The sequence below is a fragment of the Sporosarcina sp. ZBG7A genome, from assembly GCF_000813425.1.
Taxonomy (GTDB): domain Bacteria; phylum Bacillota; class Bacilli; order Bacillales_A; family Planococcaceae; genus Sporosarcina.
Genome location: NZ_JWIB01000001.1, coordinates 1 through 57,671, shown reverse-complemented (window position 1 = coordinate 57,671; position 57,671 = coordinate 1). Strand labels below are relative to the sequence as shown.

Sequence of the window (57,671 nt, the reverse complement as noted above, 5' to 3'; positions counted from 1 at the left end):
GATTCAGCTTCAACAAGTTTTACGTAGAGCTCTGCGCCACCCCAACCATTCCGAATAACTTTGTCGCCTGCTTTTAGTCGCGGTAAAATCTCTTCAAATGTCATCATTCATTCATCCTTCCAACTTTAAGATTCGTTTTCTGCTTTCGACTGCGTACATCCGCCATTCGCTTTCACCCATGTCAAAATGGTGCGAATGATTGGATCGAATGCAATTCCTTGTTCCGTTAGTTCATATTCAACTTTACGAGATGACGGTAACGTTCTCTTCACTGCAAAACCGTGGGCTTCCAATTCTTTCAATCGTTCTGTCAGCAGACGGTCTGAAATGCCTTCAATTTCCGCCGCTAATTCATGGTAACGTTTCGGTCCGTCCAATAGATGATAAATGATGATGCCCATCCACCGTTTCCCGATAAATTCTATAGTCGCGTGAAAACTATCACAAGCTACATGCCCGTTTTGTTGTGTAGATTGAATAAGTTCGTCGGTTTTTTTCATCATCAAAACCCCTATTCTTAAGTTAATTCCACTTTACCACAGTCATAGTTGACAAACAAGCTTACCAATAGTAAGCTGATTTACGTACTTACTAAAGGTAAGTTGAATTCACATTTATCCACAAAGGAGTTTTTCATTTGACAGAACTATTCGCACCACTATCAGAAGTCATTCACGCTCGTAAATCCGTCCGGAAATTCGACTCGGAATATCAGATTGCACCTGAAGTAATTGAGGAAATGCTACAGGAGGCAACACTTGCCCCTTCTTCAAGCAACTTACAGCCTTGGCGTTTCATCGTCATCCAAGATGACCAAGCTAAAAAGAAAATTAAAGAGTTCTCATTCAACCAAGAGCAAATGGAAACGTCTTCTGCCATCATCGCTGTGATCGGTGATACAGAAATGTATCACAACATCGATGAGATCTATTTATCAAACTTGAAAGCGGGCAATATCGACGAAGTAAATGTCCAACGACTAATCGATAATGCCAAAGCCCTTTACCCGAACGCTCCAACAGACGCTCGTTTGACGATTGCCGCGTTTGACGCTGGACTCGTTTCGATGCAATTGATGTTAATTGCAAAAGCGAAAGGCTATGACACGGTCCCAATGGGTGGTTTCGATAAAGCTCAATTTGCTAAAGAATTTAACTTGGAAGATCGTTACGTTCCACTCGTGCTAATTGCACTTGGAAAAGCAGCTGCACCTGCATATGGTTCGACGCGTCTGCCACTTGAGAAAATCACGACATTTGTATAAGTGTTAGACAAAACGCACCCTCACTCTGGGTGCGTTTTTTGTTGTAGTATGGCAGTTGATTCACTTAGATAGTAGAAAAAATACTGCTCTTTATAGCTTTAAACCAGATGAATTGTATCTCGTTTCCGATTAATTCCTCCGTATTGCCGATTAGTGGCTTGATCATGCCGATTGTTCCCTCCATATTGCCGATTACTCACGGGAATTTGCCGATTCTAACGCCGATATTACCGATTCAACATTTCCACACACACAAAAAAATGCCCACTCCGTCAATAGACGATGTGGGCAGTAGAAATTTATTGAGTATCTTCAACCGTTAAGTTTCTAACGTACTGACGATCACGCTCACTGATGCTCAACCGGTGCATATGCTTTCTAAATGCACTCATGACAAACGCATGCATATTCGCTTGCGTGACGTAGTACACAAACCACGGAAGAGATGGCAAGTAATCGTGAATTGCGATTATCGCTTCACTCGCTCCAGGTATTTTACGGAACTCCATCCGTCCCCGCTCATTCGCTTGATCATCCAGCAGGAATCCTCCTGTTATGTAATACAGCGCGCGGTCTTCGGTACTACGTTCCCCAGAATACGATAATTTTAAGAGTGTACGATTTCCAAGGAGTCCAATTCTACAATTCAAATCGCTGTCTACCGTCGTTTGGACCCATGGATTCAAGAACGTCTCTAACCATTTTACGTAATAACGCGCAACTTCATCCGCCGTCCATTCATATGGCAATTCAATCCGCTGGACTGAGCGGACGTCTTGCTTCAGTGGACCTAATGTTGGTAAAAGAGCTGTGGATCGTTTGTCTTTCTTAGCATCCGTATCCAGCGCGATTTGAGCTGCTTTCCTAAACGCAGTTTGTCCATCACTAATCCCTTCTACAGTATGACTCTTGTGGATAACCATCGGATGTTTCAAGCTTTCCACAAGTGGATAAACCATCTCCTTTGGGGTATTCGTTACTAGTCTAAGCCATAATCTCGAAAGGGTTAATGAGAAAAATGGAACATCGAGCATCTTGGGATTCTTCCCCATCACACTTGCAGTCGCTTTCATCATCGTTCGGTACGTCATCACATCTGGTCCACCCACATCGATGGAACGATCTTTCAAGTCAAAGTCCATAATTATAGAGGTCAATGCTGTCAATACGTCTTTCAAAGCGACAGGCTGTGTTTTTGTGTTTGTCCACTTCGGCAGGATCATGATCGGCAAACGCTTCACAAGCTTTGATAGTATTGGAAACGAAGAACCTTTTGGCCCGACAATCAAACCCGCTCGGAGTGCAGTCACCGGAACATCATATGCACGCAATATACGTTCCACTTCCAATCGACTCCTCAAGTGCTGGGACAGTTTCGACTCGTGCACCTCCGGAATAATTCCGCTCAAATAGACGATTTGCTGAATGCCTTGACGTTTTGCAGCTTGTGCAAAGTTATCCGCCAAAATCACATCCATATCTTCAAAGTTTCCTTGCGTCAGTTTTGCAGATTTCATCATCGAATGGACTAGATATACCGCAATGTCTGCGCCTTCTAACCCTTTTTCTGCATCTTTCATCGAAAACAAATCACACGAGCGCCACTTCACATCCTCAGTATCTTTGCGTCGTCCGCCGTTTCGGGATAATCCAATAACCGTCGCTTTCCCTTTTAAATACTCTAGCAAGTTATGCCCGATATATCCGCTTGCCCCCGCTATCGCTACTACTGGCTTTCTTTCTGCCATTCAATCCGCCTCCTTGGTAGTTCCTTTTATGCTTTCTGTACCCTTGCACTCGTCTCTTTAAGCCCTCATCGCTCTTCTATCTAATTTGCAAGAATTTTCATATTAAGTGATTGAAAATCCTCTCTTCTATGCGTATACTCAATTCATTACGAGAAGGGGTGTCTCTATGAAAATAGTGAACTTTGACGATCCATTAGCTTTTGCCACAAAAGCGGAACCGATTTTATCAGAAGACGAAGATGTTTTTAGCCTATTCAATGGCGTATTGCAGTCCATCAAAGCAGGTATGATGAATGAACCGTTCATGGCAACTGCAGAACTGGAAGGCAACGTGATTGCATTGTTCCAAATGACGCCACCTTTTCCGCTCAACATGATTTTCACGGATGAACAGCATATGGATTCGGCAATCGATGGTCTAGCTGATTACTTACTGTCTCATAATATTCCCCTTCCTTCCATCATCAGTTTGAAACCATGGGCGGAGCGATTCGCCGATAGATGGACTGCCAAGACCAAGCAATCCTCCAAAATCATTATGGATCAAGGGCTATATCGGTTGGATAAGGTGGATGAGAACCTTGAGAAAAGTCCCGGTACACTCAGGCTTGCCCAAGAGTCTGACAAACCATTGCTTGAAAAATGGCATCTCGGATTTATAGAAGATACCAAGATGCCCGAAGTGACCCCTGAGCAAGCAAGGGAATGGGTAGAGCGTACTGTTCAACGACAGGAAATTGTACTGTGGGAAGACGATGGAATTCCTGTGGCGTGTGCAAAACAAGCAAGACCGTCTCAGAACAGCGTCTCCGTATCCTTCGTCTACACACCACCTGAACACCGTAGAAAAGGCTATGCACGGACACTCGTTGCCGACTTTTCTGCAAATTTGTTAAACAAATACCAATTCTGCATGCTCTACACGGATATGCTGAACCCAACATCTAACAAGATTTATCAAGAAATAGGATACCGGAAGATTGCAGATTCTGTGCAGTTAGGGTTTGAAGTGAAGGAGAATCGTTGAAGTGGATAAACGATATGGCATCAAGCCTGAGGACAAAGAAAAAGTATTGGCGAGCTATTTTAAAGATGGATTCGACCAACCCATTCAGACCTTTCCAAGCAAAGAAAAGCGTAAAATCATTCTACTGCAACAGATTATGACTCGCTTTGAAAAGGAAATAAACTATACCGAAAAACAGGTAAACGAACTCCTAAAACCAATTTACGTTGACTATGTTTCCATTCGAAGATATCTAATTGAGTATGGATTTATGGACAGAACTTCTGACTGCACACTGTATTGGGTGAAATAGAAGATTTCATTTTAAACAATAAAGAGATGATATGCAGTCTTCGTGTAAATTGGAATGAGAAATCAGTAGAAAGGATTGGGAACTATGTGGAAGCAACAAATTATTGCGACAGAACGCGGAGATTTCGAGCTATTTACGAAAGGAAGAGGTCGGCCCCTATGCGTCACTCACTTATATAGCGAGTTCAATAAGAACGGCAATCTATTTGCAAATATCTTCACAAAGAATGCCACAGTTTATCTTGTGAATTTGCGTGGTTGTGGAAACTCTTCGCCACAAAGTGAAGACTATACGTTAGGAATGGACGATGCAGTAAAAGACCTCGAAGCAATACGCAAGTCTCTCTCCATCGAAAAATGGATTTTCGCAGGTCACTCTACTGGTGGAATGCTCGCATTAAAGTATGCCACGCGATTTCCGGAAAGTTTAGTGAAAATCATTGCAGGTGGCTTATGCGCTTCGTCAGACTATATGAAAGACAAAGGGAGCATATATTGTTCCCAAAATCCAAATAACACCCGTTCACTAGAAATATTATCCATCCTTAAAGACACTACATCCACATTAGATCAACGACGTGCTGCCGGGAAAGAGTGGTCACTCATGTCTCTTTATAACGAGGACACCTATGATGAAATGGTTAGAAGACCAAACAGCGGAAAGACGGTACCTGCACGCTTGGATTACTTCTCCTATGAAGAACTGCCAACGTATGATATAAGAGCTTCACTTGAGGATGTTTACGTTGATGCTCATATCTATTCGGGCCGTCATGATGCTCAATGTCCTCACCATTTTTCCAAAGAAGCGGCAGAACTGATGCCCAATGCCACGATGACCACATTTGAATACAGCAATCACTCGCCCTTCATAGAAGAAGAAAAGGAATTTGAGAGATTTGTTCAAGAAGAAGTATTTTCATAAAACACGCTTCATCGTACAGTTTCTTCCAAAAACTCATTAAACCACTGAGCACACTGCAACCTTTCGATCCAAGCCGGGTGCCTATCTTCAACGAACCAGCAAGCATAGAGCATAGACATTGCAATTGCCGCCTTTAATACACGCTTTTTATCGAGTACAAGCAATTCGCAGATTCGTTCAACCCGGTAATGTAGTAGCGCTTTTGGATCAGGCTTTTCCATCAAATGATTCAACATAAATTGCACGAGGTCGAAGCAAGGATCACCTCCAACTCCCTTTGGGTCAATCGCGAGCCAACCTCTCTCTTGACTGTATAAAATATTCTCGTGATGTAAATCACCATGCAGCAAACCGAGAATTTCAGTGGTCTCCTGCAATTCGTGAAAGTAACGAAGTGCCTGCTGAACCCTCTCGTTCGGCAGGTCTCCATCTTTATACCGATGCTGCTTTTGGTATTCTTCCAGGGAGACTGCCCAATCCGTAATGAGCGGTAACTCACAGTCCTCTGGCAAATCACAGCGAAGTTTCTTCCATACACTTATGAATTCATGGACAACTGCCTCTTCGTCAGAAAGATCACATAGCATCTGCCCAGGAATAAGCTTTTCCAATAACATAGCTCCACTTTCCCGATTCTCATTCACCAATCGTGCACATCCATGGCCATTGTAGATCCTGAGAGTTTCCATCTCGTTACAGTAGTCCATATCTGGCACTCCTAGTTTTAACATGTAAGGAGTTCGTCTGGAGTCTACCACGTTCGTCACATAGTTATAAGAGAGATTGTGAATCGGTTGCTCAATCGTCAATCCCCAGTGTTTCGCAAAGTAGTTCACTCGCTCTTCCAACGATGCAAGCCACACCTCTCCATCTGTTCCAAAACTATTTCGTACTTTCTGTTCAAACTCAATGGGTAGCTTCATACACGTCTCCCCTCTCCCGTTAATTCCGCTAGCAAGTGATAGACTTCCGCCTGTAACTCTACTCTATCAAGACACCAGCTTTAATCCCACTGCCGCCGCTAATACCATTCCGATGAACAATAGACGCTTCCACTCTTTCGACTCCCCGTAAACGAGCATTCCTAATAACGCCCCACCGGATGCTCCGATTCCTGTCCAAACGGCGTAGGCAGTACCCATCGGCAACGTTTCCATGGCATTTGCTAAAAATAGAAAACTCGCACCAAATCCTGCCACTAACAGAACGACTGCCTGCCAATTCCGATCCTTGTGTAGCTTACTGATCATTAACACACCAAACATTTCAAACAACCCTGCCACTACCAATGAAACCCATGCCATTATGATTGCCCCCCTTCTGGTTCAGTGTCGGGAGTCACTACTTTCAACCCGATCACCCCTGCTAACAACACCATAATTAAAATCATCTTCACAATTTTAAATGGTTCTCCAAAAAATACGATATCTGAAAAGACTGTTCCTGCAGTACCAAGGCCAACAAAAACGGCATATACCGTTCCGACAGGTAGTTTTTTTCCTGCCATGATCATCATATAAAAGCTGATGACGATGGCAATAACTGTCCCAGTCCACTCTAAAACTCCATCCGCATGCTTTAACCCCACTACCCAAAACACTTCAAATACCGCTGCAATGACGACTTTAATCCAATTTGCATTCAAGCCAATGACACCTCCATATTTTTCAACAGACAAAAAGCCCGAGAGATACTGAAAACAGTAATCTCCCAGGCTTTTATCCTTCCGTGACACAGCAATGCTGTGAGTTTTCTCTCGGTCCAGACTAACAGTTCGTTACGGAACCCTAGAAAACATTGATATACAATTAAGTCTCATTATACTTACTCAACAAGTTTTTTCAAGTATTGCACTCTTATCCGTTAAGGGAAATAAGTTCATAGCTAGGCATATCCAACTTCGTTACGTATTCTTCTTGGTCAACCAATTTTTCAATCAGTACTCTGTCGATCGATCCGATAAATTCCTTTGCGATCTCTCAACACACAACCGTTTTTCTCGAATACACGTATCATTGCATCATTCGCAGCATCCGTACTCCCTACATAGTACGTTGCCCCGAATTCTTTTAAAGCGTCAAGGGTATGTTGGTGACAGACTGTTCCCATCCCCTTGCCTCGCCATTCAGGTAAAATACCAAAGTAGAATAGCCTACCTTCATCCATCGTACCCGATTCAATATGCGGAATGCTGATGCCAACTGGCTCGCCTTCTTTTTGGAAAATCATGCAATGAGATCTCCAATTCGGACCCAGTTCCAGTTCAAAAGACTCCATGATTTGCTCAATTGTAAAGAGCTTGTTTTTATTGGCAGAACCACTACGACATTGCTCATATAAGTTTGCAAAAGTTTCATCGCTCATTTCACAAGTGGCTAATACAATTGAAGAAATATCTGACCTTTGACTATCGATTGTATTTAAATCAAGAGTGTATTCAACGATTACAGATACCTTATGGAGTCCTTTTTTAAGCAACCATGTCTCATACGTCTCATCCATCAATAATGATAAGTAGTCCACTTCCTGGTGATTCCAGTCTTTCAAAAGCTCATTGAAAGCTACTTCATAGTCGTGTTCACTTACCTGGGCTTGTTTCACCTGGTCTACTAACCAATACTCTTTTTCTTTCTTAATGGTGCTGAACAGTTCCATCTCTACCCCTTCTTTCTGCTAAACGTGTTTTCATGTCCTAGTCAATCCATGTTTCTTTATAAGGATTGCGATTGAATTCAAAAAGGATATGTATCTGTTCTGCTGTATTGCGCTTCACAGAAAGTTCCGGGAGATTGTTTTCAGTGAAGAACCCGATTTCCGCTGTCTCAATTCCAGTGATAGGTTGTCCCCCAATAATCTCGCATTGAACGAAGACTTTATAATAGTGAAACGCTTGGGGTATCGGTGAGTACTGGTTCATATCCATCAACGCCACTAATTTTTTCGGTTGAACTACGTATCCTGACTCTTCTCGTATTTCTTTCATCACATTTTCTGCAGCAGACAAGCCGATTTCACAAAAACCACCTGGCAATGCCCATTTGTTGTCGTGTGTTTCTTTCACAAGTAAGATTTGATCGTCTTGAAACACTACTCCCCTAACATCTATCTTTGGCGTCGGATATCCCTTCTCCTCTTTAAAAAGGTCTTGAATATTTTGCATTTCAGATTTTGAATGAGACGCCATAATTTCCGCACTAATTGTCCGCAATTCCTCATAGCGTTCCCGATCGAATGCATCGCTTGAAAAAGTCAGTCCTGCCTGTGAAATCGATTGTATTCGTTGTGCCCATTCCAACCATTTGTAGCTCATCTCATTACCTCCTATTTGAGCTGTCTGTCTTAATACTTATCTTGGAATCAATGATAGATTACTCCGCCATTTCTTACCACTAATCGAATGTAAAGAGAGTAGACTAAATCAGTTCGTTCATTCTAGAGGTACACCTTCTATAATCTGACCCTTTCGATTCGTTCAAAAGTGAACCTTTCCATTAGACCAGTCCTTTGCTAAAGTTTAGCAATACTGCAACAAACGCAGAAATGATGAAGGGGTCATGAACAATGAAAGCTGTTGCTACAACTACTAAAACGAAGTCTAGTACGTTTGACATGATTTTATCCGCTATGGGAATTGCACTTGTATTTGTTGCTACACTCTTATTAAATATTAAATTGCCGATTACAGCCAATGGAGGTCTGGTGCATCTTGGTACAGGGATGCTCTTTATCTTCTCGATTCTGTTTGGTCCTAAAAAGGGCGCCATTGCCGGAGCGTTCGGAATGGGCCTGTTCGACTTAGTCTCAGGATGGACTCTATGGGCGCCAATCAGCCTGGTGGCTCGTGGTTTGCAAGGATACGTCGTAGGAAAGATTGCGTGGTCGAATGGGCGTAAAGGAAATAGAACGACGTTTAACGTAATCGCTATGACCGTTTCTGTGCCTGTGATGCTTGTTGGATATTATATAGGAGAAAGTATTCTCTTCAAAAGCTTGGCGGTTCCACTCGCTTCAATCCCGGGGAACCTTGTCCAAAATGCTGTCGGAATCGCTGTTGCCATTCCAGTCTGTGTCCTACTTAAGAAAGTTGCAGTGTTCAAGTAATGCATTACAAGCCAAGTTCCGATCTAATCGGAGTTTGGCTTTTTAAATTGGGAACGATGGGAACCTTATGACCTCACTAACGTATAAGTAGAAACAATTTGTGAAGGAAGGTTTTCTATTTGAAGAAAATGCGCAGATGGGACCTCACGTATGTTGTACTAATTTTATTAATTGGATTTAGCTTATATAGCTCAATGCATCACCCCATGGAGTATGAACTTGTAGATCCTTCTAAACTGCCTGATCATGTGCAGCGCGGTCTGAAGGAGTTACCAAATCATGATGCATTTAGTACATACCGACACGGAGACCATACGTATATCGTGTATCACTTAAATGAGCCGAACGCATACAGCTCACTCGATCTCAAAGCACATAAAAGGTTCAGTCAACCAATTATTACAGCCACCATCACTCATGCCGTTGACGATCCCCTCGTAGAGAGTGCAAAAGCCATCAAATTAAAAGATCTTAGTGAAAAGGGATTTGAATTTCAAGTAGTAGATAAACGCTGAGTGAATAAAAAAAGGAATTCAAAGATGAATCACACCTCAACATACATCATTCTTCAAATAACTCTTTTAAAAACTTTTCTCTATGATCTAAGAAATATTTCGTCACTTGAACATGATGAGTCTGCTCATAGTCAATTGCTTGGATTGCCCCTCCATCGAAGCTTAGAATGGATGCCCCTGGATAGCCAAGCAAAATAGGAGAATGCGTGGCAATGATGAATTGACAGTTTTCCTCTTCTACAAGCTCATGGATAATCCGCAAAAACGTTAATTGGCGCTGAGGGGATAATGCCGCTTCTGGTTCATCCAACAAATACAGCGCTCTGCCGTCAAAACGATTTAGGAATAGGGACATAAACGATTCCCCGTGCGATTGATGGTGCAAGGACTTTCCACCATATGCATCATAAGAACCCATTTGGTCCACATGGGATGCAAACTGATAAAACGATTCGGCTCTCAGAAAAAATCCATTCGTCACTTTCGGCATCCATGATAGTCGCAAGTAATCCGAAAGATCACTCCCAGCTGCGTCCACTTCATACTGATTGTTACGCCCACCACCCGCAGTATTAAAGCCGCACACGTCCGCAATCCCTTCAAGTAACGTTGACTTCCCTGATCCATTTTCTCCAACAAGATAAGTAACAGGGTGCGTTAACTCTAGTTCAGTCAACGACTGCACAACCGGTATGTTGAAAGGATATCCCTTTTTCCGTTCTTCATTTAGAAGCGTAACCTTGTTTAAAAACACGCAATCACTCCCTTCCATTGGTGATAGCAATATTAAATATTTGGAATAAAAAACATGGTAATGAGCAGGACAAGCACGGTGCAGTTCGCCGAATAGACGATTAAGTCTTCCGACGTTCTCACCTTACCGTAGCGCTGAACTACCGATAGGACAAATAAATACATTAGAGTTAAAAAGTATAATAGGACTATATCAATCTGCCATTGCTGATCTTGAGTGATCGATGAAAATACCGTGACTCCTAAAACAATAAATCCAATTAACGAAAGTACAAATACTACTCCTAAGATAGCAGGAAGGACCCTCCAGATTTTATGCGTGAAAAACTGCGTATTCTTACGGTCTTGCCAGTACAATACTGCTGCCATACTCCAAACCGTAACAATGATGCAGACAAATGTAATCGCAATGGAAGGGTTCATCCAACTCTGTAGACTTTCAAGCCACTCATGAATTGAAATTATGTAAAAATGCTTGCTCACCAAGCCTGCAATCACCACACACACGATCCCTAATTGATAGCCTGTCCACTTTGACAAATGATTCACCCCTTTTCCCCTTATTACGAAAGAAAATCGGAAAAGTTTCGGTAGACGTTAGATTCTTCTTGGAATCCCCAAAATAGACCTACCCAACTTAATTAGCCAGGTAGGTCCATTTTACATATATGCTGTCTTTCGCTTAATCGGAAGAAGCACCTTCCAACCAACTAGACATCCAACTACAATCACGACTAAGTAAATCGGAGTTCCATATGGAATCTTTGACATCAGGATATGGACTCCTACAAAAACTCCAATGAGCAGCATGAGGATAATCTGCTTTGCTGTTCCCGATTGAACAGACTCACCCATTGGAAGTGAAAACGGGAATGTACCTTTTGCCCCTATTGCATAACAGATGACTGCATACAGGACAGCTGAAAACAGTACGACAACGAGATCAGGAACAATGCGCCATCCGAAGAAAACCGTGAATATAACTGCCTGCAGGAGATACACCGGTAAAAACAACTGTGCTAGACTCGCTTTTAAAGCGGCTCGTTTCACACGCGATACGCTTGTTATCGGAGCGACCGCATAGATCCACGCCCCTTTGAATTTACTTGAATAACTCAGCATCACTGCAAGTGGGCCAATGATGAGAAATCCAAAGTAAATCATGAAATACATATTGGAGGTTATCATGTCTTCCCACGTTCCATCTGATAAAAAGATATATAAAAAGAGGAACGGTGCGACAAAGCCGATACCTAACGATGGATACACTTTCAGTTTAAAATCGCGTTCACGCTTCATCAGTTGCCATGAAAACCTGAAGCTTGCACGCTCTTCACTATTTCTGCAGAGCACCCTCTCCCAGAATTTCATCATCACAGCGTGTTTTTGTTTTCCGCCTCTTGTTTCTGACATTAGCTTCTGAAGGTCACGTTCAAACAACGGCATTTTACGGATGTACATCCAAATCGCAAAAATGGGAATGATGAAGGCAGCAATTGAGAGTACAATAAGCGGTTTGCTTGTATTGCCCCCTAGCAACCATTCAAAAGGTGCTGCAAACCATAGTGGCGGAATCAGGAAATGCCACCAGCTGAACTCATACGAAATGGTTAGACCTACGAACTCAAACGAGCGCATTAAAACTTGATACCCTACAAAAACACCGACTGACAATAGGATTTGTACGTAATTGATCATATCTTTCAGTCGTTCACCATCGAAAACGCGTAGCATCACCATGTATGTGATCGCAGTAAGTGCAATAATGAGCAGCATCAGAAAAATCATCATTACAAGGAACAATAAGAAGAACGAAATCCCTTTGGATACAAGGATTACGATGGAAGGGATACCTAGTAATGATAACGCGATCAGTGTCATGTAAATACTGACGTGAACGAGCTTGGCAGCATTCAGCGTTCGATCATCCACCGGAACAGCAGCGAGCAGAATACGATCCCTTACATCCAGTAGCACGCTAGAAAAGTCCGCAATAAGTGACGTCATAATCATGAACATCGCAATTCCGAATACAATTCCCATCTGGAGCATCACACTGTCGCCAAAGAATAGGAAAGGAATTGTTGCTAGCCCGTATAGCACATACAATCCAAGTGATTTTAGAAACTGGTTGCCTTCTTTCAGTTTCGTTTGTGAAAACACAACAGGGATGCGCCGTTCATCCATTGTCAGTTTTAGCCCGACAATTGTCCGCATGGAAGGATAGTCAATCCCAAACGCTTGGAAGAGCCCCTTAAACACATCCATTACACGTAACGAACGGAAGTTATCCATCCGTTTCACCACCCGTTACGAGTTCTACAAAACGCCTCGCTGTTTGCTGATGTTCGTTAAAACCTGTCAGCTGATTAAATAGCATTTCCAGAGATCCTGCTTCACCTTGACCTTTTAATTCATCAAATGACCCATCGGCTGCAATTTTCCCGTTGTATAAAAGCACAATTCGATTACTGATTTTCTCTACGACATCCATTATGTGTGAGGAGTAAAAAATGGTTTTTCCACTCGCCGCAAGCATTGCTAAAATATCTTTGACGACCATGACGCTATTGGCGTCGAGTCCACTCAAGGGTTCATCTAAAAATAAAATATCAGGATCATGAAGTAAACTTGAGATGATCAGCACCTTCTGCTTCATGCCTTTGGAGAATGATGAAATCCGAGTATGTAGGACGTCTTCGAGTCCAAGTTCAGTCATGAGTTGCTTCGCTTTGTGTTCCACCGCTGCTCTTTTCATCCCATATAGCTCTCCCACGAACGTCAAATATTCCATAGGTGTCAGCGTATCGTAGATCTCTGCATTCTCCGGCACGTAACCTATCCTACGTTTAACGTCCTGGTCTTCGTTTCGTAAATCGTTTCCAAAGATCTCGACCGTCCCTTTGTAATCTTGAATCAGTCCAAGTAAAATTTTCAACGTTGTACTTTTCCCAGCACCATTCGGTCCGATGTAGCCGATGATCTGCCCTCTAAAGACATCCAGTGAAATTCCGTCCAAAACACGTTTCCCAGGGTATTCCATCGTAAGGTCCCGCAGTGAAATAATTGGTTCTGTTTGCATCTGGCATTTCCCCCAAACCGCTCTATTTACTCAAGCGTAACAAGATGTAAGGGAAATTCCAATTGTTTTTTTGAATAATAGGGAATATAGAGATAGTTTTAAGAGGGAGTTTGGTGGGAGTGGGTGGGGTGAACGTGGAAACGAGCGGGTTGCTTGCGGGAACGGGCGGGTCGACCGTGGAAACGATTGGGTTGCTCACGGGAACGAGCGGGTTGCACTCCGAAACGATCGGGTTGACCGCGGGAACGAGCGGGTCGCCCCCCGAAACGAGCGAGTTGACCCCCAGATGAGCCGATCAAGCATCCTATTAAATAAATCAGTTACAGTTGCTAATAGTGTTAGTTAGAACACTAGGACCAAGCTTATCTGTTTTGGTATTCGAGAGACGTACTTGTACTACCGCGTTTTTCATGTCCGCGGTGATCAAGTCAAATCGGCCAGCCCAACTTGGACTATATTCCTCCGGGGTGGGATAAAGCTTAAACCGCCAGCTGATTTCTTCCGGTATATACGCAAATCCTTCATAGCTATCGTAATCGCCATAAGAAGACGGTTCAGGGAGATGTACAGCAAGGATACTGATATTCGTTCGTGCAAAACTGGGTGGATTTAATTGCACTTTGTATACTAATGCTACACCTTTCGCGTTCTTAAGTTTTTTATCAACTGGCTCCAAAACCAGACTGCATGGCTCTTTAATTCCATTCGATGACTTTTCTTTTTTTCCTATCAAGGCTTGTACCTCTGATGGTTTTTCAAAAGTTACAACGAAAATAGCCATCAAACTGAACATCAGCATCAAAAACACCAAGTGGCCAGCTTTCATCTAATTACACCTACCTCATTTTTAGAGGTAGTATTTCCTTTTAACTTTATGATATGCGCGTGAAATCAAACTTGGCTACCGCATGAATCCCATTAAATAGGCACATCTCACGGCACACTAAAATCATTGCTTATATTTTTGTTCATGGGCAAGCAGCCATTCTTTCCGCCACAAGCCACCTGCGTATCCAGTCAACGTTCCGTTCGATCCGATAATTCGATGACAAGGAATGATAATGCTCAGTTTGTTTTTTCCATTAGCCGTACCCACTGCGCGCACTGCTTTTTCGTTGCCGATCGAACAGGCGATATCTCGATAAGACGCGGTTTGTGCGTAAGGAATATCCGTTAGTGCTTGCCAGACGTTTCGTCTGAATTCGGTTCCCTCATTCATATAAGGAACCGTAAATTCTTTACGCGTTCCGTTAAAGTATTCATCCAGCTCGTTGTAGCAGTCTTTGACTACTTGAAAGGTTGAATCTGTTAGCCTTTTCCTGACAACGTCGGAATCTGTAAATAAAATCGAAACAATCGCTTCCTCAGTTCCCACTATTTCAATTACACCAAGTGGCGATTGATACTCCACTTTATCCGTGTCAGTCAGACAATGATTGCCATAGATAGAATGTTGCATACGCTTCATAACCTCCCCAATTCTTCGAAACTTCCTTGATTTCCTCTACAGTTGGCTTACGTTCAAGTTTCAGCTCGCGTTTTAGTGCATTTTGAAGACCGACATCAGCAATAGGAAACGCAGAGGCATGATGCAAGCATTTCATCATTACATAGTTTGCACTCCAAGCTCCAATCCCTCGCAGACTCAGTAACGTCTCTGTCATTTGCTGAACGCCTTGCTGAAGTAACATCTGTTTTGTTAATTGACCATTCGCTATAGCCTTTGCGATGTCAATAATATATTCGGCCTTTCTTCTTGTAAATTGAAGGTCAATCAGTTGCTGTACTTGTAAGTTTGAGATGACGTCTGGTGAGGGAAATAGCCAATATGTGATCCCCTCAAAAGACAAACTTTCACCAAATCGTTCTACAAAACGCTTCTTCAACGTATATGCAAATGCTAAATTGATCTGCTGACCGATAATAGCCCAGGTAAGTGCTTCAAACAAGTCTGGAATCCCTATGATTCTTAACCCAAAATGAGTCGGCACAATTTCCTGTAATACCTTATCTTCTATCGACAACAAATAAAAATCACGTAAGTCACGATCCAGATCAAACCATTCCCTGATATAAGCTACAACTGCTCCTTGAACATTCTTGTTGTGTACATTAAGTAGTAAATGTACTAAAAGGACATGGGATTGGTAGCTGATTTTACACAACACAAATTCCTGATCGATCTTAATCAGTTTATATAAAAAGCTATCTCTAACTTGGTGCATCACTTCTTGCTCAGACCTCGTTAAAAACACTAAACATTGTTGGAAATCAAATTCGTTGGGCAGTGAAATTTTTATAATTGACTGTTGTATAGTCTGATTTATATTAACCGCTCCTTACTGTTCTTGCCGACGGTACTCACTTGGAGAACAATTAGTTACCTTGCGAAATGATTTGTAGAAACTCGACGGACTCTGAAAACCGACATCATAACAAATTTCTAAAGTCTTTAGATCTGTATGAACCAGTAGATGGGCCGCTTTATCCACTCTGATTTTTTCCAAATAGGTGCGTGGTGTCTCTGCGGTTTCTTGTTGAAATAATCGTTCAAGATGAAAAGGACTAATTCCTACATGATCAGCAATATTTTGTAACGTCAACTTTTGTTTATAATGATTGACTAAAAAAGCAGTTACGTTTTTAATGAGCTCTGTGTGAGGAGAATGCTCAACTTCTGGTTTGCATCTTTTACAAGCTCGAAATCCGGCTGCTTCAACTTCCTTGATGTCATGGTAAAACGTTACATTTATTTTTTTGGGCTTTCTTGATTTACAGGAAGGCCTGCAGTAAATTTTAGTTGTCTTTACAGCAGTAAAAAATAGCTCGTCGTAAGTTTGATCACAAGATATAATTTTTTCCCACATTTCGTCAAAAGAAAGATTACTCTGTATCACTTTTGAATCCCCCCACTTCTTGCATTAGTGCTTATATAACAATTCTGTATCCATACCTTTTACTAACTGCGTTGCATTCTTTTCGATAGATGCAATGACTTGGTCTGAGAACGCATTCCCGAAACTAAATCGTGTTACACCGATTTCTTTCAGTTTCTCACAATTCGTCAATCCGGGTACAGATAATACATTCAAAGACACCTTTACGGTACTTGAGACTTCTTTGATTTCATCTTCATTTACTAAACCTGGCACAAATATTCCACTCGCTCCACTTCCTACGTACGCCGCTGCCCGTTCAATCGTCTCTGATAGGGCAAAATTACTTTGTAAATAAGTATCTGTTCTCGCATTAATAAAAAAGTTTTTGAAACCATTTTGATCGAGTGCTATCCTCATTTTAGTTAGAAGTCGACAGTGATCTTTTATTTCTCTTAAACCGTTTTTTGTTTTCAATGAATCCTCTAGATTAATGCCTGCTACCCCTACATTTGCCGTCTGTAATACGTGCTGAATAATGGTATCCTCCGCTTCGCTATATCCTGCTTCAATATCTGCAGAGACTGGGACATTAACATTTTCTGTAATCGCTTGGATAATCGCTAAATGTTTATCAAAGGGAATACGTTCTCCATCTGGAAATCCCAACGTATTTGCAATCCCCCAACTTGTAGTCCCAATTGCTTTAAATCCCGCCTTCTCAAGAAGTAAAGCCGATAGAAGATCCCAGGCGTTTCCTAAGAACAAGAGATCGGACGATGTATGAAGTTCGTTGAATTCTTGAATTTTACTCATGCTATTTCCCCCTAGTTGTGATGAAACTTATTTTACTAGGTGTGTTTAATCAATTCGTCTTCAATCTTGCTCTTATGGTCTACAGTCAAAAAAAGAAAAAAGTAGCGTTCGTAACTTCTTGCTAACAACTATGCAACATGGTTTGTTTGCCGGGAACTTCATTATTCCTAAAGTATAAAACAAACAAAAAAACGCACCCTACTCAAAAAGGAGTGATGCGTTTTGATGATTAAAATTGCGATTGCTATCGGACTTTTCATCGTCTCTTATTCACCTCGTGCACCAATTGCTGAGGTGGTACAGGAAGATGCTCCTGCCTATGCTAAGTGGTCGAGACTAGCCATTAAGCAAACCCAATCAGAGTATCCGAAAGCCAGTATTATTGACTACTTATATATGGGAAGCGCCGCGAATAACGGCTCCACTGTTGCCACGTTCCGCCTCTGGTTGCGTGAAGGGAAACGAGAATACGGAGTTGTCGTTCGAGTGACGTATGTAACGGAAACTGAAAAACTGGAGAGTGTAAAGTTTCACGAGATCGTACCGCCTGGATGAAGTCAGAAGGAATAAATTTCTCTTTTCAGTTTCTATAATTTGAGGCGGGTTTACCCAATGACTCTCGCAACAGTCACCCCATCACCAATTGGAATTAGAAGAGATTCCAGCTGAGGGTGATTGGCTACTGTTTTATTGAAATGCTTCATGAATTCCGTATAGCGTTTTGGTTTTGCATCTGGGTCTGCAATACTGCCACCCGCAAGTACGTTATCCATTACAATCAATGCACCTGGTTCTGCTAATTCCAGGCAGCTGTTCAAGTAGTTTTCGTAGTTTTCTTTGTCCGCGTCTATGAAGAAGAAGTCAAAGCGTTTTTGTTCGTTAATAAGTTCTTCTAACGTGTGTAGGGCGGGACCCGTCCGGTAAGAAACTTGATGACCAAAACCTGCTTTGGATAAATTCTCATTCGCGAGGTTTGCGTACCTTTCTTCTATTTCAAGTGACATTAAAGAGCCTTCATCACCAAATCCCCTAGCAAGACAGATGCCACTATAGCCGCCTAACGCTCCTATTTCCAGAACTTGTTTTGCACCGGAAATAGACACAAGCATTGTCAAAAGCTTGCCGGACGAAGGGGAAACTGAAATAGATGGCATTCCGTTTTCTTGTATAGAAGTAATTACATTTTCAAGCAACGCATCCTCTTTAGTAAATACTGAGTCAATGTAGTGATTAATCAACTTCACTTGAATTCCTCCCTCTTGTATCTTCTTTAGCAATGACCATCGTTTCATCCTCTTGAATTTCAAACAGCTGAATGAATTCGTCCGTCATCATGTCAATTGCCTTCAGTTCTCCGATAAGTACTTGCTGGATAGATTGAAACTCTGGCTGATCCAATTGTTGCTTAATCGTTGCTCGTTTCCTTTTCAGCATTTCAGCAAACGCAATTGCTTTTCCGCGACGAAATGTCTTAGCACCACCATGATGTCCTCCTCTATGACGTCCCCCTCGTTGTCTTCCCTCTTTATGAAAATCAGCAGATGATTCTTCTTTCACAGCACTCACTCCTTCCAATACGTTAAATGAACTATATCACTAATTGTATACAAACGTATACAAACGTGCAAATGCCTCTTAGATAAGTCCCTTTCAATACTTCTTTCTGTACATCTTACTTTCCCCGTCTACAGCCTGTCAGCAATTAAAAAAACACTAGATGCAGTGTTTCTAAAAAGGAAAAAAACTCTTGCAAGGAGGCTTCTAGAAGAAACCTTGCAAGAGTTTTTTATTGGATCACTTATGATTATTCTTCGATTTTAGTTTGCTCTTCTGTTTCAACAATCTCTACAACCGGAAGTGCATTGTTAAGTTTCAATGACTTCGCAGTTGCTTCTTTCACATCATGAAGCATTTCTGGATTTTCTACCAATGCTACACTGTATGAAGGAATCATCTCTTTGAATTTTGCTTCCCATTCATTTTTGCGCTCTGGGAAACACGTGTTCAGGAGATTGATCATGACGTGAACTGCTGTTGAAGCTCCTGGAGATGCCCCTAGCAATGCAGCGATCGAGCCATCGGCTGCGTTGACCAATTCAGTTCCGAATTGGAGTGTTCCTTTTCCGCCAGCCTCTGTTTCTTTGATGACTTGTACGCGCTGACCCGCAACGACGACATCCCACTCATCGACCTTAGCATTCGGGATGAATGCACGTAACTCTTCAACTTGCTGCTCTTTCGAAAGCATAAGCTGTTGTACAAGATACTTTGTCAGCGACATCTCTTTCATACCTGCAGATAACATATTGACGACGTTGTTGGGTTTGACAGACGATAGTAAGTCCATCATCGAACCGGTTTTCAAAAACTTCGGTGAGAAGCCAGCAAACGGTCCGAACAGCAACGACTTTTGGTTGTCAATATAACGCGTGTCCAAGTGAGGGACTGACATCGGAGGTGCACCGACCGAAGCTTTCCCATATACTTTCGCGTAATGCTTTTCTGCAACTTCCGGGTTATTACATACTAAAAACAGACCGCTAACCGGGAAGCCGCCGATTCCTTTACCTTCAGGAATACCTGACTTTTGCAGCAAGTGAAGGCTTCCGCCGCCACCGCCGATGAAAACAAACTTCGCAGTGTGGCGTTCGATTTCTCCGCTCACCAAATTGCGAACTTTCAGCTCCCAACGCCCATCACTCTTCCGTTTCAAATCCTCTACGCTACGTCGGTATTGAATATCAACACTTTCACGTTGTAGATGATCGAATAACATATTTGTGAGCGCGCCGAAGTTAACATCTGTTCCAGCATCGATTTTAGAAACCGCTATAGGCTCGGTAGATGTCCGGTCTTCCATCATCACAGGAACCCATTCTTTTAACGTTTCACGATCTTCTGTGTACTCCATATCTTGAAACAGTGGATTTTGCTTCATCGTTTCATAGCGTTTCTTTAAAAACGTTACGTTGTCCTTACCTTGCACATAACTCATGTGTGGGAGTGGACGGATGAAGTCTTCGGGATTTTGAATTCTTCCGTTCTCTACTAAAAATGACCAGAACTGCTTAGATACTTGAAACTGTTCGTTGATTTTAATCGCTTTGCTAATATCAATGGAACCGTCTGCCTTTTCCGTTGTATAGTTCAGTTCACATAATGCTGCGTGACCTGTACCGGCATTATTCCATTCATTCGAACTCTCTTCCCCTGCACGGTTAAGCTTTTCAAACACTGTGATATTCCACTCTGGAGCTACCTCTTTCAGCATCGCTCCGAGCGTGGCACTCATAATGCCGGCGCCAATTAAAATAACGTCTGTATTCGTATCTCTGTTGCTCATTTGACCCATCCTTACACACTGAATTTGCAAAAAAAATGACAGAATACTTACCGGCACCTTTTTTGTCTAGTTGTTCCTTGTTTAACTCTATACGATTGGATTGATTAATAAATACACATGATATACCTTCCCAATTATAGACTAATTCAAAGAGATACAAAAGAGAGATGTTTGGAATATCCACTGAATTCCCTGTACACAGAAATTCAAATACAAAATCCGCATAATATATAGAAGAAGACATTAAGTATTCGACATCTACTCAATCGGGGTGTAATAGAGAACTGATTGTAGTTTATTTACTACGAATAAAAACTGTACGTCCTTTATTTTCTAAGGTGACGTGCAGTTTTTTACGTCTGCGCAAAACAGCTTATACATGAAAAGTAATGTTTCAAGACACTAAAGAATAGTCTTGAGAATGAGATGAGTCGAGCCTCTTCTACATCTAAAGGCTGAGACAGATTCAGACTTATAGACGTCTGAAATTTCAAAAAACGATGCTATTGTTTAGATAGTAAAAGCAAAAGGAGGTCTTGCGATGCGTATTTTAGAATATATCGTAAGAAAAAAAGTATTAGTGGGTTTACTATCTGTTTTGATTATCGCTCTTGGAGGACTCGCTGTTCTTCAATTGGATAAGGAAATTATGCCATCTGTCGGAATGGATGGTGCTTATGTCAACGTCGACGCTGGTGAATTATCTGCGATTGACGTAGAGCGGACGATTACCACTCCACTTGAACAAAAGATCCAGGCAATTGAAGGCGTACAAGAAATTCAATCCAAAACCCAACGAGGAGATAGCACTTTACAGATCACATTTGACCGCGGACAGGGAGAAGAATTATCCAAAGAAGTCCATCAAGTCGTAACTGAACTAAAAGCCACTCATCCTGAGATAAAAGAAATCTCTTCAAGTCAGTATGGTGTGAACCAAGGCTACGAGTTCTATATGGATGTGACCGGCGGAGATATGAACTCAATGTCTGATTTCGCAAAAGAGGTCTTAAAGCCGCGACTTGAAGGCTTGAGTGAAGTCGCTGATGTGAATTTGTCAGGAATGCCTGAGTCTGAAGTAGCCATTCAGTTTAAGCGCGATGAACTGATCCAACACAAGTTGGATATTTCTCAGGTAATTGGCATGATAACTGAGGCGAATTCAGAAGCGACACTCGGAGAATTGACGGACGGGAAAGACCAAGTAACTGTTAGATGGGATACAAAGTTGGATAGCGTGGCGTCCATTGAACAACTAGAAATTCCGACATCCACCGGAACTATCCTTTTGGATGACATTGCAACGGTTTCCTTAGTACCTCTTGAAGGTTCATCATTCGTTTGGAAAAATGGCACGCAAGATTTAGTGTTCGTACAAATCAGTCGCGCTGCTAATGTAAACCAAATCGACATGGCAAAAGCAGTTCGCGCAGAAGTCGAAAAGATCCGGGAAGAGGGTCTTATCGAAGGCTTCACCTTAAATGAGATGGTTGCTCAGGCAGACTTTGTTCAGGAGTCGATTACAGGTGTTTCGGTCAATATTTTAATAGGAAGTATTGTTGCAATTGCAATTCTACTGGTTTTTCTGCGCAACATTCGTGCAACACTCATTATTGGGGTATCCATCCCCACTTCGGTTCTTCTCACTTTTTTAACCGTCCACCTATTAGGTTATAGTCTCAATATGTTGACCCTTATTGGGTTAGGATTAGGAATTGGAATGATGGTCGATTCATCCATTGTGATCCTGGAATCGATTTACCGGCAGAGAGAGCTCGGACTCGGAAATATGGAATCGGTTCTTACTGGAACGAAGGAAGTCGCTGGCGCCGTTTTTGCATCCATGTTGACGACAATCGTAGTGTTCTTACCTATCGGATTCATTGGTGGCGACCTTGGTCGGCTCATGATTATCTTATCAATCGTCGTTGCCATTACATTAATCAGTTCCGTCATTGTCGCTTTTACGGTTATACCGACTTTATCCGAAAAGTTTTTGCGACTCAAAAAGAGGGATACGACATCAAAGGAAGGTTTCATCACGAAAAGGTACAGTGCCACCATTTCATGGATCGTCCGAAAAAAGAAACGCAGTATTCTCGTCATTGCTCTGTTTTTTGCACTCTTCGTCGGCTCTCTCTTCTTCGTACCTAAAATCCCGATGACCGTGATGCCGGACATTTTCAACAGATATACAGAAGTCGTAATTGAACTGGAATCCGGTATTGATGCGCAAGAAAAAGAAGAAGTGATCGCTACTGTGAATGAACGCCTGGAAGCCATTCAGGATGTTGAATCTAATTATCTATTGGATACAGATGGCTTACTCGTTGGAATCATTAATATGACGAAAGGCGATAAAATTCACAAAGGACAAAAAGAAGTTAATGAAGAAATTTTGAAAAGCATACGTGAATTGGTGCCTTCTACCCCAATCAATAGTGTTCAAAGCGCTATGGATGGTTTGGCGGGATCCCCCGTTCAAGTGATTATTAAAGGAGAAGACTTTGACTCCTTACAAACCCTATCAAATGAGTTTAAACAAAAGCTTGATGCTGTTGAAGGAATTGTAGGAATTATGGATACTCTACAGCATGGTTCACCTGAGCAACTCATTGTATTGAAGGAGAAAGCAATCCAGGATGCGGGATTGTCTAGGCTACAAGTGAAACAATTCCTTGAAGAGACCTTTGTTTCTACACCTATCGGACAAATCACTGTTGCGGATCAGTCAGTTCCTTTAATCGCAAGTTGGGATTCAAAAACAACTACTCCAGAAGACTTGCTCCATTTAAAGGTCCCGACGACGGATGGCGAAAAGAAATTGTCCACCTTCTTAGATTTAAAAACGGTTCAGACTCCAAACGAAATTATGCATAAAGATGGTGAGCGTTATATTACAGTATCTGCAGATATTGAAGGACGGGATTTAGGAGCCATCAATCGTGATATTCAAAAGGTTTTGAAGGATTTCAACGCGCCTAACGGATATTCCGTTGGTGTCGCCGGAGATATCGAGCAGCAACAAGATTTGATGATGGAAATGATAGTTGTATTGGCCATTGCATTATTCCTCGTGTATTTTGTCATGGCTGTACAGTTTAATCACTTAGGGCACCCCTTCATCGTCATGTCCATCATCCCAATGGCAATAATCGGTGTCATTATCGGGTTGGCCGTCACACAACGAGAACTGAATCTCTTGTCAGGTATGGGAATCATCATGCTCATCGGTATCGTCTTGAACAATGCAATTTTGCTCATTGATCGGACAAATCAGTTACGTTCAGAAGGAAGTTCTGTTGAAGAAGCACTCGTTGCAGCAGGTACACAACGAATACGCCCCATCCTCATGACAACATTAACTACTGTTGGCGGTATGTTGCCCCTTGCACTCGCATCTGGTGTCTCAGGGAACTACCAAGCGCCCCTTGCAACAGTACTCATTTCGGGATTACTATTTGCGACCGTCATTACATTGTTGCTTATTCCTTCGGTGTATCGAGTGTTTACTGTTAGTAAAACGAAAACAGAAATTTAATGAAATTAAAAGCCTCATTCAGCCTAATACTTAGGCTGAATGAGGCTTTGTCATGTAATGCATCACTTAACTGGTCTTACTATTGTTTTTTAGATGTCACTCTATTCCTTGAGCAACCCAATGCCCTTCCATTACTTCTACCAGTTTTGTATTTTCCACATTGAACTTCCTATCTGCTTCATCCTTTTTGTTGAGTTGTCGGTGTTTGTTTGCTCCCACTTTAGGGTCTGGAATCGGAATAGCGGCTAACAAGGACTTTGTATATGGATGCAACGGGTTATTATATAACTCTTCGCTTTCTGCCAACTCGACAATCTTCCCTGCGTACATAACCGCTACCCGATCACTGATGTGCTTCACCATGGACAAGTCGTGGGCTATGAATAAATAAGTAAGTCCTAGCTTATGCTGTAAATCCTCCAGAAGTTTTACGATTTGTGTTTGGATGGATACATCAAGTGCAGATAATGGTTCATCACAGACGATGAAATCTGGCTCTACAGCTAAAGCTCGTGCAATTCCAATTCTTTGACGCTGACCCCCAGAAAATTCGTGGGGATAACGCATTGCATGCTCGGGTTCCAAACCAACCATCATCAGTAACTCTTCAACCCTTCTCTTGTGCTCAGCTTTGTTCTTACTCATCCGATGAATATCTAGTGCTTGCCCGATAATATCAAGTACTTTGAAGCGGGGATTCAAAGAGGAATATGGGTCTTGGAAAATCATTTGCATATGTTTTCTCATACTCTTCATCTCTTTTGAAGTAAAACGGTTGATGGCCATCCCTTGGTATAACACTTCTCCATCCGTCGGTTCGTCCAATCTTAAAATTGCACGACCCGTTGTAGACTTCCCAGATCCTGATTCGCCCACAAGGCCAAGTGTTTCACCAGGCCGAATGTGAAAACTAATATCGTCAACCGCCTTAGTCAATCCCTTTTTTCCACTGTCGAAGTGTTGCTTAAGAGACGTTACTTGAACAAGAGGAATCGTCTTGTCAATTCCTTCTGGTAATTGAGATACCCGTTTCTCCTTTTTCTTTTCATCAAGTCGGGGTAGTGCATTTAATAACTTTTTAGTGTATGGATGTTTTGGACTTTCAAACACCTCTAACGTTGTTCCGGTCTCCACAATTTCGCCTTTCTTCATAACTACGACATGATCACACATTTCCGCTACTACTCCCAAATCGTGAGTGATCAATATAATAGAAGTGCCAAAACGTTGTTGAATACTTTTCATGAGATCGAGTATTTGCGCTTGAATGGTTACATCTAATGCAGTCGTAGGCTCATCTGCAATTAGCAATGCAGGCTTACAAGCAAGTGCAATTGCAATCATAACCCGTTGACGCATCCCCCCGGAAAATTCATGAGGATATTGGTTATACCGAACTTCACTATCTTTAATACCAACCAAATTTAAAAGTTCAATCGTTTCTCTTTTTGCTTCTCTCTTGGAAACGTTCATATGTTTCATAATACTTTCGCATATTTGTTTCCCTATTCTTTTAGTCGGATTTAAAGAAGTCATAGGATCTTGAAAGATCATCCCAATCCCATTTCCCCTAATACTCTCCATTTCCTTCTCTGTCTTCAAGTTCAGATTTTCTCCTTGAAATTCAATAATCCCCTCTTTCATATACGAAGGTGGGGAGGGCAATAAACGCATGATAGAACGTGCGGTTACGCTTTTTCCACTGCCTGATTCTCCTACAATACCAAGGGTTTCTCCTTTGTTAACCTCAAAACTCACACCGCGAACAGCATGGAAATCTTCATCCCTCATCGTAAATGAAACGTGTAGATCTTTCACTTTTAATATGGGTTCCACAGGAAATCCTCCCCCTTTTGTCATCATTGGTGAATCTCAAGAATAGAATTGACAACCAATAACTACTTGTTTATAGTCTAGTATACCAATCGGAATTAAACAATATAAAAGGTGGTGGATTAATTTGGCGTACACTATTACTTCACTTCTTCAGAAGTCTTACAAAGAAGCTCAAGGAAAAACAGTAGTTCAGGTTCTGCTAGTTCTGGCGGGGCTTCCTGTTCATCTAGTCATATATTTTATTTACTTGATTAGAAAAAAAGACCAAACTCGCGATACTGTGTTGAATGACATAAGGGTGGAACTGTCTGACAAACAATTGTCTGATCAATGGCATTCTGATTATGTAGATCAGCTAGTTCGAAAACGAACCTTCTTTCAGGAGAATGTTAGTGATAAAGAAATACACGAAGTAGCTGAAAAGCTAGTAGAAGAAAGGAAGAAAGAAGAAATTACACGGCGTACTGATGATCATCTCAATCAGAGTGGAATACAGAGAACTACGTATTCAGTTTACTTTCAATCCCTCTTAGAACGCCGCCATTTTTTACTTTACACCTTGCTTCCCGGGGTTCTTATGTACGCAATCCTATTGCTAATCAGCAATCCTTTTCTAACCTATATCGCAGAGAGACTTATCCAAAGTGTGCTTGTCATTATAGGAGTCGCGATTTTGGTATTTACGATTCTCTATATCTCACCATTCGATCCCGCCTCTAATATTCTTGGAGAATCGGCGACACAGGAACAAATTACAGCGTTCAACCAATTACACGGTCTCGACCTTTCCTATTGGCAACAGCTATGGAATGCGTTAAAAGGTATTGCTACCTTCGATTTAGGATCTTCATTTGCAGGTAATGAAGATGTCGCAACGAGCATCGCCAACAAATTCCCGGTTACGTTAACGATTGCACTGTTCTCGGTCATTATGGCAGTTGTCATAGCAATTCCAGTCGGCATTCTTTCTGCAACTCGACCAAATTCGTTTCTGGATTACTCGTTCATGTTCATTGCATTAATCGGCTTGTCCATTCCGAACTTTTGGCAAGGACTTATCTTCATTCTAAATTTCTCGATTAAGCTCAATTGGTTGCCAGCTACGTATAGTCCTAGTAATCACCTATCCATGATTATGCCCGTCGTCGTTCTTGGAACAGCCCTTACAGCTTCTATAGCGAGAATGATGCGCTCATCGTTACTTGAAATTATTCACGAAGACTACATCATCACAGCACGAGCAAAAGGACTTTCTAAGAGCCAGATGTTATGGAAACACGCTGTCGGAAACGCTATGATTCCTGTCATCACCGTCATCGGGCTATTGTTTGGAGGCATGCTTGGAGGTGCTGCCGTAACGGAAAAGGTCTTCAATATTAGAGGCATTGGAAGTTACATCGTTGATAAGCAATTCATTCCCGATATCCCCGCCATCATGGGCGGAGTTGTCTATATTGCAATTACTATCTCGTTAGTCAATTTACTAATTGATATTTTGTACGCATTCCTAGATCCACGAATTCGCTCTAAGATAAACCAATCGTAAAGTAGGTGAAAGCATGAAAGATTCCTCAAACAATCGACATGCGTTAGTGATATCAAAAGATTATCCTCAAGCTAATTTCACATGGATTCTCTCGTTAGCACTCGCTGCAATCTTTTTATGGAACAGTTTCCCAACTAAAACAGATGGGCTGAATCCGTTTGTATTCGCCCTGTTCTGCGCCTACACGTTAACGTCCATATTACAGCTATTCATCACTAGAAAGATAAAAAAGGATCTGCTTCATGCAGGGGAAATTCACAAAACAACAAGACGTTTAGGTTATTTCCAATTAGCAAGTTTACTGACGGGTAATATTTTTGCAGCTGCTTTCGCTTTTAACTTAATTAATAAAAGAAAGACTCCTGAATACACGTTTGCGGTGTATACGCTCCTGACTCAACTAGCTGTCATCGCTATAAGCTCAGTGAATCTATTTAAACCTTATGTCAGCGATACGTTTCTTATCGCTATGGGGAGCCTTCTTCTTATTGCTCTGTTTCACCTAGTAGCGCTCATACTGACAGTCCATTACGTGAGAGAGTATTCAGCCCCGCGTTGGATGTCTGTCCTTGCTGTTGTTTTAATGGCGACAGCTGTTACAGGAAACTTATTTGCTTTACTTCTAGGTTGGAGCCTATTCATGAAGTCTAGACGCTTCGATTCTTCCCGACTGTCGAAATGGAATGTGATGTGGGAGAAAATCACTCGGAATTCTACTGCGGTCCTAGGCATGTTTTTCATTCTACTCATGCTTACCATTTCTATCACGAGCCGATTCACGTTCGACTATGCACTTGCTGTAGAAAATAACTACAGTGCTATTTTACAAGCTCCCAGTCTCGTGTATCCGTTTGGGACGGATAACTTTGGACGCGATGTGTTTTCAAGAATTGTGTTTGGTGCCAGGATTTCATTGCTCGTGGGCTTTGCATCTACGATTCTTCCAGGCCTAATTGGAGGATTCCTTGGTGCAATTGCTGGATATTACAGTAATCGCATCGACAACTGGATTATGCGCTTGCTCGATATCCTATATTCGATTCCTGGTATCTTACTTGCAATCGCCATTATTGCTGCATTTGGAGCCAATACAGTCAATCTGATTATTGCGCTAAGCGTTGGTGGCATTCCAACATATGCACGTACGATGCGAGCGAATGTCCTTATGGTTTCAAACTACGATTTCGTCGATTCTGCAAAGGCATTAGGCGCATCAGACTTTTCAATACTGTTTAAACAAGTTGTACCCAATTCACTTGCTCCTATGATTGTAAAATCCACTTTAACAATTGGTGGTGCAGTCATCGCGACAAGTAGTCTAAGTTACTTAGGACTTGGAGTCGAGCCTCATATTCCAGAATGGGGAAATATTTTGAAAGTCGGTAGTACGTATCTTGAGTCGAATTCGTATCTCGCAATTTTCCCTGGACTTGCAATTATATTGCTCGTTCTCTCATTCAATTTCTTGGGTGATGGATTGCGGGATGCGCTCGATCCTAAGCTCGACTAACAACTAAAAACTTGGAGGGATTCATCTATGAAAAAGAAACTGTTAACACTAACCATACTGCTCGTTCTCGTGCTTGCAGGCTGTGTCAAAACTAAATCTGAGGTCGAAAGTGAAGGTAAAGAAGAGGACGGCAAGGGTGGCTTGAATGAAAAAGTGCAGATTGAAGTCCTCGGAATGGGGTCAGGCGAAGAAGACTTAAATATTGTGCGTGACCAGCTCATCAAAAATGGTTTTGACGTCAAACTGAACATTCAACCGGATTATGGAACCTTTTCAGCACAAAAAGATGCTGGAAACTTCGACCTTGCACTTTCGAGCTGGACGACAGTTACAGGTAATCCTGACTATGCCGTACGTGCGTTATTTAAAACTGACGGCGCGAATAGTCTTGTGGAGGACGCTATAGTAGATGAATTAATCGACCAAGCAAGTTCGGAAACCGCTGACGAATATACAAAAACATACAAGCAACTTGAACAACAACTCGTTACAGAAAAGGCATTCATCGCACCTCTCTATAACTCTTATAAAGCACAAGGAGTAAACAAAGAAGTGTTAAATCCAGATACCGTAAGACTTTCAAAGTCACGTGCAATCGCATGGGAAACCATTGACTTTAAAGATGCTGCAAAACGCACAACTGAACCTCTAGTGACGCAACAAGCAATAGGCGATTTGACTTCGCTGGATCCCATTAAAGGGAATGATGGTTCTATTAATACACTCAACACAAATATGTACGTACGACTTGTCAACTTAACAGATGAAGATGAGGTCGTATCAGATGGTTCACTTTCTTATAACTATGCGATGGCTGAAGGAAATTCAGACTACTACTTCATTCTTCGCGATGACATTAACTTTGCATCCATTTCCAATGAGAAAGCGATTGACACGGGAGAACGTGTCGGTGCAGAAGATGTTGTGTTCTCACTGGAACGTGCAAAAGACAAAGACTCTGTGCCTGATCACCGAACGTATAGCTTACACGAGCGTATTAAAAGCGCTGAAATTGTTACCGATTTAACAGAATTGAAGAATGCAAAACAATCCGGTAGCGAAGAAACCATTTTAGAGACACTGGAAAATGGGCTTGATACGAAACTATCCGGAGTCGTTGAAAGTAAAACAAAAGCTGACAATAGTAAAGGAAACTATCAAGTGGTTAAAGTAACAACAACTGAACCATTCCCCCAAGTTTTAAATTACTTGGCCCATCAATCTGCAGGGATTGTTTCAGAAAAACAAGTGAAGAGTATCAATACGTATGATGTTGCATCCTTCAACTTAGATAAGGATATTCCATATGGAGATCAGCGCACAGTAACTGAAGGTGCAACTTATAACAACCATCTGTATGCAAGTGGACCTTATATACTTGTGAAGAAAAACGATTACCAAGCAGACTTCGTTAAAAATCCAGGCTATCGTACGGGAAGTGATTTTGAACCTAAGATTTCAAACATAACTGTACGTTTCATCGATGACTCTGATAGTGCTCTGTCGGCATTACGTAACGGTGAAATTCACCTCTTTAATGGAGTTCCGGAAACGAAGTACGACCTTGTTGAAGCAGACGATAACTTGCTACTACAAAAGAGCGACAGCAACGCTGTTACTTACTTGCAGTTCAACACGGCCGGCCGAAAAGTTTCAGAAAGTGAAAACTTACGTAAAGCTGTACTATTCTCCATCAATCAAGATGAGTTTTTGAACTATTATCAAGGTAACAAGAAAAAAGCTTATTCGACTGTTAGCCCACTCGTGGACACAGGAAACGAGCTTGTAGCTGATTCTGATAAGGTAAAAGAGTTCTTGGAAGCCTATCGTAAGGAATAATTGAAAACCGCACTCCAACCTGAGTTTCCAGGTCGGTGTGCGGTTTTTCACTTTCATATATGCTTCAAGGATCCTCTTTCGTTTACACGAATTCGAAATGAGTTACACCCGATTACTGAGCCGTATATCCACCATCTAAAACAATCGCTTGTCCAGTAATCCCTTTTGCAGATTCACTCGACATGTACAACGCCAAATCAGTGATTTCTTTGACGTCAATCAATCTTTTCTGTGGCACAAGTGGATACAAAACTTCTTCCAATACTTGCTCCACTTCAACATTTCGAGTTGTAGCAAGATCATTGAATTGGTCACGGACCAGTTTCGTATCTGCATACCCCGGACAAATTGCATTCACGGTAACACCATCTGTTGCAGATTCCAATGCAGCTACTTTTGTTAAGCCAATCACGCCATGTTTCGCTGAGTTGTAGGCAGCTTTCCCTGCAAATCCTATAACCCCATTAATCGATGCCATGTTAATAATGCGGCCAAACTTCTGTTTTTTCATATATGGCATTGCGTGTTTAATGGCGATGAATGGTGCCGTTAGCATCACTTTCAAGAGCAGTTCGAACTTTTCAGTTGGGAAGTCCTCGATGAACGACACGTGTTGTAGACCTGCGTTATTCACCAAGATATCTATTTTTCCATAGGTTTTCACAGTGAATTCAATTGCAGCTTGAATGTCTTCTTCTTTCGTGACGTCACAAACGATTCCCGAAACATCTCCACTTAACTGAGCGACTGCTTCATCGATTGCTTGTTGACTAAGATCTGAAAGAACCACTTTTGCTCCGGCTTCTGAAAAGGCTTTTGCAATATCAAAGCCGATTCCTCGAGCCGCTCCTGTAATGAACAAAACGTTGCCTTCTACCATTACTTCATCCCCTTAAGTTAAATTGCCGTCCATCCGCCATCTACTTTAATGGTTTCTCCTGTTACAAAGCCAGCCATATCGGAAGCTAGATAGAGTACAGCTCCAGATATATCCTTCGGCTTTGCCAATCCATTTAACAAGATCCGCTTTTCTACATCTTGTTTAAAGGCTTCATCTGTAAACATTTTTGCCGTCAACTCAGTTTCAATGAAAGTTGGGGCAACCGCATTTACCGTAATGCCATGTTCTGCCCATTCAACTGCCAACGCCTTCGTCAATTGAACGAGCCCGCCCTTACTTGCACAATACGCCGCACGCTTATAATACCCAACAAACGCCATTTGCGAAGCAATGTTAATAATCTTACCACTTTTTTGTGCAAGCATATGACGAGCTGCTTCCTGGCTGCTAAAGAAGACCGACTTCAAGTTTAAATCGAGTACAGTGTCCCAATCCGATTCTGTCACGTCCAATGCAGGCTTCGCAATGTTTACTCCTGCATTGTTCACTAACACATCAATCGTTCCAAAGGTAGTTACAACTGTTTCAACCAGATGCTGGATCACTGCTAGAACACTCAAATCTCCAGAGATCCCCATGCATTTTGGGTTAAATACTTGTAGCTCACGTACAGCTTCATTGAGTACTTTTTCATTACGACCAGTAATGATTACATTGGCATTCAACTCTGCAAATGTGAGTGCAATATCTTTTCCTATTCCCTTACTACCACCTGTAACGACAACAGTCTTCCCTTTAAGTTCAGAGAAATAAGAACTCATTTCCTCTCCTCCTCACGGTTATTCCGATCATTTTTCAAGAAATGGATGAGTGTGCGTTCACGCTCTTCATTGACCTCTATAGATGTCTTCTCATCCCATTCATAAAAACCTTGTCCGTTTTTATCACCTAAATGTTTCTCACTTACAAGGTGAGTGAGTGTTTCACCAGATTGTTGAGCTGTACTTAGCTCGCTGAATAAGTAATTTGAAATCGCTGAAAACACATCCAGTCCACCCATGTCTGCCGTCATTAATGGACCTGTTACCGGCAAGCGGCGCCCTATGCTATATGTAACTGCAGCGTCAATGTCTTCTTTCGTTGCAGCTCCAATGTCCAATAAATACTGGGCTTCCCGGAACAATGCATATTGAAGACGATTACCTATGAAGCCCGTGATCTCTTTCTTTAGCAGAACCGGTTTCTTATTCATCTGTTCAAGAATTTGCATCACTTTCTCAATGGTTCGCTCGTCTGTATGCTCACCCTTTACCACTTCTACAAGAGGAACTAAGTGAGCAGGGTTCCAAAAGTGTGTGACAATGAAGCGGTTCGGATGCTTCATCTCTTTTGCAAGCTCACTCGGTTTAAATCCGGATGTATTGCTAGCAATAATACATGTGTCACTCACTAATTCTTCTAGCTTTTTATACAATACCCGTTTCAGTTCGATTTGTTCAGGAATCACCTCAAAGATGAAATCCGAAGTAGAAACCATCTCTTCTAAAGACGTCGATAACTCGATATTCCCGCGAATTTTTTCTATTTTCTTCAAATCGATCAGTTCGTTTTCCATCATCACAGTTAACTTATTTTGTAATCCTGTTTTGGCCGTTTCAAGATCAGCTTCATTTATCCCAATAAGTTTTACCGGAAATCCTTCCCATGCCGCCGCTAACGCGATTGAATGCCCCATTGTTCCACAACCTATTATTGAAATCTTCTCCATTTAAACCACCCCTTATTTTTGTTTAGTAAACGAGAGATACCCAACAAACCATTAGCCGGTTTGTTGGGTATTGAACTCTTACAAGCCTATAGAGAATAAGATGACTGCCAAAGCGGCACCAATGAGTGGTACGACAACAGACAAGGCTCCAAATGCTGGATACGCGTCTTTATGCGTTTCACCTGCAATGGAACGGATCGTTGTCACAACGTATCCTCCTTGTGGCAGTGAATCCAATGACCCTGAAGATATGGCTACTGTACGGTGTAACGCATCTGGATCGACACCTAAATCCATATAATGCGGTGCCAGAAGTGGCAAGGCAATCGCCTGTCCACCCGATGACGAACCCGTAAGTCCAGCGATAACGGCAACTGCCAGTGCCCCCCCAATAAGCGGGCTCCCTGGGATGTCTGTCATTACGCCAACCGCCGCTTCAAAAGCAGGTGTCGCTTTTACCACACCCCCAAAACCAACGACTGCGGCTGTGTTGGCGATTGCAATAACTGCCCCCATTGCACCTTCACCAACCGCATGCCCGAAGTTCTGAAAGTACTTTTTATTGATCAAATACGTTGCTAAAATACCACCGCTCAAAGAAATAATTAATGCAGACGTTCCAAGTGATTTGTGTAAAATCAATGTAATTCCAAGGACAACGACTAAAGGAATCATACTAAGTAATGGATTCGGAAGTTCTGTTCGCGTATCCGCTTCCTGATCCGTGTCTCTAGCAACAAATCTTTCACCTTTAGCAACCGCTTTAGAAATCATTCGTTTCAACCACCAGTATCCAAACAAGAACATGAAGATTGCTACAAAAAAGCTGACTTCCCAACCTGCGTATGGTGTTGTGCCTAAAAACTCAATCGGAATCCAGTTTTGAATCTCTGGAGAGCCCGCAGATGTCATCGTAAATGTTGTTGAACCGAATGCCAATGCAGCTGGTATGAATCGTCTTGGCAGATTGGCTTGTCTGAATAGACTCAAAGCCATCGGATAAACAGAAAATGCGACAACGAACAAACTGACACCACCATATGTTAAAACAGCACAGGCGATGACTACTGCTAAAGCTGCTCGTTTCATACCGATTTTGCTAACAATCCATTGTGAAATACTATCAGCGGCACCACTGTCTTCCATGACTTTACCGAATATGGCTCCCGTCAAGAACATCAAGTACCAGGATGCGATGAACCCCGTAAATCCGCCCATATAGTTCGTTAAGAAATTTACAGCTCCCTCTTCCGCTAACTGTGGGAAGAGAGGAATGCCATTTAACACGGCGATAAACAGTGCAGTTATTGGTGCTGCAATGAGGAGATTCATCCCCTTCATTGTCAAAAAGATTAATATTGCTAGTCCCCCAAAAAGACCAATGAATCCTAACATAGTAAAACCCCCAATTTCCCCAAGTGTACGATTTAGTTTTTACCGTACCGTTCTACTCTAAGGAGTGCTTGTTTCGCATGTCCTTCAAAGTTTTCCAGCTTACAAAGACGTGCTGCGTATTCTCCGATATAAGCACTAGCTTCCGGCTTCACTTTTTGATACGTCACGGTTTTAATGAATTTGCCTACCCACAGTCCACCAGTATAACGTGCTGCCCCTTTTGTCGGCAGCGTGTGGTTCGTGCCGATTACTTTGTCCCCGTAAGCAACGTTCGTTTCAGGTCCTAAGAACAAGCAACCATAGTTCGTCATGTTTTCTAGGAAGTAATCTGGATCCTCCGTTAAAATCTCTACGTGTTCAAACGCAAGACGATCAGCTTCAAAACGTGCTTCTTCAATTGAATCGACGACTAATACTTGGCCATAATCTTCCCATGAAACACTTGCAACATCTGCAGTCGACAACGTCTCCAACTGACGTGCGATTTCTTCAATCGTTTCGTAAGCGAGCTTTTCAGAAGTCGTGATTAATGCTCCTGGAGAAGTTGGTCCGTGTTCACCTTGACCCAGAAGATCGGTTGCGATCATTTCTGCGTCTGCTGTATGGTCTGCAACTACTAACGTTTCTGTAGGACCTGCAAATAGGTCAATTCCAACCCGTCCGTATAATTGACGCTTCGCCTCTGCGACAAATGCATTACCCGGTCCAACGATCATGTCTACCGATTCGATAGTTTCTGTTCCGATTGCCATTGCTGCCATTGCTTGAATGCCACCGAGCAAGTAGATTTCATCTGCTCCAGCTAAATACATAGCTGCAATTGTTGCGTGTGGAATTTCACCATTGATCGGCGGTGTACATGCAATTACTCGTTTCACTCCAGCAACTTTTGCAGTCAAAACACTCATGTGTGCAGAAGCTACCATCGGATAACGGCCACCAGGGATATAACATCCAACACTATTTACAGGAATATTTTTATGACCTAAAATAACTCCTGGAATGCTTTCAACTTCTACATCATTCAAAGAATCCAGTTGTGCTTGTGCAAACGTCTGAATGTTTTTTTGAGCAAACTTAATGTCTTCAATGACACTAGAAGGGACTTGTTCAACGATTTCTTGAATTTGAGCATCACTTAAACGGAATGATTCAGGAGTCCATTTATCGAACTTCGCCGATAGCTCTCTTACCGCTTGATCACCACGAGTCTCTACATCTTTTAATGCACCTGCAACAATTTCAGACACCTTAGTATCATTTGCAACTACTTCTTCTTGTGACTTACCTGCTTTAATTACTTTCACCATAATTCCGCCTCCTATTTTTAAACCGCTTACATTCCGATTTATAAAAAAATTATTTACACACCTATTCTCATTTCACGGAGAGTTCTTTCATTTGCATACGTATGCAACAAACTCTATGAGAAAAGATTATTCCTATTATTCATTTTAGTCAACACTTTTATGTAGTTTTTCTTTCAACAAATTTTCCATCCACCTCAATAATTTGTGCTAAACCGGTATAGGACATGATTTCTGCCAATAAATAATTCACAGTTTCCTCTATCATTTCTTCAATCGGCTGTTCCCAAGTCGTCAGTTCATATGCGGGCCAAGAAGCCATTTCAATATTATCAAATCCAACAACTTTTGTGTCTTGTGGAATACGAATATCATTTTTCCGAAGCGCATCAATTACTCCTAGCGCCATAATGTCATTAGCTACAAAAAATGCTGCCGGCAATTGCTTTTCTTCCAGGACAGTCATAGCTGTCTGATAGCCACCCTCATATGTGTAATCTGAGTTATATTTCCGATATGCTATTCTCTGTTGATCGAGAACCTCACAAAAACCTTTTTCCCGCTCAATACTCGTAGACGTGTGTTCATCTCCGGTAATCAACACCAGCTCCGATGCACCTTTTGAAAGTAAGTATTGCGCAATCCAACGGCTCGCACTTAAATTATTGCAGCACACTGAATGGAACTCTCCTGTGCCTAGCTTTCTATTAAAGAAGACGAGTGGAATATGATTTTTCTTAAACTCTTCCCCTACCGAAAACGACATGGTTGCATCAGTGACTACCACACCCGCCACATTATAGTTCAATAACGTCTCGACATCCTCTTTTTGGATTTCATCATTGTTCGTATAGACAAACAAAATACTGTATCCATGTTGCTTAAATATTGAACTAAACCGTTTCAACACTTGCGCATAAAAAGGGTTTTGAACGCCTTTCATGACAAGACCAATAATATTTGACTGATTCGTTATGAGACTTCTCGCGTATACGTTAGGACGATAGCCAAGTTCTTCCGCAGCCTCAAGAACCCGCTTCTTCGTCTTTTCTGAAACAGATGCTCCTTCAAAATACACCCTCGAAACTGAAGACTGGGAGACTCCTGCCAGTTTAGCTACATCCTTTGCAGTTACCGTTTCTCTCATTACGCTCATTCCTTTGAATTCGATTTCGCATCACTACCGATACCTTTACTTTATATTACTAGTTTTTTGAATTCAATAGTCCAAAAATAAAAAAGGCTGATTGCATTCATGCAATCAGCCTTTTTGTATCTTCCATTACGAATCTTCTGTGCTCCTTCGTTTGTTGTAAGATGCTAACTTACCTACAGACTTACGATTCAAACAATTCTTCTTCCATCAACGTAAATCCTTCAATCATCGTATCTTCTTCTACCTCGATTAAGAGACAGCGTTTGCCGTTGTAGTTAACTTGTTTCACGTATTTTAAATCTTGTGGGCTGATTGAAATATTTGCGACTTTCGTGCTGATTTTTATAGATTTTGATGTGTAACTCGGGACAACGTGGCTCGCTTTCAACTCATAGGATTCATCTTCAACTACAGATTGGAATGCCTGTTGTACTTTTTCGGTATCGACGTCTTCTGCTCCACTCAATTTCAATACACGTTCCAATTCTTTTGTATCCAATGTCGGGACGTAATCCTCATCTTCACCTTCGTCTTCCACGGTCGTCATTCGGTTGAGTTCATCATAGACGTTAGCCAGCATTTTGGTATTGACTTCATCTCCCACAACGTGCTTAACAATTTCTTCAAACACTGCTTTGTCATCTTCAGCCGTCATGATTTCTTCGCCATCTAGCACATTCTCGATAAATTGATAATCCGGTTTGTTCGCCTTACCCGCAGCATACAAAATGTGATTCACATCGGCTGCATTGTCAGTAAAACAAGGGAACAAAAACCCACCAATAGGCGAGGCTAATTTGACGACAGGATCAGTCATCTCGCTGGACTTAAACTCTCGTTCGATAAAGTCGAACACGAGTGAACTTTTCGGTAGTTCGGTGTGATTCATGCTACAAAGAATGAAAGGTGTTGTATACGCCTCGTCCCCTTCAGCCATTTCCAACTCTTCCAAGTTCTTTTTCGTCGGTTTATAATACTTCCCCCGAATGAACGTAATGACCAAGTCTTTTTCATACTGAGTGTCCTTGACCATTTTCTGTGCGATCAACTGCATGCTTTCTTTCCAATCATCCACTTCTTTTGTATGGAGTCCTGCGTATAAGAGCTGTTGGGTATTGTCTGTCTGCCCTTCTTTTACTTCTGCAAACCGAACCTCGAATAGCTTCATGGCGAGTTTTCCGCCTAACACCTTTTTAAAGTTCGCTAAAAATAATTCTTGTTGCTCCAGCTCCATTAACCCGAATGCTTGGCTCTCCTCGTGATAGATTTCATTGCTTTCCTGGCGAATGTAAACATTATAAATGTCTGTAATCATGAGTAAATCCGTATCTACTTTAAATTGTTTGCGAATATCAGCAATGTCTTTTTTATTCATATAAAGTCCCTGCTTTCTACTTTTAAGATCGATTGTTTTGGATCTGACTTAGCTCACATCCAACATAGAGTGTTCAAAGTTCAGCACTCGCTTTTGACTCTCTTACATTATAGCAATAGTTGCGTACATGGAAGAAATCTTGAGGGTTATTGAAGACTTGAATTAGGCATTAACAATACCTATCTGTTTCCTATGCTTAAAAACTTGAGCATAGGGTAAACACTATCTATCGTACTAAATAGAAAATAAGGAGAAGTGATATCATGTCAGAAACACTATTCACAGCAACTGCAACTGCAAACGGTGGACGTGAAGGACACGTTCAATCCTCCGATAATGTCGTAAGCTTTGATACAGCAATGCCCGGAACTCCTAGAGCTAAAAAACTAGAAAGCTCAACAAACCCTGAGCAATTGTTTGCTGCAGGTTATGCAGCATGTTTTGACAGCGCACTGCAATTAGTCGCTGGCAAAGAAAAAGTAAAATTCGAATCTGAAGTCACTGCAAATGTCAGCCTCCAGAAAGACGAAGCGGACCAAGGCTTTAAGTTAGCCGTGAAACTTCAAGTTAAAGGTACAGGTATTGAAAAAGACCAGCTGAAAGAGTTAGTCGAAAAAGCTCACCAGGTCTGCCCATACTCAAAAGCGACGCGAGACAACATAGAGGTTTCTCTGGAAGCCCTATAAAAATTCATTAGCACAAGAAATCCCCCGAAATGTAGCGTACCCATTTCGGAGGATTTTTTCATTCTATTTGGGACGATAGGCGTCTTATTTACGAATACTGAAAACCAATGCGATTAGAATACTGACACTGAAAATAACGATTGGAACTGTGAGTGTCCAAATATTCGCTAATGTGATGAATGCAATGCAAATGCCGATTGCTCCAAGTAATGCCGTTAAATAACTAGTTTCCCTCTCATTCTTCATAGCTCGATACAGGATGATGACAGGAATGTTAGATGCAGTAAGCAACAACAAACCAAGCAATACATCTATTGAAAAGATTGAAGTTGTTCCAAATAAAAAGAAGGATATAATACTCACGGCACTTATATTAACTGCAAGCGCTGCAATGATGAAGATGACTTTTCGAACTATGTTAGACATGACATGTTCCTCCTCTAGTTGTGTACACTTGCTCCAATTGATATATTTTTTACGAAGTCGAGTTGTTGTAATTGTTGTAAATCATTTGCTGATCCTGTAACAACAGCACCAATTACTTCTGGAGATTCACGATCAATTGCTTCTTTAACTTGCATCAGATTCTCTTTATCTGTTCCTCGATTTTTGGAAATCGAAAGCTTCAAATCCTCTTGAAAGTGTTCTGCAGGATTTTCGAAACGGGCTCCACTTTGATCTACTGTAGAAATGCCGACAACTTCATCCTCAGTGAAAATGGGTTGCTCTTTTTGCATCGCCTTCACTTCATTTTCGTCAAATACATCAAGCCATAGCCAAGAGGGTGTAAGTGATTCAGGGAATTGACTTTCAAGTTCTTCGGGAGTGAAGGATCTGCTAAATGACAGCGCCACTTCATACAACGTATCCTCTTGAAGGGATGTTAAGTCTTTGTTGTATTCCTTATACACCACATTTGGATGCATGAACGTCGTCACCTTCTGCCCATTCGTTCGAAACACTCCATGATCACTGGAAACGAATGCATCTACCGTATTATTTTTGTGCTGAACGGTTTTCAGTTCGACAGGAATACCATCTACTAACTTGTAAACTGGAGCAGTCGCACTCGATCCTAGTAACTTGGGGTGTTCTTGCCATTGACCGACATACATATTTGCTCCGAACACCGTGTAATAGGTTTCCACTTTTGCTGTATCTTGTGTCAATAGATAGGGGGTGATCCACCACTTGATGATGACTAGAAAAGCAACTGTTGAAAGTACTAGAATTAGATTGATGACCACGTTCTGTTGAATGTTCTTCCGTTTTGCTTGTTTAAATAGATTGGTTGAATCATCATGATTAAAGATTGCATCGAGATCGTTATCAGAATTTCTCATCGTTTTCACTCCATTTTTTCTTGAATGCAATGCGTGCCCTGTATAAAGAGGTTTTGACTGTATCAACTTTCATATCGAGCAGTGATGCGATTTGTTCATAGGACATTTCAAATTCATATTTAAACAACAGTAAATTACTAAAAGCAGGAGTTAACTCACCTAACACGTGCTGAATGGCCGCTCTGCTTTCTTTACCAAGTAAAATGGACTCGCCGTCTTCTATCGACAGCAATTGCTCAATTCCATCTGGCTCGATGTACATCATAATTTCCCGATTCTTCTTTTTGCATAACGTAAAGTATTCGTTTCTTGCAACACGGAATAGCCAAGAAATCGGATTCTCCATCGTAGTGTGGATATTATTGACGATGGCTTTCGTAAATGTGTTTTGCGCAATATCCTCGGCATCTTGGAGAGAGGAACCGAGCTTCATCAAGTAGTTTTGGATAAACAAATATTTATCTTTGTATAGCATCGATAATAGGTCTTCTTCTGTCATGTGTCCGCTAAGCTCCTCTCTCCTATATAACAATCGAATTCGCAAAAGGTATACAGCCATTTCAAAACTTTTATAAAATAGAGCAAGCCGCAACTGGCTTACTCTTTTACAGTACTATTCGTATCCTAGGATTCACTAAGTTGGAATGCAGGCATACTCTATGTAGACGTAACTCAAGCATATAGTGGGGGGAATTGAAATGATAAACTATCAAGCCTTTGCTGGCATCGTGACTGCCATTAATGACTTTTCTATCGGTCAGTATAACGAGGTGGGCTGTTATAAGCTAATGTCAGTTGATAATGGTTATGGAAACGTAGTGAATTTTGTAGTGGCTCCGACAACTTACTTTGTCGATCACGAAGTCGTATCAGTCGGGGATCAGGTAACAGGATTTTACGATGGTGATGCACCTGCGCCTCTTATCTTTCCACCCCAATTCAGTGCGTTAATTGTAAGCAAAAATGTACGAGGACAATTTGTGAAAGTCGATCATTTTGATGATCAGTTAGTAAGCAGTGATCACACGTTACAGCTGAACATGAATCCAGCTACTAAAGTCGTCCTGCAGAATGGGCAGCCTTTCACTGGAAACCTGGCCAATCGAGATCTACTTGTCGTATATGGTGCAACAACTCGGAGTATCCCTGCTCAGACGACGCCTTATCAAATCGTTGTGTTATGTTCGTGATTTAAGTGTACCCTGCATGTGGATGAACTTTCTGCATGCAGGTTTTATCTTAAGGTAAGCAAGGTTTTCTTCACTCGCTCAGTTCTCCCAAAAATTCCACAATGTATTTAACGGTGTCTTGAATTTGCTGATCCCCTGACAACGAAGAGTCTCCATCGCCTTTTTGATGACCATACTCTCCAAAACCACCGTGATTCCCACCTTTTATTTCGATGAATTCCGCATCATTGGGCATGATTTCCTTTGCATTTTTCACTTTCTCCAGATCTGCCACCTCGTCGTTGCTTCCCCAAAGGGACAACACGTTTAACGATGACTTGCTCAAATCAGTCTTACTTTGAGGATAGGATGCAAGTAACACAAGCCCTTCTACATTCTCATGATCCAGCGCATAATCGGACGCCATCACACCACCTAATGAGTGACCACCAATGACCCACCTTTTAATCTCAGGATGGTTACTTATGATCTCATCCGCATGATTAGGAGAAAGAATCGCTAAGTTAAATCTCAAGTCTGCAAGAATAACAGGATATCCTTTCGCTGCAATTTCTCTTGCCATCGTTGCGTAAGCAGGTGCTTCCACTTTGGCGCCAGGATAGAAAATAAATCCGATATCATGCGCCTCGGAAATCGGTTCAAATAGAATATCTCCTTCGTCTTTAACTATCAACTGATCATCTGTTTCTAAGCTTTTCTTTGCAGATGGAATTGCCTCATAGGAAGTACTGACGAAGATGAAGAATCCAGCCATCGCAATCAGCAGTAAGGCTGCAATTCCTATAAGGATCTTTACTGTCCATGACTTCTTTTCTCTCATTTTCATGGCTCCTTTATGTGAGATACTATTTTATTTAATCAAATCGATAAAGTGCTTTAATATCCGAGCAGTCAATCCCCAAACAATATACTCTTCATATTCATAAAACCATTCTTCCTGTGACCGCTTTCCCCATTGGTACCGCTCTCCATTGTAGATTTTATCGAACGGGAAGTCAGGCAAGGGCGCAGGTTGAACCGGTACTCTGTGAAGAACCGGTTCATGGTCAAGTAACCACTTCAATGGAATCGCAAAGACTTCCTCGACTTCATCCTTATTAAATGAGTGGATAATTTCATTGTAGTCACACACCGCAACAAAGGGATAGACGACAAACGAAGGAGATGCAATATATGGACTCAGCTTTCCAATGATGTTGACGGTATCTGGATCGACCCCTAATTCTTCATGCGTTTCTCGCAATGCAGCATCCATTGGAGAAGCGTCTGCCAAGTCAATTCGACCTCCTGGAAAACTACTATCTCCCGGCTGTTTACGCATTGTCAGAGAACGCCTCTCAAAAACCACATGCCACTCGCCTGATTCTTGAACGAGCGGTACCAATACCGCCGCGCGAAATGCAGTGTCTTCTCCAATGAACAATGACTCATTGTCATTTAGTCGTTTCTTCCAATCCTCCAAGAACATAAAGTTTCTGCACCTCCATGCTTTCTCATAAGGTTATCGTATCATTGGCGGGTGAATAATTAAAGAATCTCAAGAGAAGCTATTTCCAACCGTTTGTTTAATTTACATCACGTAAGTAAATTAGGGTGAAGATATTCTCCCCCCACAAAAAAGCACGAGATCATCAAAGTGAAATGATCTCGCGTTCTGTATGATTACAGTTTAAATGGATGTGCCAATCTATTCAGCTCTTCACGACCATTATATCCTATAAAATTTCCGGGTTGTCCCATAGATTTGTCGATAAACTTCTTCTACTCTTATCCCCTTAATATCTGCGATTGTTTCTATACTATGGTGCATCATGGATGGATGAGTCATCTTCTCTGCAAATCGGCCTTTAAATGGCCAAGGTCCATCTGTTTCCACCATTAATTGTGACAGTGGGGTTTGTTTGACTATATGTTGAATCTCTTGTTCATAAGTAACATCGGGCGTAACCGATAGAACATACCCATTCCGAAGAACACGGTCTAGAACTGCGTCATCCCCTTTAAACCAATGGAAATGCGCCTGTGTGATGTGATAGCTTTCCAACATGTCACATACAAGCTCAGCATCTTCGTAAATAGCATGTAACACGATGGGTAAATCACAGTCTACCGCTTTGTGCATAAAGCGCTCAAGTAAATTCACATAAGGCGCTACATCTATCTCCGGCTCCTCCTGACGCAAATAATATGGAAGACCGACTTCTCCTATTGCAATGAGACAGTCATGATTAGCATTAATGAGCTGCATAATTCCTTCAAGCTCCCTTTCACTCGGCAGCGACTGTTCTGGATGATATCCGATAGCAGGTTTAACCCGACTGTCCATTCGGGCAAACTCCAGTTGCCTAAGTGAAGAAGCTAAATTGTTTGAGACTGCAATTAATGATTCAACAGACGTTGCTTCTAATTCATCTAGAATTTGGACACGTTCATAATCCTCATACATATCTAAGTGGATGTGTGCGTCAATTACGTTTCGGTTCATGAGTTGTCACCTGCTTTTGTAATTTTTCATTTAATCATAAACGGAATGCCGTCAAGTACCCTTGGAATTACCTGATTGTATATTTACGATTTGGACGAGTTGGCGGTTTAAATAATCAGCGCTATAGATGAAATCCTTATGGTACCAATCAATGATGATTCCAATGATGGCATTCGCCTGATAAGAGCAATGTAGCTCGTGGTCAATTTCTTCATGCAATATCGCTTCTTGATCCTTAAGCAATAATTGTTTGATTTCCTCAAACAATAAATAATAGTACAGCAATGGGACTTTCTTTGAAAACACAATGCGGTAGAAGTGCTGATATTTTTCAATGTGATGGAAAATACGTATTGTATCAGGATTTAATTCTTTTGTATTCAATACAGTCACGTGGCGATACGGTTCTTGATAGGACCTCGCCAAGTCAGCAGTAATTTCTTTGAAGTACTCTTCAAATAAATTCTCCACTTGAGCATAATGCAAATAGAAAGTACCTCGGTTCACCTTTGCCTTTCTGCAAATCTCTGATATGGAAATATCGTCCAAGCTCTTTTCATCTAATACCTCCAGCAAAGCGTTATGCAATGCCTCTTTTGTTTTTATCACGCGCAAATCTGTCCGCATCCCTTTTCACCTCTTATTGAACAGCTTTTAATAGTTCTGTTCCTTAATGAACAACTATTAACTATTTGATTATTGTAAGAACTCACACTCAATACTATAATTTTATTGAACAGGTGTACAGTAAAATCAGAGGAGGCAGATTCAAATGAGATTAGAAGAAAAAGTAGCCATCGTCACTGGAGCAGCATCCGGTATGGGAAAAGCAATTGCTGTAGGGTACGCAAAGGAAGGTGCTAAAGTCGTAGTGTCCGACATCAACATGGAGGGTGCTCAAGCTGTGGTAGAAGAAATTAAAGCTTTAGGTGCAGAAGCGATTGCAGTTCAAACAAATGTGGTATCTGAAGAGGATGTGCAACGGCTATTCGATGAAACAAAAGAAGCATTTGGTAAATTGGACATCCTTGTAAACAACGCCGGTATCATGGATGGGATGGAGCCTGTTGGAGAAGTTTCAGAAGAACAATGGGAACGAATTTTCTCTGTGAACACAACGGCCGTCATGAGATCTATGCGCATTGCAGTGAACCTATTCATGGAACAAGGACACGGCGCTATCGTCAATAACATCTCTGCAGGCGGACTTTACGGTGGTCGCGCGGGAGCTGCGTACACAGCATCAAAGCACGCAGTCGTCGGTCTAACAAAAAATACGGCATTCATGTACGCAGACAAAAACATACGTTGCAATGGGATTGCCCCCGGAGCAATCGCGACAAATATCAGTTCTTCCATGAAAAATATAAGCGAGTTTGGTGCTCGTCGCCAATCACTTGGTATGTCCCTGAACCCGCGCGTCGGACAGCCTGAAGAAGTAGCAGAGTTGGCCATCCTCCTAGGATCGGATGCTGCGAGTTTCGTGAATGGACAGGTAATTGGTGTAGATGGAGGCTGGACTTCCTATTAAGGAATTCGAATTGTGTAGGCGTGTCTTTAGAACTTGAGAATAGTCTTGAATGAGATTAGTTGGATCAGACACTTTTAAAGACCAAAAGACCCGTGCGTTGCGGTCTTTTGGTTTACTCGTGATACGGATTATTTTATTAGTAGTACGTACGAGTTAAACAGAAATTTATATTTTACTTTGCACGATCTGACGGTTTACTAATCCACTGGTACAGCTGCACTCCTTATGCGCTTCTTCTAAACAAGCTCAGTGATATTCCCTTACTGTGCTCTATTTATCAGCTCTATATACTGAGTGTCTCCATACCCGATCATCGGGAAAACCTCAAATAACCGCTTAAGCAATTCGGATTGAGACAACTGTTTATTTCTTGCAATGTATTTAGTAACAGGATTGTTTTCTGTCTGCATTTCTAGATACAACTCGATTGCCTGGTACAACACAGGCAGCACTTTATGTTTCGGCTTCTTGTGATTCACAAGCACGTCTTCATAGACTGAATAATAGGTTCCTAAAGCAAGTTCAGTTTGAGTTACTTTAAATTCGTCCTCTCTAAAACTATTTAAATACACCGTACCTTTATAATCCGACTGCTCAAGATACGCAAGAACGGTTAGAAGATTCATCTGACAAAACATATCTTCACCAAACCACAAAACTATATAATTATAGTTTTTCTGATTGAGATTTATTAAAGGTTGCATTACTTTAGAGATGTAACTTTCCATAGAGACATGATGTCCTAAAGCACGTGTTTCAATGAATGTGGAATCGAAAATTGGAATTGTCGTTTCATGGACACACATCGCTTCATTAAATGGGGCATAATCGGAATTTCCCATCAGTTTTTTATTTTTGAACTCCTCATACATGACTTCCCCATTTAAGATATTCAACACATCCCGGTCAAATAATTCACTCTTTTCACTATGCAAGTTTGCTACTTCTGTTTCTCTACGAGTATTCATACTATCTCCGTCCTTTCCTGGATGAATTATTAGTTTGGCAATTGATTGAACTGGCATTTGATGGCGTTGAAAATCTCTTGGACTCACACCAAAAACTGATTTAAAAGCTCTGCTATAAGCCTCTTGCGATGAATAGTTGTAATCAACAGCGATATCGATGATTTTACGATTCATTACTAAATCTCCTGTAGACAAATATAATCTTCGAAGCAAAATGTAACGCCGCACACTAATACCGGTTGCTTGATGAAACTTAAAAGAGCAGTAGTATGTGGAATACCCCATATGACTTGCTTACTCGTCCAATGAGAACTCCCCTTGTAAGTTGTCTTCTATCCAATCAATCATTTGCTGAATACACTCATTCAATTTCATCACTCCTGATTATCAGTATACGCTGTAGCTAGTCCATTCATATGATAGTTGTTGTGCTGATTTAGCACTTTCACATTTCACTTGCTACAAATTCCATCTGATCCTTATCCAATCAAAATAGTTGACTTCCTAAGGAAAAAGAATAAAATGATGAGATACTTTAAACAAAGTACTTTTTCTAAAGTCCTTAAGTTAAAGTGTATATTGAATTGGAGAGAGGAAAAACACATGAAATTCACACAATTTCTAAAAACAAGAGGTTCCATTGCCGCCATCATTATGGGGGTATTCTATGCGATTGCCATGCTAGGGGTCTTCTTGCCAGGTTATACGGCTATTCCAGGAAATATTGATAAGTTACCGATTGCAATCGTCAATGATGATGCAGGTGACTATGGGGCAAAAATTGCTGATCAATTACAAGAAAACTTACCTTTTAAAGATATAGAAACAGATATCAAAAACAAACAGGCACTAAAGGATTTAGAAAAAAATGATTTAGCTTTAGTCGTTCATATTCCCGAATCATTTTCTTCGGATATGCAAAACGGTGAGACATCATCTAGTATCGACTTTACAATTAATGACGCAGGAGCAACAGTCATTTCTTCTTCTATGAAGTCAGTCGTTACAGAAATTAATAATCAGCTGAGTGAGCAATTCTCTCAACAAACTGCACAAAGCGTTTTGATGAATTTTAATGTACCTGAAAAGCAGGCCGCTGAATTAGCCGAGAAAATTGAAACGGCTTATGTCGGAAACGTGGTAACCGTTAACAAAATACCAGATGGCATGCATAACAATATGCTTCCTATGTTCCTAACAATGGCGAGCTATATCGGGGCTATGATTGGATCCATGCAATTAGTAGAAGCTTTTAAAGAAAGCCGTGGAAAAGCTAGCAAGACGCGACTATTCATCTACTTACAATTGACTGCTCTTTTAATAGCAGTGTTATCTTCACTAGCAGCTACAGGAATCACCTATTTAGTGAACCAACCTGATGGAAGCTTGTTCTTTAGTATCATTGGTCATCAGACCCTCATCTATATGGCAAGTTTCAATTTCACAGCGATTCTTATTTTCTTATTTGGATCTGCTGGTATGATTCTCAATATCCCACTAATCTTCGTACAGACTTTAGCAAATGGGGCAGTCATCTCACGTGATATGATGTACAAGCCATATGAATGGGCGAGTCATATCACACCTATGTATTATTCAGTACAAGGTTACTTAGCAGATTTATATGGAAGCATTAGTCCAAGTCCATTCCTTTGGTCTCTAGCTGCAGTTGGTTTAGGTGCAATGGTCATAAATATCATAATCGTTGCGACCGTTCACAAGTCCAAACCAACTGACAAGTCCGCAACAAGGACTGAAATCGAAGAAATTACTAAAGTGTTGTCTTAATCATGTTATAATAAGAATAATTTATTCTTATTAAAGGGGCATTGCGAATGAGCATTCAAGTGTTTATATTAAGCAAACTAATGATAGGAAAAACCTATCCTTATGAGCTGAAAAAACAAATGTCTGAACCCATTCCATTGGACGAATTAGGTGGAATCACAGAGAGTAAGCTGTACTATCACTTCGATGCTCTGGCAAAACACGGTTTAATTGAACCTGTTGAAATCATAAAGGAAGAACATCGACCGGATAAACAAGTATTCGCGATTACGGCTAAAGGCCGTGAAGAGTTCCCCAAAAAGATTTATAAGTTATTTGAAGCTGCCAACGACATTAATGACATTGTAATCGGCTTAGCTAACATTAAATACGTTGATTCTGAAAAAGTAGTAATCCTTTTAAAAGAGAGATTGGCCCATTATAAAGCGCATTGGGATCGTATCATGAATTTTGAAAACACTACTCGTAGAGACAAAAAAAGTGAAAATCTCAATGAACTGCTTATTGGATACTTTACAACAAAATCTGATCACACAATTTATTGGCTTGAAGAAGCCATTAAACAAATTGAACAGGGCAATCTATAAAGGGACTCTCCAGAAAGTCAGTGAGAACTGATTTCTACGAAAGTCCCTTTTGTTTGTTCAGATACAAAAAAATGTGGAAAGAGCGGAATTGGAAAAGGCTTTAAGAGACAGGGATCCCCGCTCTTAAAGCCTCTTTATGTTTTAATCAGAATGCTGGAATTGCCGTTTCGTCGTAGTTGTCTTCCAAAAACTTACGGACCTCATCGGAAGTCATTGCTTTCGATAACTTTTGAATCGGTTCCGAATCTGCATTATCATCACGGGCAATTAGCGTGATGGCAAAGTCATTTTCAACACCTTCTGTTAGAAGCGCATCACTTTTTGGTGTTAAATTTAGTGGTGCTGCATAAGCAGGTGTCATGATGACTGCATCTGCATCATCATACATTCTAGCAAGCATCAGTAAGTCCACTTCTTTGAACTCATAGTTCTTCGGATTCTCTAAGATATCTGCTTTTGTATAGTAAGGTCCTTTTTTCTCTTTTAATGAAATGATGTCTTGCTGAGCTAGTAATGCTAATGATCGGTCAATATTTGAAATATCATTTGCAATTGCGATGCTCGCACCCTTCGGTAATTTGTCCATGGAGTCATAGTCTTTTGAATAGACGCCGTAGTTGGCAAAATAGATGGGGGTAATCGGAACCAGTTTCGCATCATTGTTGCGATTGAACTCTTCCATGTACGGAACATGTTGGAAGAAGTTTGCGTCTACTTCTTTTGCAGCAAGTGCACTGTTCGGTTGAACGTTATCCCCCAACACAACTATTTTAAGGTCAATACCTTCTTCTGCAAGGGTTGGTTTCACCAGTTCCAAGATTTCTGTCATTGGTGGAATTAATGACGCGACTTTCAATGTAACGACTTCATCTTCTTTTGTTGGAGTCTTTTCAGGTTCATTAGCAGAATCTGATTTGTTACAGCCTGCCAATACTAAAATAATACTCATCGTTAAAAGTAATAGAATTTTTTTCATGGTTTTCTCCTGTTCTTTATCGTTTGTCGATCCATCTTGATACAGACGTCCCCGTAAATTGGATGAGCTGTACCAGAATGATCATGATCACAATCATATAGATCATTAAATCTGTCTTAAACTGCTGATAGCCATAGCGGATCGCAAAATCACCGATTCCTCCGCCTCCTACCACTCCCATAATGGTCGAATAAGAGATGAAGCTAATGATAGAGGTCGTTAATCCGAGGACGAGTCCGGAACGGGCCTCCACGTAAAGAAACTTAAAGATGAGTTCTTTCAAAGAAGCGCCCATCGAAATCGCCGCTTCCATCACACCTTTTGGCACATCCAATAACGCTTGTTCCACTAAACGAGAGTAATGGGCAATCGCGATGATTGAAAGTGGCACAGTTGCAGCTGCGGTGCCGATTGCTGTTCCAATCAGAAGTCTGGTAAAAGGAATTAAGAAGACGACTAACAATAGAAACGGAAAGGAACGGACCACATTCACGAATAAATTGACGACGGAAAAAACAACCTGATTTTCAAAAGCTTGTCCCCTACGACAAAGGTATAACAACGTTCCCACAGGGAGCCCAATTAGAATAGCCGCAAGGATGGAAACCGCCACCATGATGAACGTTTCTCCAATCGCCTGCCAAATTTCAGCTTGGTATTGAACGAGTACTTCAGGCATCGCGATCACCATCTTTCATGAGCTGTTCTACAAAGTGATTCGCAGAGCTTTCCGTCGCCTGAATGCCTTTAGGTGTAATGGACAACGTATCATGGACAGTCCCTTCCGTAAGCACAGTTACACGGTTGCAGATGCTTTTAATGACCTCCATCTCATGACTCACAAGGACAATGGTGACCCCAAGTCTTTGATTGATATCTGCTAAGACTGTGAGGATTTCAGCGGTCGTATGGGGATCAAGAGATGAAGTGGGTTCATCACATAACAGCACATGCGGGTGGTTCGCAAGCGCTCTTGCAATCGCAACCCGCTGCTTTTGACCGCCACTTAGTTGCGCGGGATACTTGGCCTGAAAGCTTTCAAGTCCAACAAATCGCAGACACTCCAAGGCTCGGTTCCGACGTTCATCTTTAGGATACTTTGCGAGTTCAAGTGCGACAACCACATTTTCGTACACGGTTTTATTGGCCACTAAGTTGAAGTGTTGAAAGATCATCCCGATCGATTTACGAGCTTCCCGAAGTTGCTTGGCGTTGAGTGCGGTCAACTTTTGGCCGTTCACCTCAACTACTCCATCATCTGGTGTTTCCAACAAGTTCATGAGTCGCAACAACGTCGACTTTCCTGCACCACTCGCTCCAATGATGCCATGGATATCACCTTGTGCAATCGAGAGTGAAATGGGTTGAATGACTGGAACACCGGTAAAACTTTTACTAACATTATGTAGTGAAATCAAAGATACTCCCCTCTCTCTAGTTGAAAGGTGGCTGCAACCTTCATGATTATAGCTTATCACGTATTCGCTGTCATATTATCTGCAGAGCAACTAAAAAAGGTAGGCTCCGATAACGATTCGGGGCCTACCTTTTAATTGCCATTTGGTTCATGCTCGATATATGTTTGCCAACCCTTTTAGGAAGTTTCTAGCGTATCGATCGCCACACTCTTTATAATTACGATGTCCTTCTTTTCTTAGAACAGCGCTCAATTCACTTTTTGACACCGTGACACCTACGTCATTTAAGATATCAATCATTTCCTCACTAGTTAAGGAAAGTGCAATTTTCATCTTCTTGAGCAAGATATTATTCACGTTTCTATTATCGGCTGTCATTAAGAACTGATTTTTGAGAGTCTCTGGAGTTTCCTCTTGCGGTCCTCTTTTTAATGTTACACACCCGTTTAAAAAGGACTCTAACGTCGTGTTGTCGATCATTTTAATGTACTCTTCGTCTGGCGTTTCTCCATCTGCACTAACTTTTGACTTCGATAACATATCCTGGACTTCTGCCTTTGTTGTTTCGAGTCCGCCTAGAGCGAAAATCTCAACCATTTCTGCGTCTTTTATGTCGAGTGCGTATCTTAGTCGAGTTAATATATCGTTATTATTCAATATGCTCACCTAAACCTTTCTAATTCGTACAGTAAGTATTAGTATAATGCTTTTTCTTATTCATTGCTTCCCCTGCCATCCCAATGCCGAATTTATCTCGGCATTTCAACAATTATTAGAGTGGTTGAACTCCTAATTCAGTTAGTAGTGATATTAATTTCCCTCATCTATTCTTGACATGCCTAATCAGCGACTGTATACGTCCAATAGCGCTCTTTGCATTGTTAACTATTTAAAGAATAAAAAAAAGAAGTTAGCGATAACTTCTCGTTGCTAGTTATTTATTATATTTAGGCAACTTTATGCACTCCATAAAAACTAAGGACATTTCCGCCTAAAATAAGGATCGCCGTACCTCTTTTTAATAAAGTCCACCTTTATAGGAATACACGAGGATTCTTAATTAGGTAAACACCGTATGGCTTATCCATATACTTTGCTTAAAAACACTTTAACCTATTATTAATTCCACAATCCTGCTTTTTCAAATTTCTTTTTTCCTTTAAATGCGAGAATAATGGCTCCCACATTCAAGAGAAACATTATAAAAATTCCATATAGCACATAAGTGTAACTACCTGTAATTTCAAATATAAAACCGTATCCAGGTAACGCAACAATACCTGCAACTGCCAATCCCGTTATTGCAAGTCCATAAATTTGACTGAACTCTTTATTACCAAATAAAGCAGTTGTCAAAAGTGGCCCTAATGTTCCAAGAGATGCAATAACAAATCCATATAGGCCAGTAGCTAGTGTAAACATCATTGGGTTTTCAGGAACTATTATAAGAATTCCTACTGGAACTAACCCTAGAAGCATGGCAGAAATCGCTGTATTCTTCACTCCAATTCTATCACTGAGAAAACCAAAGAAGATCGCTCCAATTACAATACCTACTGACCATGCGCCCATTGCATTACCCGCAAACTTGATATCATAGCCCAACCCCATTGCGAAAGGAGCAACATGTTGGTTAAAAGCAGCTATTGATGTTTCAAAGAAGAAGAAAAATAGTAAATAATAAAATACACTTGATTTTTTTGCTATGGCAGCAGTAACCCCGCTATTTGTTGTTGATTGAACTTGAATCTCTTCATTTGGCTGAACTACATCCTTACCATATTGCTCTAAACCTTTATGTTGTGGAGCCTTTCTAATCGTTAATAACACAACAGGAATAACAACCGTCATTACACCTAACCCTAAAATAATATACGTATTTCTCCAACCCTCACTTGCGATTAAGTTACCTGCTACCGGTTGAAGAAATGCTCCTATTAAGCCTCCAGCTCCCACCATAATACCTATAGCCACGCCTTTGTGCTTTTCAAACCAATTATTAATAAGTACAGGACCCGCCAATTGTGTTACAAATACAGATCCCATTGCCATAGGGATAGCAAACAAATACCATCCCCATACGGAGTTCATTAACCCAAACATTGCAAAGGAGCCTGCCTCCAAAATTACAGCAGTCACTAAAATTATTCTAATATTATATTTTGCAATCATCTTACCTGCAATCGGTAGTGATATCATGGTTACAATTGATGAAATACTAAAGTACAATGTTAAACTTCCCATTCCAATCCCTAAATCTTCTGTAACCGGAGTTAAAAATAGTCCACCAGTTGTTAAAATACCACCTTTTGCAGCTCCGACCATTACAACTAACCCTACTAATACCCACCAAGCATAGTGGATTTTTTTCTTTGACTGACTCATGATGTTTTCCCCTATTCCATATTTCATTTCTATTTTCAAAGTAACCGTCTAACGTCCTTTTCTACTTTGAAAGAAGTTTTATGATGAAAGTGCCGTTATTAAAGAGAATTCTTCAGGTTAATATATCCATCATTAAATTTATTATTACCGCCTACTATACTTGCTCCTTCCCAACTAGTTCCTTAAAAAAATTATTTTATTTAAAATACAAGCAACATTCATAATTATAGTGACTTTTAATAACCAAGTTACTTTTCGTAACAATAATAAACCTCTGTGGATAATGTGTCAATGCCATGAACTTCGTTGGAATAATAAGATAAATTTAAATAATCCATATGTATACTATTTGTGAGTTTTGTTATTAATTCATAAATTACAGAGTAGGTATTTTAATAACTACGTCTCTGCCCTAGTATTACTTCAAACATAAAAAATAAATTAAAATTATTAATTCTATTAAAATGAATAAAACCCCGTCATATTTAATCGACGGGGTTGCATATTGTCAAACTCGCAAATATAAACTAAGAACACACCTTGTAACAATACTTCTAAGTAACAACTACAACAGGTATTTCTTTATGATCCCTTACTGATTGGGTCTCATATTAGTTTGAAAGAAACGATAGAATTTCAATGGAGAGTAACTCGAGTAAACCCTGTATGATTTCTGTTAATCAACACGACTGACAAAAATAATAAGAACCTTATTTACTTTGATACGGTTCTCCGTCTTAGGGATAAGCACAGTTTAATACAGCACTTTTATAAGTCCAACTAAGTCTCAATTTTGGGCTTTCTAGTGGGCTATCCTTCATTACCATTTTAAATATGAATTTTTCTGACGCTATTACAAATTGCGAAAAAGCGGATATAGGCTTTTCATACGGCTTTCTTTATGCTGAAAATACTTGTTTTCCGATGTACGCTTTTCGTCGATAGACACTTAAGACTAAGCCGATTAACAAGGCATTTAGCAGTAATGGTGTAATTCCGTAGCTAATAAATGGTAGCGGTACACCTGTTAGTGGTAAGAACCCAAACACCATGAAAATCGAGTAAATACTTTGACAGCTGTATAATGCCACTGCTGCTAAAACCAGTAGTTTACCAAATGATTGTGGCATTGTACGAACCATCCATAAAATGCGTAGTGCAACAGCGAGTATGACAATAATAACTGCGATTCCTGCAACATAACCATACGATTGAATCAACTGTGCCAATGCATAATCAGTATGTGCTTCGGGTACATAGTACATCGTCTCCGCACCGAACCAGCCAGCTCCTGCGAGTACTGTTCTTAAATGAAGCATCATGTAACCTGCTGAATCTGCGTATAATTCAGGATGTAAAAATGCTGCAATGCGCTCTGTTTGATAAGGCACAAGTAAATAGTTATAAGCATATACACTATACGCCAATAGTGCTAATCCAAGTCCCCCTGCTACTAAAAATACATAAAGCTTCACTTTTCGATTGAAATAGCTAAAGCTAAACAATACAGCTACAACTCCAATAAATAAAAGCATTACAGCAGGATTCGCTATCATTATGAAAAAGAATAACGGAAGTAGAAATAATCCTATCAGTGTCCAACCTTTCCATTTACGTTCAGTAAAAAACCCTGCAAAAGCTACTAATAATAATGGTAGTACCGCCCATGACTGAATACGAATTGGACCTATCGTAAACATTGCCTGTCCATTAACAAAGTCGGTCGGCATAAACCATAAACTAGATAATAACAACAACCCAACCCCATAAATCAGCATACTAAAGCGTTGCAATTTACGATAATCGAAATACATGATGACAGCTATTCCTGCAATGGCTAGTATAATATGAATAATTTTATGTTCGACAAAGTAACGATTCATACCTGATCCAAATTGTTGACTAAAATCCGTCGTTAAAATCGGTATAAAGCTTACGAGAATTAATAACATTACTGCACCAATTAGCCAGAAATCCCACTTTGGCCTATGAATTTTGTCCATCGATTTCCCAAGCTGTGAAGCAGAGCCCATTTCTGCAATCGCTTTTTGCTCTGCTTCTTTTGGTGAGTGGCCTTTATTCACCCAGGCTTGTTTGGAATTAGTCAGATGGTGCTGCAATTCTTCTTCTACATAGCTTCGTGCCTCTTTTGAACGAATATAGCTTGTAACTTGCTGCAGAAATTGTTTACTCGACATGCATTCGCACCCCCCAAATTAATTCTTTAACGGATAGCTTTACATGTGCATTATCTTCTTGTAATTGCTTTTTCCCGAGCTTCGTTAATTGATAATACTTCACACCACTTTCCCACCTTGCAGAAAGCCATTGGTTCTGCTCGGCTTCATGTAAAATCGAATAAATAGTTCCTTCATTGTTAACAATTTGTTCTACACCGCGTACATGCAGCATTTGCGTTAACTCCGTGCCTGATTTTAATTCTGTAAGCATGGATAGAATTGTTTGTTTTAGGGGCACAATGTGTAATTGGTTATGTATTTGCTTTTGATGCTTTGCCATGAATTCTACTTTATTAAAAACAGTTTGATCGACTGCTTTTTTCAAATTTTTTAAGCGTTCTTCCACCTTAATCACGCTCCAGTCGTTTTTTTAATGATTGTTTAGCTTTTCGAAGTCTCGTTTTTACCGTACTTTCGTTTAGCTGCAGGACGTCTGCTATTTCCTTCATCGATTGCTCTTCGTAATAACATAAATAGATCACTTCACGGTACTTCACCGGTAGCGCGAACACGGCTCGTGCTAACTCATCGTCTTGTTGCTGCTGAATAACCTGCTGCTCGACACAATCCCCACTATTCACTTGTGTGAATATGTTTTCTTCAGTCACATGCACATTTTTTGCATACCAACTTTTCAAATAATCTTTTGAATGATTAATCGCAATGCGCCATAACCAAGTTTTCATTGAGGAATTAAACTGGAAGGTTGGCAATGCCTTATAGCACTTCACAAAAATTTCTTGTGTTAAATCTTCTGCAATAGGGAGGTTACGTACGTACTGCATAACAAGCTGTAATATATCTTGACCATAATCGTTCATTAGTTCATCGATGATTGTTTCATACGGAAGTAATTTCGCTTGTTCAATTGAGTAACTACCCATTCCATGCCCTCCCTTCATAACATTAGACGAGTGCCGACTGTTATTAGTTTTCTTTTTATTTGCAATAAAATTGACTATGCAGCACCTTCGAGTAATTGTGATGAAAAAGAATTTTCTTTTAGTATCCCGTAGCATTTGAAATGGATAATTACATTTGTTGATTTTATTCGCGTCAAATAAAAATATCGTTCTCACTTAAAAGTTTGGTGACGCATTAAAAACCACTTCAACACTGCTAATTCTAAGTGTGAGGCATTTTTAAATACTGATTTATAATTATTGAGACGAAAATATTTAAAATTTAACTAAAACAAAAATCACCTAGAGTGTTGATA

At 40.9% G+C, this 57,671-nt stretch carries 59 protein-coding genes, 1 pseudogene and 1 riboswitch (1 of these 61 running past the window's edge); of the genes and pseudogenes, 16 read left to right on the top strand and 44 right to left on the bottom strand.

Annotated features, from left to right (window positions below; all coding sequences use genetic code 11):
• Both RL70_RS00300 and RL70_RS00295 read right to left on the bottom strand, forming a co-directional pair.
• On the bottom strand, nucleotides 1-104 hold the beginning of the coding sequence (locus RL70_RS00300; protein WP_039041437.1) for a DUF2829 domain-containing protein. Its footprint begins 118 nt before the window's first position; the window shows 104 of its 222 coding nt (coding positions 1-104); it begins with the start codon at nucleotides 102-104; the stop codon falls past the left edge of the window.
• 21 nt (nucleotides 105-125) lie between these two features.
• Entirely contained in the window at nucleotides 126-500 is a 375-nt protein-coding gene (locus tag RL70_RS00295; protein WP_039041436.1) for a helix-turn-helix domain-containing protein, read from the bottom strand.
• 137 nt (nucleotides 501-637) lie between these two features.
• Between RL70_RS00295 and RL70_RS00290 the strand changes: the two genes are divergently transcribed.
• Nucleotides 638-1,264, top strand: a complete 627-nt coding sequence (locus RL70_RS00290; RefSeq protein ID WP_039041435.1) for a nitroreductase family protein — start codon at nucleotides 638-640, stop codon at nucleotides 1,262-1,264.
• Between the two features lie 299 nt (nucleotides 1,265-1,563).
• Here RL70_RS00290 and RL70_RS00285 read toward each other — a convergent pair whose 3' ends face one another.
• Nucleotides 1,564-3,012: an NAD(P)H-binding protein gene (locus tag RL70_RS00285; protein ID WP_039041434.1), complete on the bottom strand. Its 1,449-nt coding sequence runs from the start codon at nucleotides 3,010-3,012 to the stop codon at nucleotides 1,564-1,566.
• 166 nt (nucleotides 3,013-3,178) lie between these two features.
• On the opposite strand from RL70_RS00285, the gene RL70_RS00280 reads away from it, so the two are divergent.
• From RL70_RS00280 to RL70_RS00270, 3 genes are all read left to right on the top strand, one after another.
• Complete coding sequence (locus tag RL70_RS00280) at nucleotides 3,179-4,039, top strand: GNAT family N-acetyltransferase (RefSeq protein WP_039041433.1); 861 nt, start codon at nucleotides 3,179-3,181, stop codon at nucleotides 4,037-4,039.
• 1 nt (nucleotide 4,040) lies between these two features.
• The gene (locus RL70_RS00275; protein ID WP_052245694.1) at nucleotides 4,041-4,331 is read left to right on the top strand and encodes a DUF2087 domain-containing protein; all 291 of its coding nucleotides are present in this window, start codon (nucleotides 4,041-4,043) and stop codon (nucleotides 4,329-4,331) included.
• Between the two features lie 84 nt (nucleotides 4,332-4,415).
• Nucleotides 4,416-5,255 carry an alpha/beta fold hydrolase gene (locus tag RL70_RS00270; protein WP_039041432.1) on the top strand — a complete coding sequence of 280 codons (840 nt, stop codon included), beginning with the start codon at nucleotides 4,416-4,418 and terminating at the stop codon, nucleotides 5,253-5,255.
• 8 nt (nucleotides 5,256-5,263) lie between these two features.
• Here RL70_RS00270 and RL70_RS00265 read toward each other — a convergent pair whose 3' ends face one another.
• The 5 genes from RL70_RS00265 to RL70_RS00245 all read right to left on the bottom strand — a co-directional run bounded on the left by RL70_RS00265 (nucleotide 5,264) and on the right by RL70_RS00245 (nucleotide 8,565).
• Entirely contained in the window at nucleotides 5,264-6,178 is a 915-nt protein-coding gene (locus RL70_RS00265) for an aminoglycoside phosphotransferase family protein (RefSeq protein WP_039041431.1), read from the bottom strand.
• A 66-nt stretch (nucleotides 6,179-6,244) separates the two neighbouring features.
• Nucleotides 6,245-6,559, bottom strand: coding sequence for a multidrug efflux SMR transporter (locus RL70_RS00260; protein WP_039041430.1), 315 nt, complete (start codon nucleotides 6,557-6,559; stop codon nucleotides 6,245-6,247).
• The gene (locus RL70_RS00255) at nucleotides 6,559-6,900 is read right to left on the bottom strand and encodes a multidrug efflux SMR transporter (RefSeq protein ID WP_039041460.1); all 342 of its coding nucleotides are present in this window, start codon (nucleotides 6,898-6,900) and stop codon (nucleotides 6,559-6,561) included. Before RL70_RS00255 ends, RL70_RS00260 begins: the two co-directional genes overlap by 1 nt.
• Before the next feature lie 60 nt (nucleotides 6,901-6,960).
• Nucleotides 6,961-7,057, bottom strand: a riboswitch (guanidine-I (ykkC/yxkD leader).
• 130 nt (nucleotides 7,058-7,187) lie between these two features.
• Nucleotides 7,188-7,910, bottom strand: coding sequence for an N-acetyltransferase (locus tag RL70_RS00250; RefSeq protein WP_039041429.1), 723 nt, complete (start codon nucleotides 7,908-7,910; stop codon nucleotides 7,188-7,190).
• Between the two features lie 37 nt (nucleotides 7,911-7,947).
• On the bottom strand, nucleotides 7,948-8,565 hold the full coding sequence (locus tag RL70_RS00245; RefSeq protein WP_039041428.1) for an NUDIX hydrolase: 618 nt from the start codon (nucleotides 8,563-8,565) through the stop codon (nucleotides 7,948-7,950).
• A gap of 251 nt (nucleotides 8,566-8,816) precedes the next feature.
• Here RL70_RS00245 and RL70_RS00240 point away from each other — a divergent pair, with 251 nt between their 5' ends.
• Complete coding sequence (locus RL70_RS00240) at nucleotides 8,817-9,356, top strand: ECF transporter S component (protein WP_039041427.1); 540 nt, start codon at nucleotides 8,817-8,819, stop codon at nucleotides 9,354-9,356.
• A 119-nt stretch (nucleotides 9,357-9,475) separates the two neighbouring features.
• Nucleotides 9,476-9,871 (top strand): hypothetical protein, encoded by a 396-nt coding sequence (locus RL70_RS00235; RefSeq protein WP_039041426.1) that lies wholly within the window; start codon nucleotides 9,476-9,478, stop codon nucleotides 9,869-9,871.
• 46 nt (nucleotides 9,872-9,917) lie between these two features.
• Here RL70_RS00235 and RL70_RS00230 read toward each other — a convergent pair whose 3' ends face one another.
• The 9 genes from RL70_RS00230 to RL70_RS00190 all read right to left on the bottom strand — a co-directional run bounded on the left by RL70_RS00230 (nucleotide 9,918) and on the right by RL70_RS00190 (nucleotide 17,398).
• Nucleotides 9,918-10,625 (bottom strand): AAA family ATPase, encoded by a 708-nt coding sequence (locus RL70_RS00230; RefSeq protein WP_039041425.1) that lies wholly within the window; start codon nucleotides 10,623-10,625, stop codon nucleotides 9,918-9,920.
• Nucleotides 10,626-10,657: 32 nt separating this feature from the next.
• Entirely contained in the window at nucleotides 10,658-11,164 is a 507-nt protein-coding gene (locus RL70_RS00225; RefSeq protein ID WP_039041424.1) for a hypothetical protein, read from the bottom strand.
• A gap of 120 nt (nucleotides 11,165-11,284) precedes the next feature.
• Nucleotides 11,285-12,919, bottom strand: a complete 1,635-nt coding sequence (locus RL70_RS00220; protein ID WP_039041423.1) for a hypothetical protein — start codon at nucleotides 12,917-12,919, stop codon at nucleotides 11,285-11,287.
• A complete protein-coding gene (locus RL70_RS00215; protein WP_039041422.1) occupies nucleotides 12,912-13,706 on the bottom strand; it encodes an ABC transporter ATP-binding protein in 795 nt (264 codons plus the stop codon). The genes RL70_RS00220 and RL70_RS00215 overlap by 8 nt, the downstream gene beginning before the upstream one ends.
• A 316-nt stretch (nucleotides 13,707-14,022) precedes the next feature.
• Nucleotides 14,023-14,532, bottom strand: a complete 510-nt coding sequence (locus tag RL70_RS00210) for a hypothetical protein (RefSeq protein WP_156137860.1) — start codon at nucleotides 14,530-14,532, stop codon at nucleotides 14,023-14,025.
• Nucleotides 14,533-14,655: 123 nt separating this feature from the next.
• Complete coding sequence (locus RL70_RS00205) at nucleotides 14,656-15,165, bottom strand: methylated-DNA--[protein]-cysteine S-methyltransferase (protein WP_052245693.1); 510 nt, start codon at nucleotides 15,163-15,165, stop codon at nucleotides 14,656-14,658.
• On the bottom strand, nucleotides 15,128-15,994 hold the full coding sequence (locus RL70_RS00200) for a DNA-3-methyladenine glycosylase (protein ID WP_369795162.1): 867 nt from the start codon (nucleotides 15,992-15,994) through the stop codon (nucleotides 15,128-15,130). Before RL70_RS00200 ends, RL70_RS00205 begins: the two co-directional genes overlap by 38 nt.
• Before the next feature lie 51 nt (nucleotides 15,995-16,045).
• The gene (locus RL70_RS00195) at nucleotides 16,046-16,573 is read right to left on the bottom strand and encodes a bifunctional transcriptional activator/DNA repair enzyme AdaA (protein ID WP_052245695.1); all 528 of its coding nucleotides are present in this window, start codon (nucleotides 16,571-16,573) and stop codon (nucleotides 16,046-16,048) included.
• Between the two features lie 54 nt (nucleotides 16,574-16,627).
• On the bottom strand, nucleotides 16,628-17,398 hold the full coding sequence (locus RL70_RS00190; RefSeq protein ID WP_039041419.1) for an isocitrate lyase/phosphoenolpyruvate mutase family protein: 771 nt from the start codon (nucleotides 17,396-17,398) through the stop codon (nucleotides 16,628-16,630).
• Between the two features lie 225 nt (nucleotides 17,399-17,623).
• Here RL70_RS00190 and RL70_RS00185 point away from each other — a divergent pair, with 225 nt between their 5' ends.
• On the top strand, nucleotides 17,624-17,953 hold the full coding sequence (locus tag RL70_RS00185) for a DUF3889 domain-containing protein (RefSeq protein ID WP_039041457.1): 330 nt from the start codon (nucleotides 17,624-17,626) through the stop codon (nucleotides 17,951-17,953).
• Between the two features lie 50 nt (nucleotides 17,954-18,003).
• Here RL70_RS00185 and RL70_RS00180 read toward each other — a convergent pair whose 3' ends face one another.
• The 3 genes from RL70_RS00180 to RL70_RS00170 all read right to left on the bottom strand — a co-directional run bounded on the left by RL70_RS00180 (nucleotide 18,004) and on the right by RL70_RS00170 (nucleotide 20,741).
• Nucleotides 18,004-18,642, bottom strand: coding sequence for an O-methyltransferase (locus RL70_RS00180; RefSeq protein ID WP_039041418.1), 639 nt, complete (start codon nucleotides 18,640-18,642; stop codon nucleotides 18,004-18,006).
• Nucleotides 18,629-18,955 carry a hypothetical protein gene (locus tag RL70_RS00175; protein WP_039041417.1) on the bottom strand — a complete coding sequence of 109 codons (327 nt, stop codon included), beginning with the start codon at nucleotides 18,953-18,955 and terminating at the stop codon, nucleotides 18,629-18,631. Before RL70_RS00175 ends, RL70_RS00180 begins: the two co-directional genes overlap by 14 nt.
• A 247-nt stretch (nucleotides 18,956-19,202) precedes the next feature.
• Nucleotides 19,203-20,741 carry a malate:quinone oxidoreductase gene (locus RL70_RS00170; protein ID WP_052245692.1) on the bottom strand — a complete coding sequence of 513 codons (1,539 nt, stop codon included), beginning with the start codon at nucleotides 20,739-20,741 and terminating at the stop codon, nucleotides 19,203-19,205.
• Between the two features lie 541 nt (nucleotides 20,742-21,282).
• On the opposite strand from RL70_RS00170, the gene RL70_RS00165 reads away from it, so the two are divergent.
• Nucleotides 21,283-24,282, top strand: coding sequence for an efflux RND transporter permease subunit (locus RL70_RS00165; RefSeq protein WP_156137858.1), 3,000 nt, complete (start codon nucleotides 21,283-21,285; stop codon nucleotides 24,280-24,282).
• A gap of 96 nt (nucleotides 24,283-24,378) precedes the next feature.
• Here RL70_RS00165 and RL70_RS00160 read toward each other — a convergent pair whose 3' ends face one another.
• The gene (locus RL70_RS00160) at nucleotides 24,379-26,118 is read right to left on the bottom strand and encodes an ABC transporter ATP-binding protein (RefSeq protein ID WP_039041416.1); all 1,740 of its coding nucleotides are present in this window, start codon (nucleotides 26,116-26,118) and stop codon (nucleotides 24,379-24,381) included.
• A 124-nt stretch (nucleotides 26,119-26,242) separates the two neighbouring features.
• On the opposite strand from RL70_RS00160, the gene RL70_RS00155 reads away from it, so the two are divergent.
• The 3 genes from RL70_RS00155 to RL70_RS00145 are packed head-to-tail and all read left to right on the top strand — an operon-like array spanning nucleotide 26,243 to nucleotide 31,013.
• On the top strand, nucleotides 26,243-27,664 hold the full coding sequence (locus tag RL70_RS00155) for an ABC transporter permease (RefSeq protein ID WP_369795161.1): 1,422 nt from the start codon (nucleotides 26,243-26,245) through the stop codon (nucleotides 27,662-27,664).
• 13 nt (nucleotides 27,665-27,677) lie between these two features.
• Entirely contained in the window at nucleotides 27,678-29,174 is a 1,497-nt protein-coding gene (locus RL70_RS00150) for an ABC transporter permease (RefSeq protein WP_039041414.1), read from the top strand.
• Between the two features lie 27 nt (nucleotides 29,175-29,201).
• Nucleotides 29,202-31,013, top strand: coding sequence for an ABC transporter substrate-binding protein (locus tag RL70_RS00145; protein ID WP_039041413.1), 1,812 nt, complete (start codon nucleotides 29,202-29,204; stop codon nucleotides 31,011-31,013).
• A 112-nt stretch (nucleotides 31,014-31,125) separates the two neighbouring features.
• Here the strand turns inward: RL70_RS00145 and RL70_RS00140 are convergent, their stop codons facing one another.
• The 7 genes from RL70_RS00140 to RL70_RS00110 form a co-directional block, all read right to left on the bottom strand.
• The gene (locus RL70_RS00140) at nucleotides 31,126-31,893 is read right to left on the bottom strand and encodes a 3-hydroxybutyrate dehydrogenase (RefSeq protein WP_039041412.1); all 768 of its coding nucleotides are present in this window, start codon (nucleotides 31,891-31,893) and stop codon (nucleotides 31,126-31,128) included.
• Nucleotides 31,894-31,910: 17 nt separating this feature from the next.
• On the bottom strand, nucleotides 31,911-32,675 hold the full coding sequence (locus tag RL70_RS00135) for an SDR family NAD(P)-dependent oxidoreductase (protein ID WP_039041411.1): 765 nt from the start codon (nucleotides 32,673-32,675) through the stop codon (nucleotides 31,911-31,913).
• On the bottom strand, nucleotides 32,672-33,622 hold the full coding sequence (locus RL70_RS00130) for a 3-hydroxyacyl-CoA dehydrogenase family protein (RefSeq protein WP_039041410.1): 951 nt from the start codon (nucleotides 33,620-33,622) through the stop codon (nucleotides 32,672-32,674). Before RL70_RS00130 ends, RL70_RS00135 begins: the two co-directional genes overlap by 4 nt.
• A 78-nt stretch (nucleotides 33,623-33,700) precedes the next feature.
• Entirely contained in the window at nucleotides 33,701-35,017 is a 1,317-nt protein-coding gene (locus tag RL70_RS00125) for a GntP family permease (RefSeq protein ID WP_039041409.1), read from the bottom strand.
• Nucleotides 35,018-35,049: 32 nt separating this feature from the next.
• On the bottom strand, nucleotides 35,050-36,327 hold the full coding sequence (gene hisD, locus RL70_RS00120; protein ID WP_039041408.1) for a histidinol dehydrogenase: 1,278 nt from the start codon (nucleotides 36,325-36,327) through the stop codon (nucleotides 35,050-35,052).
• Between the two features lie 157 nt (nucleotides 36,328-36,484).
• Entirely contained in the window at nucleotides 36,485-37,471 is a 987-nt protein-coding gene (locus tag RL70_RS00115) for a LacI family DNA-binding transcriptional regulator (protein WP_052245691.1), read from the bottom strand.
• A 190-nt stretch (nucleotides 37,472-37,661) separates the two neighbouring features.
• Nucleotides 37,662-38,855, bottom strand: coding sequence for a DUF4317 domain-containing protein (locus RL70_RS00110; protein ID WP_039041406.1), 1,194 nt, complete (start codon nucleotides 38,853-38,855; stop codon nucleotides 37,662-37,664).
• A gap of 263 nt (nucleotides 38,856-39,118) precedes the next feature.
• Between RL70_RS00110 and RL70_RS00105 the strand changes: the two genes are divergently transcribed.
• A complete protein-coding gene (locus RL70_RS00105; RefSeq protein ID WP_039041405.1) occupies nucleotides 39,119-39,541 on the top strand; it encodes an organic hydroperoxide resistance protein in 423 nt (140 codons plus the stop codon).
• 84 nt (nucleotides 39,542-39,625) lie between these two features.
• Here RL70_RS00105 and RL70_RS00100 read toward each other — a convergent pair whose 3' ends face one another.
• From RL70_RS00100 to RL70_RS00090, 3 genes are read right to left on the bottom strand one after another with little or no spacing between them, the layout of a single operon-like run.
• Nucleotides 39,626-39,967: a hypothetical protein gene (locus RL70_RS00100; RefSeq protein WP_039041404.1), complete on the bottom strand. Its 342-nt coding sequence runs from the start codon at nucleotides 39,965-39,967 to the stop codon at nucleotides 39,626-39,628.
• A gap of 14 nt (nucleotides 39,968-39,981) precedes the next feature.
• Complete coding sequence (locus RL70_RS00095) at nucleotides 39,982-40,884, bottom strand: anti sigma factor C-terminal domain-containing protein (RefSeq protein WP_039041403.1); 903 nt, start codon at nucleotides 40,882-40,884, stop codon at nucleotides 39,982-39,984.
• Nucleotides 40,871-41,383, bottom strand: coding sequence for an RNA polymerase sigma factor (locus tag RL70_RS00090; protein ID WP_039041402.1), 513 nt, complete (start codon nucleotides 41,381-41,383; stop codon nucleotides 40,871-40,873). Before RL70_RS00090 ends, RL70_RS00095 begins: the two co-directional genes overlap by 14 nt.
• A gap of 199 nt (nucleotides 41,384-41,582) precedes the next feature.
• On the opposite strand from RL70_RS00090, the gene RL70_RS00085 reads away from it, so the two are divergent.
• A complete protein-coding gene (locus RL70_RS00085; protein WP_039041401.1) occupies nucleotides 41,583-42,074 on the top strand; it encodes a hypothetical protein in 492 nt (163 codons plus the stop codon).
• Nucleotides 42,075-42,144: 70 nt separating this feature from the next.
• Here the strand turns inward: RL70_RS00085 and RL70_RS00080 are convergent, their stop codons facing one another.
• The 4 genes from RL70_RS00080 to RL70_RS00065 all read right to left on the bottom strand — a co-directional run bounded on the left by RL70_RS00080 (nucleotide 42,145) and on the right by RL70_RS00065 (nucleotide 45,186).
• Nucleotides 42,145-42,894, bottom strand: a complete 750-nt coding sequence (locus tag RL70_RS00080; protein ID WP_039041400.1) for an alpha/beta family hydrolase — start codon at nucleotides 42,892-42,894, stop codon at nucleotides 42,145-42,147.
• A 30-nt stretch (nucleotides 42,895-42,924) separates the two neighbouring features.
• Nucleotides 42,925-43,542 (bottom strand): CoA pyrophosphatase, encoded by a 618-nt coding sequence (locus tag RL70_RS00075; protein WP_039041399.1) that lies wholly within the window; start codon nucleotides 43,540-43,542, stop codon nucleotides 42,925-42,927.
• A 240-nt stretch (nucleotides 43,543-43,782) separates the two neighbouring features.
• Complete coding sequence (locus RL70_RS00070) at nucleotides 43,783-44,559, bottom strand: TatD family hydrolase (protein WP_039041398.1); 777 nt, start codon at nucleotides 44,557-44,559, stop codon at nucleotides 43,783-43,785.
• 51 nt (nucleotides 44,560-44,610) lie between these two features.
• Nucleotides 44,611-45,186 carry a TetR/AcrR family transcriptional regulator gene (locus RL70_RS00065; RefSeq protein WP_039041397.1) on the bottom strand — a complete coding sequence of 192 codons (576 nt, stop codon included), beginning with the start codon at nucleotides 45,184-45,186 and terminating at the stop codon, nucleotides 44,611-44,613.
• A 145-nt stretch (nucleotides 45,187-45,331) separates the two neighbouring features.
• Here RL70_RS00065 and RL70_RS00060 point away from each other — a divergent pair, with 145 nt between their 5' ends.
• Nucleotides 45,332-46,090 (top strand): SDR family oxidoreductase, encoded by a 759-nt coding sequence (locus RL70_RS00060; RefSeq protein ID WP_039041396.1) that lies wholly within the window; start codon nucleotides 45,332-45,334, stop codon nucleotides 46,088-46,090.
• A 260-nt stretch (nucleotides 46,091-46,350) separates the two neighbouring features.
• Here RL70_RS00060 and RL70_RS00055 read toward each other — a convergent pair.
• Nucleotides 46,351-47,427 (bottom strand): annotated as a pseudogene (locus RL70_RS00055) (AraC family transcriptional regulator).
• Nucleotides 47,428-47,661: 234 nt separating this feature from the next.
• Here RL70_RS00055 and RL70_RS00050 point away from each other — a divergent pair.
• Nucleotides 47,662-48,846 (top strand): YhgE/Pip domain-containing protein, encoded by a 1,185-nt coding sequence (locus RL70_RS00050; protein WP_039041395.1) that lies wholly within the window; start codon nucleotides 47,662-47,664, stop codon nucleotides 48,844-48,846.
• A gap of 47 nt (nucleotides 48,847-48,893) precedes the next feature.
• Nucleotides 48,894-49,433, top strand: coding sequence for a PadR family transcriptional regulator (locus tag RL70_RS00045; RefSeq protein WP_039041394.1), 540 nt, complete (start codon nucleotides 48,894-48,896; stop codon nucleotides 49,431-49,433).
• Nucleotides 49,434-49,578: 145 nt separating this feature from the next.
• Here the strand turns inward: RL70_RS00045 and RL70_RS00040 are convergent, their stop codons facing one another.
• The 8 genes from RL70_RS00040 to RL70_RS00005 form a co-directional block, all read right to left on the bottom strand.
• Entirely contained in the window at nucleotides 49,579-50,409 is an 831-nt protein-coding gene (locus tag RL70_RS00040) for a MetQ/NlpA family ABC transporter substrate-binding protein (protein WP_039041393.1), read from the bottom strand.
• Nucleotides 50,410-50,425: 16 nt separating this feature from the next.
• The gene (locus tag RL70_RS00035; protein WP_039041392.1) at nucleotides 50,426-51,088 is read right to left on the bottom strand and encodes a methionine ABC transporter permease; all 663 of its coding nucleotides are present in this window, start codon (nucleotides 51,086-51,088) and stop codon (nucleotides 50,426-50,428) included.
• On the bottom strand, nucleotides 51,081-51,827 hold the full coding sequence (locus RL70_RS00030; protein ID WP_052245690.1) for a methionine ABC transporter ATP-binding protein: 747 nt from the start codon (nucleotides 51,825-51,827) through the stop codon (nucleotides 51,081-51,083). The genes RL70_RS00035 and RL70_RS00030 overlap by 8 nt, the downstream gene beginning before the upstream one ends.
• A 147-nt stretch (nucleotides 51,828-51,974) precedes the next feature.
• Complete coding sequence (locus tag RL70_RS00025; protein ID WP_231567204.1) at nucleotides 51,975-52,424, bottom strand: DUF1456 family protein; 450 nt, start codon at nucleotides 52,422-52,424, stop codon at nucleotides 51,975-51,977.
• A 522-nt stretch (nucleotides 52,425-52,946) separates the two neighbouring features.
• Nucleotides 52,947-54,212, bottom strand: a complete 1,266-nt coding sequence (locus RL70_RS00020) for an MFS transporter (protein ID WP_039041390.1) — start codon at nucleotides 54,210-54,212, stop codon at nucleotides 52,947-52,949.
• 899 nt (nucleotides 54,213-55,111) lie between these two features.
• Nucleotides 55,112-56,410, bottom strand: a complete 1,299-nt coding sequence (locus RL70_RS00015; protein WP_039041389.1) for an FtsW/RodA/SpoVE family cell cycle protein — start codon at nucleotides 56,408-56,410, stop codon at nucleotides 55,112-55,114.
• A complete protein-coding gene (locus RL70_RS00010; RefSeq protein ID WP_039041388.1) occupies nucleotides 56,400-56,798 on the bottom strand; it encodes a helix-turn-helix transcriptional regulator in 399 nt (132 codons plus the stop codon). The genes RL70_RS00015 and RL70_RS00010 overlap by 11 nt, the downstream gene beginning before the upstream one ends.
• A 1-nt stretch (nucleotide 56,799) precedes the next feature.
• Nucleotides 56,800-57,336, bottom strand: a complete 537-nt coding sequence (locus tag RL70_RS00005) for a sigma-70 family RNA polymerase sigma factor (protein WP_039041387.1) — start codon at nucleotides 57,334-57,336, stop codon at nucleotides 56,800-56,802.
• Between the last annotated feature and the right edge of the window lie 335 nt (nucleotides 57,337-57,671).

What these genes read in the sequence shown, in the direction of transcription:
- RL70_RS00295 (WP_039041436.1), bottom strand. Translation starts at nt 500, where the DNA reads ATGAAAAAAACCGACGAACTTATTCAATCTACACAACAAAACGGGCAT.
- RL70_RS00285 (WP_039041434.1), bottom strand. Translation starts at nt 3,012, where the DNA reads ATGGCAGAAAGAAAGCCAGTAGTAGCGATAGCGGGGGCAAGCGGATAT.
- RL70_RS00280 (WP_039041433.1), top strand. Translation starts at nt 3,179, where the DNA reads ATGAAAATAGTGAACTTTGACGATCCATTAGCTTTTGCCACAAAAGCG.
- RL70_RS00270 (WP_039041432.1), top strand. Translation starts at nt 4,416, where the DNA reads ATGTGGAAGCAACAAATTATTGCGACAGAACGCGGAGATTTCGAGCTA.
- RL70_RS00265 (WP_039041431.1), bottom strand. Translation starts at nt 6,178, where the DNA reads ATGAAGCTACCCATTGAGTTTGAACAGAAAGTACGAAATAGTTTTGGA.
- RL70_RS00260 (WP_039041430.1), bottom strand. Translation starts at nt 6,559, where the DNA reads ATGGCATGGGTTTCATTGGTAGTGGCAGGGTTGTTTGAAATGTTTGGT.
- RL70_RS00250 (WP_039041429.1), bottom strand. Translation starts at nt 7,910, where the DNA reads ATGGAACTGTTCAGCACCATTAAGAAAGAAAAAGAGTATTGGTTAGTA.
- RL70_RS00245 (WP_039041428.1), bottom strand. Translation starts at nt 8,565, where the DNA reads ATGAGCTACAAATGGTTGGAATGGGCACAACGAATACAATCGATTTCA.
- RL70_RS00240 (WP_039041427.1), top strand. Translation starts at nt 8,817, where the DNA reads ATGAAAGCTGTTGCTACAACTACTAAAACGAAGTCTAGTACGTTTGAC.
- RL70_RS00220 (WP_039041423.1), bottom strand. Translation starts at nt 12,919, where the DNA reads ATGGATAACTTCCGTTCGTTACGTGTAATGGATGTGTTTAAGGGGCTC.
- RL70_RS00215 (WP_039041422.1), bottom strand. Translation starts at nt 13,706, where the DNA reads ATGCAAACAGAACCAATTATTTCACTGCGGGACCTTACGATGGAATAC.
- RL70_RS00210 (WP_156137860.1), bottom strand. Translation starts at nt 14,532, where the DNA reads ATGAAAGCTGGCCACTTGGTGTTTTTGATGCTGATGTTCAGTTTGATG.
- RL70_RS00205 (WP_052245693.1), bottom strand. Translation starts at nt 15,165, where the DNA reads ATGCAACATTCTATCTATGGCAATCATTGTCTGACTGACACGGATAAA.
- RL70_RS00195 (WP_052245695.1), bottom strand. Translation starts at nt 16,573, where the DNA reads ATGTGGGAAAAAATTATATCTTGTGATCAAACTTACGACGAGCTATTT.
- RL70_RS00190 (WP_039041419.1), bottom strand. Translation starts at nt 17,398, where the DNA reads ATGAGTAAAATTCAAGAATTCAACGAACTTCATACATCGTCCGATCTC.
- RL70_RS00185 (WP_039041457.1), top strand. Translation starts at nt 17,624, where the DNA reads ATGATTAAAATTGCGATTGCTATCGGACTTTTCATCGTCTCTTATTCA.
- RL70_RS00170 (WP_052245692.1), bottom strand. Translation starts at nt 20,741, where the DNA reads ATGAGCAACAGAGATACGAATACAGACGTTATTTTAATTGGCGCCGGC.
- RL70_RS00165 (WP_156137858.1), top strand. Translation starts at nt 21,283, where the DNA reads ATGCGTATTTTAGAATATATCGTAAGAAAAAAAGTATTAGTGGGTTTA.
- RL70_RS00150 (WP_039041414.1), top strand. Translation starts at nt 27,678, where the DNA reads ATGAAAGATTCCTCAAACAATCGACATGCGTTAGTGATATCAAAAGAT.
- RL70_RS00145 (WP_039041413.1), top strand. Translation starts at nt 29,202, where the DNA reads ATGAAAAAGAAACTGTTAACACTAACCATACTGCTCGTTCTCGTGCTT.
- RL70_RS00140 (WP_039041412.1), bottom strand. Translation starts at nt 31,893, where the DNA reads ATGGTAGAAGGCAACGTTTTGTTCATTACAGGAGCGGCTCGAGGAATC.
- RL70_RS00135 (WP_039041411.1), bottom strand. Translation starts at nt 32,675, where the DNA reads ATGAGTTCTTATTTCTCTGAACTTAAAGGGAAGACTGTTGTCGTTACA.
- RL70_RS00130 (WP_039041410.1), bottom strand. Translation starts at nt 33,622, where the DNA reads ATGGAGAAGATTTCAATAATAGGTTGTGGAACAATGGGGCATTCAATC.
- RL70_RS00125 (WP_039041409.1), bottom strand. Translation starts at nt 35,017, where the DNA reads ATGTTAGGATTCATTGGTCTTTTTGGGGGACTAGCAATATTAATCTTT.
- hisD (WP_039041408.1), bottom strand. Translation starts at nt 36,327, where the DNA reads ATGGTGAAAGTAATTAAAGCAGGTAAGTCACAAGAAGAAGTAGTTGCA.
- RL70_RS00115 (WP_052245691.1), bottom strand. Translation starts at nt 37,471, where the DNA reads ATGAGAGAAACGGTAACTGCAAAGGATGTAGCTAAACTGGCAGGAGTC.
- RL70_RS00110 (WP_039041406.1), bottom strand. Translation starts at nt 38,855, where the DNA reads ATGAATAAAAAAGACATTGCTGATATTCGCAAACAATTTAAAGTAGAT.
- RL70_RS00105 (WP_039041405.1), top strand. Translation starts at nt 39,119, where the DNA reads ATGTCAGAAACACTATTCACAGCAACTGCAACTGCAAACGGTGGACGT.
- RL70_RS00100 (WP_039041404.1), bottom strand. Translation starts at nt 39,967, where the DNA reads ATGTCTAACATAGTTCGAAAAGTCATCTTCATCATTGCAGCGCTTGCA.
- RL70_RS00095 (WP_039041403.1), bottom strand. Translation starts at nt 40,884, where the DNA reads ATGAGAAATTCTGATAACGATCTCGATGCAATCTTTAATCATGATGAT.
- RL70_RS00090 (WP_039041402.1), bottom strand. Translation starts at nt 41,383, where the DNA reads ATGACAGAAGAAGACCTATTATCGATGCTATACAAAGATAAATATTTG.
- RL70_RS00085 (WP_039041401.1), top strand. Translation starts at nt 41,583, where the DNA reads ATGATAAACTATCAAGCCTTTGCTGGCATCGTGACTGCCATTAATGAC.
- RL70_RS00080 (WP_039041400.1), bottom strand. Translation starts at nt 42,894, where the DNA reads ATGAGAGAAAAGAAGTCATGGACAGTAAAGATCCTTATAGGAATTGCA.
- RL70_RS00075 (WP_039041399.1), bottom strand. Translation starts at nt 43,542, where the DNA reads ATGTTCTTGGAGGATTGGAAGAAACGACTAAATGACAATGAGTCATTG.
- RL70_RS00070 (WP_039041398.1), bottom strand. Translation starts at nt 44,559, where the DNA reads ATGAACCGAAACGTAATTGACGCACACATCCACTTAGATATGTATGAG.
- RL70_RS00065 (WP_039041397.1), bottom strand. Translation starts at nt 45,186, where the DNA reads ATGCGGACAGATTTGCGCGTGATAAAAACAAAAGAGGCATTGCATAAC.
- RL70_RS00060 (WP_039041396.1), top strand. Translation starts at nt 45,332, where the DNA reads ATGAGATTAGAAGAAAAAGTAGCCATCGTCACTGGAGCAGCATCCGGT.
- RL70_RS00050 (WP_039041395.1), top strand. Translation starts at nt 47,662, where the DNA reads ATGAAATTCACACAATTTCTAAAAACAAGAGGTTCCATTGCCGCCATC.
- RL70_RS00045 (WP_039041394.1), top strand. Translation starts at nt 48,894, where the DNA reads ATGAGCATTCAAGTGTTTATATTAAGCAAACTAATGATAGGAAAAACC.
- RL70_RS00040 (WP_039041393.1), bottom strand. Translation starts at nt 50,409, where the DNA reads ATGAAAAAAATTCTATTACTTTTAACGATGAGTATTATTTTAGTATTG.
- RL70_RS00035 (WP_039041392.1), bottom strand. Translation starts at nt 51,088, where the DNA reads ATGCCTGAAGTACTCGTTCAATACCAAGCTGAAATTTGGCAGGCGATT.
- RL70_RS00025 (WP_231567204.1), bottom strand. Translation starts at nt 52,424, where the DNA reads ATGGTTGAGATTTTCGCTCTAGGCGGACTCGAAACAACAAAGGCAGAA.
- RL70_RS00020 (WP_039041390.1), bottom strand. Translation starts at nt 54,212, where the DNA reads ATGAGTCAGTCAAAGAAAAAAATCCACTATGCTTGGTGGGTATTAGTA.
- RL70_RS00015 (WP_039041389.1), bottom strand. Translation starts at nt 56,410, where the DNA reads ATGTCGAGTAAACAATTTCTGCAGCAAGTTACAAGCTATATTCGTTCA.
- RL70_RS00005 (WP_039041387.1), bottom strand. Translation starts at nt 57,336, where the DNA reads ATGGGTAGTTACTCAATTGAACAAGCGAAATTACTTCCGTATGAAACA.